The organism is Buchnera aphidicola (Meitanaphis elongallis) (genome assembly GCA_039830015.1).
In the GTDB taxonomy this organism is placed as follows: Bacteria; Pseudomonadota; Gammaproteobacteria; order Enterobacterales; family Enterobacteriaceae; genus Buchnera_B; species Buchnera_B aphidicola_AU.
Genome location: CP140033.1, coordinates 57,672 through 115,342, shown reverse-complemented (window position 1 = coordinate 115,342; position 57,671 = coordinate 57,672). Strand labels below are relative to the sequence as shown.

At 26.1% G+C, this 57,671-nt stretch carries 52 protein-coding genes, 4 tRNA genes and 1 other RNA gene (2 of these 57 cut by a window edge); 22 read left to right on the top strand and 35 right to left on the bottom strand.

Features of this window, described 5'->3' with window-relative positions:
• From U0T58_00520 to tilS, 3 genes are all read left to right on the top strand, one after another.
• A protein-coding gene (locus U0T58_00520; protein XBC42390.1) for an MATE family efflux transporter crosses the window boundary here: on the top strand, positions 1-103 show its final stretch. 1,244 nt of this gene lie to the left of the window's left edge; the window shows 103 of its 1,347 coding nt (coding positions 1,245-1,347); the start codon falls outside the window, past its left edge; the stop codon is at positions 101-103.
• A gap of 83 nt (positions 104-186) precedes the next feature.
• Positions 187-260, top strand: a tRNA-Val gene (locus U0T58_00515).
• A 61-nt stretch (positions 261-321) separates the two neighbouring features.
• A complete protein-coding gene (tilS, locus tag U0T58_00510) occupies positions 322-1,617 on the top strand; it encodes a tRNA lysidine(34) synthetase TilS (GenBank protein ID XBC42389.1) in 1,296 nt (431 codons plus the stop codon).
• Positions 1,618-1,740: 123 nt separating this feature from the next.
• On the opposite strand, the gene metG is transcribed toward tilS, so the two are convergent.
• The 12 genes from metG to smrB all read right to left on the bottom strand — a co-directional run bounded on the left by metG (position 1,741) and on the right by smrB (position 14,307).
• Positions 1,741-3,366 carry a methionine--tRNA ligase gene (metG, locus tag U0T58_00505; protein XBC42388.1) on the bottom strand — a complete coding sequence of 542 codons (1,626 nt, stop codon included), beginning with the start codon at positions 3,364-3,366 and terminating at the stop codon, positions 1,741-1,743.
• Between the two features lie 223 nt (positions 3,367-3,589).
• Positions 3,590-4,171 (bottom strand): dCTP deaminase, encoded by a 582-nt coding sequence (gene dcd, locus U0T58_00500; protein XBC42387.1) that lies wholly within the window; start codon positions 4,169-4,171, stop codon positions 3,590-3,592.
• A gap of 378 nt (positions 4,172-4,549) precedes the next feature.
• Positions 4,550-5,962, bottom strand: coding sequence for an NADP-dependent phosphogluconate dehydrogenase (gene gndA / locus U0T58_00495; GenBank protein ID XBC42386.1), 1,413 nt, complete (start codon positions 5,960-5,962; stop codon positions 4,550-4,552).
• Positions 5,963-6,054: 92 nt separating this feature from the next.
• Positions 6,055-6,684: a bifunctional phosphoribosyl-AMP cyclohydrolase/phosphoribosyl-ATP diphosphatase HisIE gene (gene hisIE, locus U0T58_00490; GenBank protein XBC42385.1), complete on the bottom strand. Its 630-nt coding sequence runs from the start codon at positions 6,682-6,684 to the stop codon at positions 6,055-6,057.
• Positions 6,678-7,454: an imidazole glycerol phosphate synthase subunit HisF gene (hisF, locus tag U0T58_00485; GenBank protein ID XBC42384.1), complete on the bottom strand. Its 777-nt coding sequence runs from the start codon at positions 7,452-7,454 to the stop codon at positions 6,678-6,680. The genes hisIE and hisF overlap by 7 nt, the downstream gene beginning before the upstream one ends.
• On the bottom strand, positions 7,436-8,173 hold the full coding sequence (hisA, locus tag U0T58_00480) for a 1-(5-phosphoribosyl)-5-[(5-phosphoribosylamino)methylideneamino]imidazole-4-carboxamide isomerase (GenBank protein XBC42383.1): 738 nt from the start codon (positions 8,171-8,173) through the stop codon (positions 7,436-7,438). Before hisA ends, hisF begins: the two co-directional genes overlap by 19 nt.
• Before the next feature lie 2 nt (positions 8,174-8,175).
• On the bottom strand, positions 8,176-8,766 hold the full coding sequence (gene hisH, locus U0T58_00475) for an imidazole glycerol phosphate synthase subunit HisH (GenBank protein ID XBC42382.1): 591 nt from the start codon (positions 8,764-8,766) through the stop codon (positions 8,176-8,178).
• Entirely contained in the window at positions 8,766-9,833 is a 1,068-nt protein-coding gene (gene hisB, locus U0T58_00470) for a bifunctional histidinol-phosphatase/imidazoleglycerol-phosphate dehydratase HisB (protein ID XBC42381.1), read from the bottom strand. The genes hisH and hisB overlap by 1 nt, the downstream gene beginning before the upstream one ends.
• Positions 9,834-9,842: 9 nt before the next feature.
• On the bottom strand, positions 9,843-10,922 hold the full coding sequence (gene hisC / locus U0T58_00465) for a histidinol-phosphate transaminase (protein XBC42380.1): 1,080 nt from the start codon (positions 10,920-10,922) through the stop codon (positions 9,843-9,845).
• A gap of 2 nt (positions 10,923-10,924) precedes the next feature.
• On the bottom strand, positions 10,925-12,229 hold the full coding sequence (hisD, locus tag U0T58_00460; protein ID XBC42379.1) for a histidinol dehydrogenase: 1,305 nt from the start codon (positions 12,227-12,229) through the stop codon (positions 10,925-10,927).
• 5 nt (positions 12,230-12,234) lie between these two features.
• Positions 12,235-13,134: an ATP phosphoribosyltransferase gene (hisG, locus tag U0T58_00455; GenBank protein XBC42378.1), complete on the bottom strand. Its 900-nt coding sequence runs from the start codon at positions 13,132-13,134 to the stop codon at positions 12,235-12,237.
• 636 nt (positions 13,135-13,770) lie between these two features.
• Positions 13,771-14,307 (bottom strand): endonuclease SmrB, encoded by a 537-nt coding sequence (gene smrB, locus U0T58_00450; GenBank protein XBC42377.1) that lies wholly within the window; start codon positions 14,305-14,307, stop codon positions 13,771-13,773.
• Positions 14,308-14,713: 406 nt separating this feature from the next.
• On the opposite strand from smrB, the gene aroC reads away from it, so the two are divergent.
• Together aroC and dapA are read left to right on the top strand one after the other, a co-directional pair.
• Entirely contained in the window at positions 14,714-15,781 is a 1,068-nt protein-coding gene (gene aroC / locus U0T58_00445) for a chorismate synthase (protein ID XBC42376.1), read from the top strand.
• Between the two features lie 534 nt (positions 15,782-16,315).
• The gene (gene dapA / locus U0T58_00440; protein ID XBC42375.1) at positions 16,316-17,212 is read left to right on the top strand and encodes a 4-hydroxy-tetrahydrodipicolinate synthase; all 897 of its coding nucleotides are present in this window, start codon (positions 16,316-16,318) and stop codon (positions 17,210-17,212) included.
• 251 nt (positions 17,213-17,463) lie between these two features.
• On the opposite strand, the gene dapE is transcribed toward dapA, so the two are convergent.
• From dapE to U0T58_00420, 4 genes are all read right to left on the bottom strand, one after another.
• Complete coding sequence (gene dapE, locus U0T58_00435) at positions 17,464-18,597, bottom strand: succinyl-diaminopimelate desuccinylase (protein XBC42374.1); 1,134 nt, start codon at positions 18,595-18,597, stop codon at positions 17,464-17,466.
• 188 nt (positions 18,598-18,785) lie between these two features.
• A complete protein-coding gene (gene tkt / locus U0T58_00430) occupies positions 18,786-20,801 on the bottom strand; it encodes a transketolase (GenBank protein ID XBC42373.1) in 2,016 nt (671 codons plus the stop codon).
• 89 nt (positions 20,802-20,890) lie between these two features.
• Positions 20,891-21,844, bottom strand: coding sequence for a transaldolase (gene tal / locus U0T58_00425; GenBank protein XBC42372.1), 954 nt, complete (start codon positions 21,842-21,844; stop codon positions 20,891-20,893).
• A 1,168-nt stretch (positions 21,845-23,012) separates the two neighbouring features.
• Positions 23,013-24,233, bottom strand: a complete 1,221-nt coding sequence (locus U0T58_00420) for a beta-ketoacyl synthase N-terminal-like domain-containing protein (protein ID XBC42371.1) — start codon at positions 24,231-24,233, stop codon at positions 23,013-23,015.
• A 286-nt stretch (positions 24,234-24,519) separates the two neighbouring features.
• Between U0T58_00420 and rsmI the strand changes: the two genes are divergently transcribed.
• Positions 24,520-25,392, top strand: coding sequence for a 16S rRNA (cytidine(1402)-2'-O)-methyltransferase (rsmI, locus tag U0T58_00415; GenBank protein XBC42370.1), 873 nt, complete (start codon positions 24,520-24,522; stop codon positions 25,390-25,392).
• A gap of 22 nt (positions 25,393-25,414) precedes the next feature.
• Positions 25,415-25,798: RNase P RNA component class A (gene rnpB, locus U0T58_00410), an RNA gene on the top strand.
• Between the two features lie 77 nt (positions 25,799-25,875).
• Here the strand turns inward: rnpB and pmbA are convergent.
• The gene (pmbA, locus tag U0T58_00405) at positions 25,876-27,222 is read right to left on the bottom strand and encodes a metalloprotease PmbA (protein XBC42369.1); all 1,347 of its coding nucleotides are present in this window, start codon (positions 27,220-27,222) and stop codon (positions 25,876-25,878) included.
• 118 nt (positions 27,223-27,340) lie between these two features.
• Between pmbA and ppa the strand changes: the two genes are divergently transcribed.
• Complete coding sequence (gene ppa / locus U0T58_00400) at positions 27,341-27,859, top strand: inorganic diphosphatase (GenBank protein XBC42368.1); 519 nt, start codon at positions 27,341-27,343, stop codon at positions 27,857-27,859.
• Between the two features lie 224 nt (positions 27,860-28,083).
• Here the strand turns inward: ppa and U0T58_00395 are convergent, their stop codons facing one another.
• Positions 28,084-30,756 carry a hypothetical protein gene (locus U0T58_00395; GenBank protein XBC42367.1) on the bottom strand — a complete coding sequence of 891 codons (2,673 nt, stop codon included), beginning with the start codon at positions 30,754-30,756 and terminating at the stop codon, positions 28,084-28,086.
• A 184-nt stretch (positions 30,757-30,940) separates the two neighbouring features.
• On the opposite strand from U0T58_00395, the gene rpmB reads away from it, so the two are divergent.
• Both rpmB and rpmG read left to right on the top strand, forming a co-directional pair.
• Positions 30,941-31,198, top strand: coding sequence for a 50S ribosomal protein L28 (gene rpmB / locus U0T58_00390; protein ID XBC42366.1), 258 nt, complete (start codon positions 30,941-30,943; stop codon positions 31,196-31,198).
• Positions 31,182-31,349, top strand: a complete 168-nt coding sequence (gene rpmG / locus U0T58_00385) for a 50S ribosomal protein L33 (GenBank protein ID XBC42365.1) — start codon at positions 31,182-31,184, stop codon at positions 31,347-31,349. Before rpmB ends, rpmG begins: the two co-directional genes overlap by 17 nt.
• A gap of 242 nt (positions 31,350-31,591) precedes the next feature.
• Here the strand turns inward: rpmG and fliR are convergent, their stop codons facing one another.
• From fliR to fliF, 12 genes are all read right to left on the bottom strand, one after another.
• Complete coding sequence (gene fliR, locus U0T58_00380; GenBank protein ID XBC42364.1) at positions 31,592-32,365, bottom strand: flagellar biosynthetic protein FliR; 774 nt, start codon at positions 32,363-32,365, stop codon at positions 31,592-31,594.
• On the bottom strand, positions 32,365-32,634 hold the full coding sequence (gene fliQ, locus U0T58_00375) for a flagellar biosynthesis protein FliQ (protein XBC42363.1): 270 nt from the start codon (positions 32,632-32,634) through the stop codon (positions 32,365-32,367). Before fliQ ends, fliR begins: the two co-directional genes overlap by 1 nt.
• 78 nt (positions 32,635-32,712) lie before the next feature.
• Positions 32,713-33,444, bottom strand: coding sequence for a flagellar type III secretion system pore protein FliP (gene fliP, locus U0T58_00370; GenBank protein ID XBC42362.1), 732 nt, complete (start codon positions 33,442-33,444; stop codon positions 32,713-32,715).
• Entirely contained in the window at positions 33,441-33,818 is a 378-nt protein-coding gene (gene fliO, locus U0T58_00365) for a flagellar biosynthetic protein FliO (GenBank protein XBC42572.1), read from the bottom strand. The genes fliP and fliO overlap by 4 nt, the downstream gene beginning before the upstream one ends.
• 35 nt (positions 33,819-33,853) lie before the next feature.
• Positions 33,854-34,243 carry a flagellar motor switch protein FliN gene (gene fliN / locus U0T58_00360; protein ID XBC42361.1) on the bottom strand — a complete coding sequence of 130 codons (390 nt, stop codon included), beginning with the start codon at positions 34,241-34,243 and terminating at the stop codon, positions 33,854-33,856.
• A 10-nt stretch (positions 34,244-34,253) separates the two neighbouring features.
• Positions 34,254-35,210 carry a hypothetical protein gene (locus U0T58_00355; protein XBC42360.1) on the bottom strand — a complete coding sequence of 319 codons (957 nt, stop codon included), beginning with the start codon at positions 35,208-35,210 and terminating at the stop codon, positions 34,254-34,256.
• A 252-nt stretch (positions 35,211-35,462) separates the two neighbouring features.
• Complete coding sequence (locus tag U0T58_00350) at positions 35,463-36,488, bottom strand: hypothetical protein (GenBank protein ID XBC42359.1); 1,026 nt, start codon at positions 36,486-36,488, stop codon at positions 35,463-35,465.
• Between the two features lie 11 nt (positions 36,489-36,499).
• Positions 36,500-36,853 (bottom strand): flagellar export protein FliJ, encoded by a 354-nt coding sequence (locus U0T58_00345; protein XBC42358.1) that lies wholly within the window; start codon positions 36,851-36,853, stop codon positions 36,500-36,502.
• A gap of 106 nt (positions 36,854-36,959) precedes the next feature.
• Positions 36,960-38,303, bottom strand: coding sequence for a FliI/YscN family ATPase (locus U0T58_00340; GenBank protein ID XBC42571.1), 1,344 nt, complete (start codon positions 38,301-38,303; stop codon positions 36,960-36,962).
• 20 nt (positions 38,304-38,323) lie between these two features.
• Positions 38,324-39,025 carry a FliH/SctL family protein gene (locus U0T58_00335; protein ID XBC42357.1) on the bottom strand — a complete coding sequence of 234 codons (702 nt, stop codon included), beginning with the start codon at positions 39,023-39,025 and terminating at the stop codon, positions 38,324-38,326.
• A gap of 43 nt (positions 39,026-39,068) precedes the next feature.
• Entirely contained in the window at positions 39,069-40,019 is a 951-nt protein-coding gene (locus tag U0T58_00330; GenBank protein ID XBC42356.1) for a FliG C-terminal domain-containing protein, read from the bottom strand.
• Positions 40,016-41,626, bottom strand: a complete 1,611-nt coding sequence (fliF, locus tag U0T58_00325) for a flagellar basal-body MS-ring/collar protein FliF (protein ID XBC42355.1) — start codon at positions 41,624-41,626, stop codon at positions 40,016-40,018. Before fliF ends, U0T58_00330 begins: the two co-directional genes overlap by 4 nt.
• 184 nt (positions 41,627-41,810) lie before the next feature.
• On the opposite strand from fliF, the gene U0T58_00320 reads away from it, so the two are divergent.
• Entirely contained in the window at positions 41,811-42,125 is a 315-nt protein-coding gene (locus tag U0T58_00320; protein XBC42354.1) for a flagellar hook-basal body complex protein FliE, read from the top strand.
• 351 nt (positions 42,126-42,476) lie between these two features.
• Here U0T58_00320 and U0T58_00315 read toward each other — a convergent pair.
• Together U0T58_00315 and gltX are read right to left on the bottom strand one after the other, a co-directional pair.
• Positions 42,477-42,549, bottom strand: a tRNA-Ala gene (locus U0T58_00315).
• A gap of 134 nt (positions 42,550-42,683) precedes the next feature.
• A complete protein-coding gene (gltX, locus tag U0T58_00310; protein ID XBC42353.1) occupies positions 42,684-44,087 on the bottom strand; it encodes a glutamate--tRNA ligase in 1,404 nt (467 codons plus the stop codon).
• Between the two features lie 115 nt (positions 44,088-44,202).
• Here gltX and U0T58_00305 point away from each other — a divergent pair.
• A tRNA-Val gene (locus U0T58_00305) sits at positions 44,203-44,275 on the top strand.
• Positions 44,276-44,293: 18 nt separating this feature from the next.
• A tRNA-Lys gene (locus tag U0T58_00300) sits at positions 44,294-44,366 on the top strand.
• Positions 44,367-44,383: 17 nt separating this feature from the next.
• Here the strand turns inward: U0T58_00300 and ligA are convergent.
• Positions 44,384-46,414 (bottom strand): NAD-dependent DNA ligase LigA, encoded by a 2,031-nt coding sequence (ligA, locus tag U0T58_00295; protein XBC42352.1) that lies wholly within the window; start codon positions 46,412-46,414, stop codon positions 44,384-44,386.
• 916 nt (positions 46,415-47,330) lie between these two features.
• Between ligA and U0T58_00290 the strand changes: the two genes are divergently transcribed.
• The 5 genes from U0T58_00290 to U0T58_00270 all read left to right on the top strand — a co-directional run bounded on the left by U0T58_00290 (position 47,331) and on the right by U0T58_00270 (position 51,598).
• Positions 47,331-47,522 carry a hypothetical protein gene (locus tag U0T58_00290; protein ID XBC42351.1) on the top strand — a complete coding sequence of 64 codons (192 nt, stop codon included), beginning with the start codon at positions 47,331-47,333 and terminating at the stop codon, positions 47,520-47,522.
• A gap of 489 nt (positions 47,523-48,011) precedes the next feature.
• Complete coding sequence (locus U0T58_00285) at positions 48,012-48,269, top strand: HPr family phosphocarrier protein (GenBank protein ID XBC42350.1); 258 nt, start codon at positions 48,012-48,014, stop codon at positions 48,267-48,269.
• Between the two features lie 158 nt (positions 48,270-48,427).
• Positions 48,428-50,146, top strand: a complete 1,719-nt coding sequence (gene ptsI / locus U0T58_00280; protein XBC42349.1) for a phosphoenolpyruvate-protein phosphotransferase PtsI — start codon at positions 48,428-48,430, stop codon at positions 50,144-50,146.
• 25 nt (positions 50,147-50,171) lie between these two features.
• The gene (gene crr / locus U0T58_00275; protein ID XBC42348.1) at positions 50,172-50,678 is read left to right on the top strand and encodes a PTS glucose transporter subunit IIA; all 507 of its coding nucleotides are present in this window, start codon (positions 50,172-50,174) and stop codon (positions 50,676-50,678) included.
• Between the two features lie 92 nt (positions 50,679-50,770).
• On the top strand, positions 50,771-51,598 hold the full coding sequence (locus U0T58_00270) for an undecaprenyl-diphosphate phosphatase (protein ID XBC42347.1): 828 nt from the start codon (positions 50,771-50,773) through the stop codon (positions 51,596-51,598).
• Here the strand turns inward: U0T58_00270 and U0T58_00265 are convergent.
• Positions 51,593-52,831, bottom strand: a complete 1,239-nt coding sequence (locus U0T58_00265; GenBank protein ID XBC42346.1) for a tRNA CCA-pyrophosphorylase — start codon at positions 52,829-52,831, stop codon at positions 51,593-51,595. The genes U0T58_00270 and U0T58_00265 overlap by 6 nt on opposite strands.
• 217 nt (positions 52,832-53,048) lie before the next feature.
• Here U0T58_00265 and ribB point away from each other — a divergent pair, with 217 nt between their 5' ends.
• Positions 53,049-53,690, top strand: a complete 642-nt coding sequence (ribB, locus tag U0T58_00260; GenBank protein ID XBC42345.1) for a 3,4-dihydroxy-2-butanone-4-phosphate synthase — start codon at positions 53,049-53,051, stop codon at positions 53,688-53,690.
• Between the two features lie 104 nt (positions 53,691-53,794).
• Here ribB and tsaD read toward each other — a convergent pair whose 3' ends face one another.
• Complete coding sequence (gene tsaD, locus U0T58_00255) at positions 53,795-54,808, bottom strand: tRNA (adenosine(37)-N6)-threonylcarbamoyltransferase complex transferase subunit TsaD (protein XBC42344.1); 1,014 nt, start codon at positions 54,806-54,808, stop codon at positions 53,795-53,797.
• A 242-nt stretch (positions 54,809-55,050) separates the two neighbouring features.
• On the opposite strand from tsaD, the gene rpsU reads away from it, so the two are divergent.
• The 3 genes from rpsU to rpoD all read left to right on the top strand — a co-directional run.
• Complete coding sequence (gene rpsU, locus U0T58_00250; GenBank protein ID XBC42343.1) at positions 55,051-55,266, top strand: 30S ribosomal protein S21; 216 nt, start codon at positions 55,051-55,053, stop codon at positions 55,264-55,266.
• Positions 55,267-55,354: 88 nt separating this feature from the next.
• Complete coding sequence (gene dnaG, locus U0T58_00245; protein ID XBC42342.1) at positions 55,355-57,100, top strand: DNA primase; 1,746 nt, start codon at positions 55,355-55,357, stop codon at positions 57,098-57,100.
• A gap of 211 nt (positions 57,101-57,311) precedes the next feature.
• A protein-coding gene (rpoD, locus tag U0T58_00240; GenBank protein XBC42341.1) for an RNA polymerase sigma factor RpoD crosses the window boundary here: on the top strand, positions 57,312-57,671 show its start. It continues 1,479 nt past the right edge of the window; only the first 360 of its 1,839 coding nucleotides appear in the window; the start codon lies at positions 57,312-57,314; its stop codon lies beyond the right edge, outside the window.

Below are 57,671 nucleotides of genomic sequence, written 5' to 3'. Positions count from 1 at the left end.
TCCAAAAATGGGGGCATTTGGATTTTGGATTGGAATTTTCGTTGCACTAATAACAGCATCTCTAATGACTTTGCGTAGAATATTATTGTTGCGTACTAATTAAAACATAAAAATATGCTATTTAGTAATTATTTTATTGCAAATAAAAAAGTTGTATATAATACTATATACATGTTGTATTTTATTGTGTCCGTAGCTCAGTTGGTTAGAGTACTACCATGACAAGGTAGAGGTCAGTGGTTCAATTCCACTCGGACACACTAAAGATTTAAATATAATTTTCACTTATCCATTACTATCGTTACAATACTATTTTCGCATATGATTATAAAATATATAGAAAAATCACCAAGTTCTTCTTTTTTACTAGCATATAGCGGAGGTTTAGATTCTACTTTTTTATTGCATCAATTATTAAAAATTAAAAAAATTAAACCTGAATTAAAATTTCGAGCTATTCATATAAATCATCAAATAAACAAAAACGCAAACATATGGAGTGAACACTGTAAAAAAGTGTGCAAAAAATACAATATTTCTTTAGTTATAAAAACAGCTCTAATAGATAAGAAAAAAATAGGGATAGAAGCAGCTGCTAGATTAATACGTTATAGAATATTACATAATGAAGCATTACCAAAAGAAACAATTTTAGTAGCACATAATTTAAATGATCAATGTGAAACTATTTTATTAGCTTTAAAGAGAGGTAGTGGAATTACAGGATTAAGTGGAATGTTATGTAATAGTAAATTATTCAACCAAAACACACTTATTAGACCATTATTAAACATTACTAGATCTGAAATACAATCTTGGATGGAAAAAAATAATATTAACTGGATTAAAGATGATAGTAATTACAATATAACTTATGAAAGAAATTTTATAAGAAATAAAATACTACCATTATTCACAGCAAGATGGCCAAGTTTTATAAAAAAATGCGCACACAGCGCGTTTATTTTACAACAAGAAAAAAAAATACTCGATCCTGTTTTAAAAAAAACACTTAAAAAATACCTTATATCTAATTCTATTTTAGACATTAGAAACTTTAAGAACATAAAACCAGAAATCCGAAATTCTTTACTCAGAACATGGATTAAACTTAACAATCGTGTTATACCTTCATATAAAATCATAAAAAATATATATTACGAAATAATCCTATCTAAATCCGATTCTAAAGCACTAATAAAAATTAATGACTATGAAATAAAACGATACAGAAATAATTTATATTTAACAAATATATTACCTTGTATAAAAAGTTTGATTATTATGTGGCACCGAACTTCAAAAAGCTTACAGCTACCTAATAATTTAGGATATATTATCCAAAGCGAATATGGAACTCAATTACCTTATCCTCAAGATAATGAATTAATAAACATTCGTTTTCAAGCTTCAGGAAAAATTTTAATTCAAGGAAACACAAAAAGAAAACCAATCAAACAAATATGGAAGGACCATGGAATTCCTCCTTGGAATAGAAATAACATTCCTTTGTTGTTTTATAACCATAAATTAATTAGCGCACTAGGCGTATTTGCTATTCCTGAAAATAATTGTATCAAAAATAAACGAAAATGGAAATTATCATGGATCGGATGAAGTAACATCAATCGTATTACACACAACACATAATTATTACTATCTTTGCGTAAAAAATATTGTGAAATTTATACAAACAACACAAATTTTACGTAAACTATATCATCCATTTAATATCATTTATTAAATAAATAAAAAATTTAATTGTGACTTTTTAATTCTTTTATTTAATGGTTTGAAAACAGAAATTTCATGATTTAAAAGAGGGATATAAATTTCATTCCAAACTAATTTCATATTTAAAAACAACTCAACTTTTTTGGCTAAATCAGGCATAATAGGTTTCAGCCAAGTCATTAATATTCTAAAACAATTTATTCCCATTGTACATACATTATGAAGATTACTACGTTTGTAACAATCTTTGACCATTGTCCATGGTTTTTTTTTATCAATATACTTATTAGCCATATCTGCACATTCCATAATAACAATAATAGCCGCACTAAATTCACTCTGTTCTAACAATAATTCTATCTTTTGAGTACTACTAACAAATAAGTTATATAAAGATTGATCATCAATTCTTTTTGATAAACGACAATTAAATTGATCAGATAAAAAATAAGAAATTCTTGATGCTAAATTAATAACCTTATTAACAATATCAGAATTGAATGTGTTTACAAAACTATCTCTATTTATTTCAATATCTTTAACATTAGACGAAATTTTAGTAGCGTAATAGTACCTTAAGCTATCTGAATCTAAATTCTTGAGCCAATCATCTACTGATATAGAAGATCCTCTAGATTTAGAAAGTTTACATCCATTAATAGTTACATGACCATGAACAAAAATTTTAGTAGGTTTTCTAAAATTACTTCCTTCTAATATCGCTGGCCAAAACAAACTATGAAAATATATAATATCTTTTCCAATAAAATGATATAATTCACTATTTGTTCCTATCTTCCAAAATTCATCAAAAATTAAATTTTTTGTTTTATTGCATAAGTTTTGAAAAGTACTAATATATCCAATAGGAGCATCCAACCAAACATAAAAATATTTATCTGAAAAACCAGGTATATTAAATCCAAAATAAGGCCCATCTCTTGAAATATCCCAGTCTTTCAAACCTGTTTTAAACCATTCCATAATCTTGTTAACTACAGACTGTTCTAATACTCCAGAAGTAATCCAAGATCTTAACATAGAACTAAAATAAGGCAAATCAAAAAATAAGTGTAATGAATCTTTTAATACAGGCTCGACTCCAGATAAAACGGACCTTGGATTAATTAATTCAACAGCAGAATATGCCCTTCCACACTGTTCACAATGATCACCATATTGATTATGTGCTGAACAAATAGGACATGAACCTTTTACAAATCGATCTGGTAAAAACATGTTGTATCGATAATCAAAAAATTGAGATATAATTTTTTTTTTAATTAACCCTTTAATTTTTAAACGATAATATATTTTTTTTAAAAAAAATAGATTCTCCGTACTATGTGTAGAATAATAATTATCATAATTTATATTAAATCTTAAAAGATCTCTAATATGCTCATTTCGCATAGAAATTATTAACTGCTCAGGATTAATCCCCAATTGTTTAGATTTCAACATAATCGGAGTACCATGAGCATCATCTGCACAAATAAACCATACTTTATTACCCCTCATTTTATTATATCTAACCCAAATATCAGCTTGAATATGTTCTAAAATATGTCCAATATGAATTGGGCCATTAGCATATGGAAAAGCACAAGTAACTAAAATTTTTTTGTTCATAGTAAAATGTTAACTTTCAATTTAAACTCAACATTGAAATAAATATCACCTTATGTGATACACGTGAAATAACACATTTAAAATATCATACATAATAATACATACATAAAATAATTATCATAATAACCCATTTTGTTTTCATATATGCGCTTTACTTTTCTAATACACAATAATGAAATATCTCTAAATATAAAGAAAATGCTCGTAATATTAAAAAATTTACTTAATCTTTATATATTTTACTCAATATCACTCCATTTTGATCAAAATATTTAGCATTTTTTCTAATATTATATGGTCTTAAAGATGGACTAGATAATGTTTCAAAACTTAAAGCAGCTATTAACATTCCCGGACATAATGATAATACGATATTGCTAGAATTAAAACACTCTAAAACAATGTTACCACTCCAGCCTGGATCTATACGATGTGAAGTAGCATGAATCATTAATCCAAGTCGTGCTAAAGAAGAACGACCATCTATCCAACCTACTAAATTATTTGGTAGAATCACTTTTTCAAAAGTGACTGCTAACACTAATGACCCAGGATTTAAAAAAAACTTTTCACCATGAGACACAAATTTTTTTTCATGCATAATCTCTCGTAACATTAGTGATATTTCGCTTTTCGATTTACTTAAATCAATACATTTATTTTGATTATCACAAAAAGTATAAAATTCATTACCCAAACAAATATCAATAGTTACTCCATGAATTAACTTTTTACATGGGGTAGGTATAACAATCAATTTTTTTCTTCGCAACCATAATTCAATATCTCTATCGCTCAATCTCATTAACGCCAACCTATAATATTGTTTCATTATATAATAGCAATAATCATAAAACACTCAACAATATTACATAAGAATAATATAAAAATATTAAAGTAATTTTGTTTAGTTCTATATGAAATCACTATTTTATGTAAATCTTTATATTGTAGAATATACGACGTGTATTTTCTATATTAATAAGAACTAAAATTTATTAACATCTCAGTAAAATATTTTTACAAAATAAATCAAAAATGCAATCTAAAAATTATTTATAGAAAAACAATAAAACTTTAAAAATAAAAAATAAACTTAAGACATACTTAAAATATGTACTATTCGTTATAATTAAATATAAAACGTTAAGATTGTTATCCTGTCTTATTCTTTATAAAAAAATTAATTTTTTTTCCAATTAGTATGAAACAAACCAGAATCATTAATTCTTTTATACATATGTGCTCCAAAATAATCTCTTTGTGCCTGAATCAAATTTGCAGGAAGAAAAGAAGATCGATAACAATCAAAATATGCGATTGCCGAAGATAATGCAGGTACAGGAAGCCCACATTTAATAGCAGCAGATACAACATATCGCAAGGAACTTTGATACTCATTAGCAATGTTTTTGAAATAAGAAGTTAACAATAAGTTTGAAACATATTTATTCGTTAAATATTCTTGACTAATATACTTCAAAAATTTCGCACGAATAATACATCCAGATTGAAATATTCTGGCTATTTCCGAACATTGTAAATTCCAATTATACTTCTTAGAAGCACTATTTAATTGCGAAAATCCTTGAGCATAAGATATAACTTTTCCTAAATACAGCGCTTGTCGTATTTTTTCAGTTAAATCAAATTTATTAAATGACACATTACTACAACGCTTCGGTCCAAACAACACTTTTGATGCCAACACACGTTGTGACTTTAATGAAGATAAATAACGAAAAAACACTGATTCAGTTATTAAGGACAAAGGTTCATTAAGATCTAATGCACTTTTAGTAGTCCATGTTCCTGTTCCTTTATTACTAGCCTCATCTAAAACATAATCTAAAATATAATTATTATTTTCATCCTTTTTAATCAAAATATCTCCAGTAATAGACATTAAATAACTATTTAATTCACCTTGATTCCATTCAAAAAATACATCAGACAATTCCTTATTATCCATTTGTAATAAATTCTTCATTAAAAAATAAGATTCTGCTATTAGCTGCATATCACTATATTCAATCCCATTATGAACCATCTTTACATAATGTCCTGAACCATCCGTTCCAATATAACTCACACATGGATTTCCTTCAAATTGAGCAGAAATTTTATTTAATATAGGAGCAATAAAATCATAAACCTCTCTTTGACCTCCAGGCATAATAGCAGGACCATACAATGCACCTTCTTCTCCTCCTGAAATACCCGCTCCTATCAAATTAAATCCATCCTTGAATAACTCATTATTTCGGCGCATAGTATCTTTATAAAAAGTGTTACCTCCATCAATAATAATATCTCCTTTATCTAAATATCTTTTTATTGATGTAATTATTGTATCAATAGCTGTTCCAGATCTAATCATTAAAAAAATACATCTAGGAATTTTTAAAGAGAGAACAAACTCTTTAATCGAAAAATAAGGAAATATATTTTTGTTAACGTTGTCTGCAAAAAATTTATTAGTAACTTCAGATGATCGATTAAATACTGACACAGAATACTCATTACGCGCTATATTTAAAGCTAAATTACGACCCATTACTGCCATTCCTACAACACCAACTTGATTTTTTTTCATCGTACTTCCTATTTTCTTCAAAGTTTAATATATATGTTACAAAAACATACATTGCAATATAAAAATATTGAAACTCATAGCAAATTCACTAATTATGGTTTATTAAACTGCAAATTTCGTCTTTTTTTTAAATTAACGACCACTGTATTAAAATCTAAATCGTAATGATGTAATAATACTAACAAATGATAAACCAAATCAGTAGCTTCATTAACAAATTCATTTTTATTTTTAGTTACAGCTGCAATAGCTGTCTCTATAGCTTCTTCAGCTACTTTTTGAGATATTCTATTAATTCCTGTACTATGTAAACGAGAAGTATAAGAATTTTTAGAAAAATGTACTTTTCTAGATTTTAAAAAATTTTCTAAATAATAAAAAAAAGTTGAATCCGAATACACTGACTTGAAACAACTTATGTTATCTAAATGACACGTATTACCCTTAGGAATTACTAAAAACAATAATACATCTTTATCACAATCAAGAGTTACACTTACTACTTTTAAATAGTTTCCAGACGTCTCTCCTTTAGTCCATAATCTTTGTTTTGTACGTGAATAAAAAGTAACATAATTTTTTTTTTGAGTGACTAAAAATGCTTCTTGATTCATCATTCCATGCATTAAAACTTCACCAGATACGTTGTGTTGAATAATAACAGGAACCATATTATCAACTTTTTTCCAATTTATATCATGAACATTTATTTTTTCTAACATTTTCTAATTTCCAAACCTTTTTCAATTAAAAAGCTTTTAAGAATTTTTATACTTATTTTATTCTCATGAAATACAGAAGCTGCTAATGCACCATCTACTTCAGCTTTTTCAAAAACATCATAAAAGTGTTGTAATTCTCCTGCACCGCCAGAAGCAACTAATGGAACATGACATATATCCCGTACTTGTTTTAATTGCTTAAGATCATATCCATTGCACATACCATCTTCATTCATGACATTTAATACTATTTCTCCAGCCCCTAAATCTTGTACTTTTTTTATCCATTCTAAAGTATGCCATTTCGTTTTTACCGTTGTTTTTTCGTTTCCAGTATATTGATACACTTGATAACTACTATCTGTTTTATCAAACCACGAATCTATTCCTACAACTACACATTGTGTACCATAATTGTCAGCAATACGACTAATTAAATCCGGATCTGACAACGCTGGAGAATTAATAGAAATTTTATCTGCACCAAACGATAAAATGTTCTTCACATCATTTATATTTTTAATTCCCCCTGCTACGCAAAACGGAATATTTATTACTTCTGCTATCTTTGTGATCCATTTTTTATCCAATAATGTATTAGTAAAAGAGGCATTAATATCATAAAAAACTAATTCGTCTGCTCCTTGATCAGTATAATATTGTGCTAATGGAATTATATCTCCAACTATCTTATGATTTTTAAATTGAACTCCTTTTACTACTAATCCAGATCTAACGTCCAAACATGGAATTATCCGTTTTGCCAACATTTAATAGCCTCTATTAAACTAAATTTTTTTTCTAATAATGCCCGCCCTATAATCACATCTTTAACTCCAGATTTCTTAATAGACATTATATCACTTAAAGATCCTACTCCACCAGAAGATTGAAAGCAAATATGATTGTAAGAAGTAACAAGATCTTTATATAAATCTACATTAGGACCTAACAATGTTCCATCTTTAGACACATCAGTGCACAATACATGTTTTAAGCCTAAAGGAGAAAACTTGTTTATCAATTTTTCCAAACTAATTCCAGAAACATTCTTCCAAGCATCAACCATAACTTCTTTATGTTTTCCACACGTAATTCTTAGATCTAAAGCTAATACAATAGTATCGCTTCCATATTCCTTTAACCAATCAATTACTCTATTTGGAGTGTATATAGCTGAAGATCCAATTACTATTCTTTTAACACCCAATGAAAGCAACAATTCTATATCTTCATAATCTCTTATTCCTCCTCCGACTTGTAAATTAAAGTTAGAATCAGACAATAAAGCTTTGATAATATGAGTTTGTTTTTTCTTAGGATCAAACGCTCCATCAAGGTCTACCAAATGTATAATAGTAGCTCCGTGCGAATGATAATCAGATAAAACATCATCTATGCAATCTTCATAAAAAGTTTGGAAATTTTTCTTTCCTTGATATAATCTTACAATTTTTCCATTAATTAAATCTATAGATGGTATAATCAATATTATATCTCCAAAAAATTTTTCAATAATTTCAAACCTAATTCTCCAGATTTTTCTGGATGAAATTGAACTCCAAAAAAATTATTTTTCTGTATAACAGCGCTAAAATAAATATTATATAATGTTTTCGCTACAGTATATTCGTTAATATGAAAAGCATAACTATGCAAAAAATAAAACTTAGAATTATTTTCAATATTTTTAAATAATATATTCTCTTTACATATTTCTACATTATTCCATCCATTATGAGGAAGAGGAAGACAACCAGAATCTAAAAGATGGACAGGTATATTAATAATATTTAACATATTTACACCTTTTGATTCACTACTAAAAGAAGAAAACAATTGCATTCCTAGACAAATTCCTAATAATGGCTGCTTGCATGTATTAAGAAGATCTAATAAATTTAGTTGTTTTAACTTATTTATTACTGTATGTGCTGTTCCCACACCAGGCAACAATATTTTATCTGAACTTAATATATCCTCTTTAGAAACACTAATTTCCGGACTATATCCCAGTTTACAAATAGCATATTTTATAGAAAATAAATTAGAACAACCGGTATTTATAATAATAATGCGCATTATAATAATCCCTTTGAACTAGGTAAAACCATTCCGCTAACGTAAATAGCTTGTCTTAAAGCTCTTCCAAACGCCTTAAATAAACTTTCAACACAATGATGATCATTTTCTCCTATACTTTTTAGATGTAAAGTAACTTTCATAGAAAGAGCTAATGACCTAAAAAAATGTTCTACCATTTCAGTGCTTATATCCCCTAAATATTGAAATTTAAAACACGATTTAAATTTTAAAAAAGGACGACCGGAAATATCTAATAAACAATATCCAACACTATCATCCATTGGTAAAACAAATCCAAACCTATTTAAACCTATTTTACTCCCTAGTGCTCGATTTAATGCTTCTCCTAACACAATTCCAACGTCTTCTATTGTATGATGATCATCAATGTTAACATCACCATCAGAAATTATCTTCATTCTAATCTTACTATGAACAGCTATCTGGTCTAACATATGATCAAAAAAATGTAATTTAGTATTAATTAAATTATTACCTTCCTTATCTAACCATACTTCTATTCTAACTCTTGTTTCTTTCGTATTTCGTACAACACATGCATATCTATTTCTTTTCGTTAATTGACTTTTTATAGTATCCCATGTACATCCATTTTTACCATAGTGTAATCCTGATAATCCCATATTCCGTGCTAATTCCATATCAGAATAACGATCACCAATAACATAACTGTTATTTTTATTTAACCTATCTCCTCGCAACCAATGTTTTACCATTCCTACCTTGGGTTTACGACAATTACAATTATGACTTTCTTCATGTGGACAAATCAAAATATCTTTAAATACTATACCCTGAGAAAAAAAAACACTTATCATGAACTGATGAGGCACAGAAAAAGAAGCTAACGGAAACTTTTTAGAACCTAATCCATCTTGATTAGTTATCATAACGAAAGTATAACCAAAATTTCTCAATGCAATTAAAGTTGAAATAACATTTTTTTCAAAAACTAATTTGTTTATATTATCCACTTGGAAATTTTCAGTAGGTTCTGAAATTAATGTTCCATCACGATCAATAAATAAAACATTTGTACTCATATCATCTCCTTAATTAACAAAGAAATGATTGATTTTTCGAATTACATGAACGATTTCTAAACATTCTTTGCTTGTTCCTACAGATATTCTTATACAATTCTTTAAATTTAATTTATCATTTTGATCTCTAACAATAATTCCTCGTTCTAATAATGCATTAAATACTTCTTTAGAATTGTAAAAACGAACTAAAATATAATTAGCAACACTAGAAAAAATATAATCCACACACTCGTTCAATAGTTGTAATTGACTTACCAACCAACAACGATTTAAATTCAAATTAAAAACCCTATTTCTCATTATGTTAACATTTTTCTTACTTAAAAATTGAATTGCTATATCTGTAGTAGGTATAGAAACTGGATAGGGATTAATAACTTTTAATAATACTTCTATTATATTAACATTTGCTAATACAAAACCACATCGTAATCCAGCTAAAGAAAAAGCCTTAGATAACGTTCTTAATATAATCAGATTAGGATACAAATTTATTAAATGTACTAAACTACTTATTGGAGAAAACTCGATATAAGCTTCGTCAATTATTACCAATGCTTTTCCTAAAGTTATTTTTAACAAAGTAACAATATCTTGAGTGCTAATTAAATTTCCTGTAGGATTATTAGGATTACAGATATAAATTAGTTTAAAATCATTAACGTGCTTAATAATAGAATCAATATCTAACTGCCAAGAAAGATTCAATAATGGTATTGCATTGCTTTCTACACCTATGACATTTGCACTAACATGATACATATCATAAGTAGGAGGGCAAAAGATAATCTTATCACACTTCGGTTCACAAAAAGTTTTTATTAATAATTCAATAGCTTCATCGGAACCTCGTGTTATTAATATGTTTTTTTTACTAACACCTACATATGAAGAATAACAAGACAATAAATTTTCTGGTTGACATTCTGGATAACGATTTAAAATTATATTATCTAATTTAATATAATCCGAATAAGGACATTCATTCGCATTCAACCATATATTACCCTTCCCGCCTATCTTTCGAGCAGATTGATAAGGTATTAATTTCCATATATTTTTTCGAACTAACTTTTTAATGTTCATAACTAAATTTTATCCACAAGCGAAGACAATCTAATCATAACTGAATTTTTATGAGCATCTAATTTTTCTACTTGTGATAAAGATACAAGAGTAGAAGAAATGTTTTTAAAACCTTTTTTACTTAATTCCTGAACTGTAATTCTTTTTTGAAAATCGATTAAACTCAACCCAGAACATACACTCGCACTACCATAAGTAGGTAAAACATGATTAGTACCAGTTGCATAATCTCCTCCCGCTACCGGAGACCAATTACCTAAAAAAATAGAACCAGCATTTACAACATGCTGTACTAAACTTTTTGAATGATTACATTGAATCATCAAGTGTTCAGGAGCATAACGATTAGATATATCAAAACATTCTAACAAATCTTTTGCTATAATTATTTTACTGTTTTTAAATGCTTGAGCAATAATTTTATTCCTTGATAAAGTATTAATTTGTTTATGAATTTCATTTAATACTTCTTTAGCTAAATTTTCATCATAAGTTACTAACATCACTTGAGAATAACCATCATGTTCTGCTTGTGATAATAAATCCGAAGCAATAAAACTAGAGTTAGCTTGAGAATCCGCAATGATCAAAACTTCAGATGGTCCAGCAGGCATATCAATGCCTACATCATTTAAAAACTGATTGATTTGTAGTTTAGCTTCCGTAACATAAATATTTCCTGGACCAAAAATTTTGTTTACTTTTGGTACTGTTTCAGTTCCAAAACCTAATGCAGCTATAGCTTGAGCACCACCAACTTGAAATATTTCTTCTATATTACAAAGCTTACTTGCATATAATATTTCATTGGAAATAGGAGGTGGAGAACAAAGCACAATATTTTTGCATCCAGAAATGTTAGCGGGAATAGCTAACATTAATACTGTAGATACAAGAGGTGCTATGCCACCTGGAATGTATAATCCTACAGATTCAATAGGTCTTATTATTTGTTGACAATGAATATCTTTATTAAAATAATCTATTTTTTTTATATTCTGTAACTCATGGAATTTATTAATATTATTAAAAGCAACTTCAATAGCACGCTTGGTATCCATTTTAACATAAGATTCTGCATGCAGAATATCTTCTATACTCACCTTAATACTATTTAATCTTATTTTATCAAACATATTTGTATAATTGTATAGTGCTTGATCTCCTAAACGTTTAACATCAAAAATAATTTTTTCTACTTTTTTTTTAATAGACATAGAATTGTTTAACATAGGTCGAGATAATATTTCTTTCCTTGTTTTCAAATTACAATTACTCCATAAAACAATATCTAAATAGTTGTGCATATTAATTATTCCATCATTTTTTCAATAGGTAATACTAAGATAGAACTAGCTCCTAATAATTTCAACTTTTCCATTGTTTCCCAAAACAACGTTTCACTACTGACCATATGCATAGCTACCCTAGTATCATCTCCAGCTAATTTCAATATTGTAGGACGTTCAGCACCATGTAATAATTCAATTACTTCTTTTAATTTTTTGATAGGTGCATGAAGCATAATGTATTTTGATTCCCTTGCTTTAATAACACCTTGAATACGTGTCATTAACGTATTGATAACATTCTGCTTTTCGATAGAAATATTACCAGTTTTACAAATCAAACAAGCTTTAGAGCGGAATATAACTTGTACTTCACGCAATCCATTAGCTTCTAAAGTTGCTCCAGTAGATACCAAATCACAAATAGCGTCGGATAACCCTGCACGAGGTGCTACTTCTACTGATCCATTTAACATACAAGATTTAAATACAAGATTTTTTTCATCAAAATATTTTTTTAATAAATGAGGATAAGAAGTTGCTATTCTCGAATTATTTAAACAAGCAATATCTGTATATTCTTCATTAATCGGAATAGCTAAAGATAATCTACAAATGCCGAAATCTAAACGCTTCAATTTTATATAATCTATACTATCTGATCTCAATTTTCGACTAAGAACTTCTTCTTCTAAAACATTTTCTCCAATAATTCCTATATCTACAACACCATCCATAATTAAACCAGGAATATCGTCATCACGCACACACATAACATCTATTGGCATATTTTCAGAAAAAGCAATTAACTTTTGTTTATACAAATTAATTTTAATACCACAACGAGTAAGTAAATCTTTTGAATCACTACTTAATCTTCCAGTTTTTTGCATGACTATTCGCAATCGATTATTATGAATCATGTTTTAACCCTTCTATAAACTCTATAATATGATTAATATTTTAAAAACATAAATTCATTTTTTCATAATACATTTTAAAATTTTATAAAAACCTTTTCAAAAATGACATACAAATACATAATTTAAACGTTTACAACTATTGTATTTTAAAACGTTATTCAAACGTTCAAATACAAAATAACTGCTTCTTATCAATAGTTGATAACTTAAAATCAACTTTAGCTAAAAATTTATAAATAAGAACTATACACTAAAATCTTAACAATTTTATAAATATATTCTATATACATCCATTAAGACAATAACAAAAAATAAAGTTATTATTATTTACATGAAATAAAATACATTATAAATTTTAAAACATAAAAAATTTTACTTTTAAAATCATAAAGTATTTAAATTTAATATAAAGTTTATAAACAATAATATTAAATATAGTAAAAAATGAATACTTAGTTCAAAACAACTTAAACATACATAAAACAAATACATCCTTGTCCTACATATATAAAATTAAATTCTACACTACTTTAAAACATTACTACTTATCACAATATTAAGTAATTTCATTCCATATTTAAGTAACATTTAAAATATTTAGACAACAAAAATACATTAATATGTCGTATTATAATATCAGCTAATTGCAAAATCGATTAAAATAAGAATAGCAGCATCACTACCAAACATCTTAGGTGCTTGATGAAAAGCTATTATGTTAGGGTGTTTTGACAACCACAACGGTATTTGTTGTTTTAAAACATTTTTCCCATGCCCATGAACAACGTTAGCACAAAATAATTTTTCTTTATAACAAATATAGATTAATTCACCTAGTTTTTTCTTAGCTTGATATTGTGTCAAACCATGCAAATCTAAAATAATATCTGGAATATATGCTCCAATTCTAAGTTTTTTTAATTCATTAAAATAACTATTATTCCGAATGTAATAAACTGGATCTGTATTAATTACAATTCTTGATTGATTACAAGAAAAATAATGACAATGAGCGTCTTGTTCAAAAATATTTTTTTTAAACGTCATGTTCTGCTTGAATTTGCAACGTCGTGAATGAAAAACAGTATCCTGTTTCATTTTTCGAACTCTATTCGATTCCTGATAAAGTACAAACAAATCTTCAGAAAACAATAATTTATTATCTTTACTCATTTTTATCAATTACCATCACAATAAATATCTCGTATATTAATTCTAAATATTACATTTTAATAGAAACTAAAAATAAAGATGCAAAATAGTTTTACATTCTTACAATACAAATTTTTATTTAAATTTACAAAACTAAATACTATATTTTAAAAAATTTTATATCACTTAAAAACATAATTTATACTATTTATTAAACATATAAAACATATGATTTTAAATCATTAAAATAAAGCATCACAAATATAATTGTTAGCTATTTAAAATAAATAAAACAAAATACTTTGCTTAAAATTGATATATTTTTTATAAACGTTTAAAATAAAATTTATAAAAAGTATAAATATTGGATGCTCTTACTATATAACAAAAAATCTAATATCTCATAAAAATAAGTTAAGGAACAAAAATGGCTGGAAATACCATTGGAAAACTTTTTAGAGTAACAACATTTGGAGAATCTCACGGACCATCGCTAGGATGTATCATTGACGGAATGCCACCTGGAGTAAAAATCTTAGAATCCGATCTACAAAAAGAACTAGACAGAAGACGTCCAGGTATGTCTAAATATACCAGTCCAAGATGTGAACCAGATAAAATCTCAATATTATCAGGAACTTTTCAAGGAATTACAACAGGGACTAGCATTGGATTAACAATAAATAACATAGATCAACGACCAAACGACTATAAAAATATACAAACACTATTCCGACCAGGACACGCAGATTATACCTATCAAAAAAAATATGGAATTCGAGACCCTCATGGAGGAGGAAGATCATCTGCTCGTGAAACTACTATGCGAGTTGCTGCAGGTGCTATAGCAAAAAAATATCTCTATTTAAATTATGGCATACGTATTCGTGGGTATTTAGAACAAATAGGTAATATTTTTTGTAAATTTATATCATGGGATGAGGTTGAGAAAAATCCATTCTTCTGTTCAGATATTACAAAACTTAAAATAATTGATACATTAATAAGAAATTTAAAAAAAGAGGGTGATTCTATAGGAGCGAAAGTAGTCATAATAGCTGAAAAAATTCCTATAGGATTAGGAGAACCCGTATTTGACCGATTAGATGCTGATTTAGCACATGGATTAATGAGTATTAATGCTGTTAAAGGTGTAGAAATTGGAGACGGATTTTCGGTCATTCATCAAAAAGGAAGTCAACACCGAGATGAAATGAACAAAAATGGATTCATGAGCAACCATGCAGGAGGAATACTAGGAGGTATTAGCAACGGACAAGACATTATAGCAAAAATAGCACTAAAACCAACATCCAGTATTAGAAAAATTGGTCAAACTATCGATCATAAAGGGCAAGAAAACACAATTATTATTTCAGGAAGACATGACCCTTGTGTAGGTTTAAGAGCTGTTCCAATAGCAGAATCTATGATTGCTATAACAATAATGGATCACTTACTTAGATATCGTGCACAATGTACAAAAATAATATAATCATCATGATATTTAACTAACATATTAATATATTAAACAATACTTATTGCGCTAAAATAGAATTTAAAAATACTAAAAAGAGAAAATTTTATTTAATATAAATACACTTTAAAAACCTTAAAATACATTATGTAGTATTAAAATATATTAACCATACTAACATTGAGTTTTAAGTAAAATATAAGAAAATATTTTTTTAAAATTAATTATTTTGCTTTTGAAAAAATGAGATGATATACAATAACTTAAAAAATTTTATTAATAATTTAAAACAATTTTAAAATATAAAATAACTAACACTTTACATTTTTAATGCAAATAATTCTTAAAAATAAGAACAAAAAATAGCAAAAACATTTTAACAAATTATATTTAAAATTTATACATTAAATAAAATACACACATAACAATATTTTAATATTTAAGCGTAATTATTAAAGAAATTAACAAATTATACTAATTAAAATATATCCTTTCTTTTGAAAGAAAAACGTCTGTAAAACATACTAAAACTTATTTATAAGAGAAATTAACATGTTTAAAGGAAGTATGGTAGCACTTATAACTCCAATGGATAAAAAAGGTAATATTTGCCAAACCAGTCTCAAAAAATTAGTTAATTATCATGTTGAAAATGGTACTCGAGCAATTATATCCGTTGGAACAACTGGAGAATCGGCAACCTTAAGTCAAGAAGAACATATTGAAGTAATAATGCTTACATTAAAAATGTCTAAAAATAGAATTCCCATCATAGCTGGAACAGGATCCAATGCAACATCTGAAGCAATCCTTTTAACTAAAAAATTTGAATCATCAGGAGTATCTGCATGTCTAACTGTAACTCCATACTACAATCGTCCTACACAAGAGGGGCTATACAAGCACTTTAAAGCAATTTCGAAACATACACATTTGCCTCAAATTTTATATAATGTTCCTAAGCGAACTGGATGTGATTTAATGCCAAATACAGTAATTAAACTGTCTAAATTACACAATATAATAGGTATTAAAGAAGCTACAGGAGATCTATCTAGAGTTCAGAAAATAAAAAGTTCAGTAGATGACACATTCCTATTAATTAGCGGTGACGATGCTACAGCATTAGATTTTGTACAATTAGGAGGACAAGGTGTTATATCAGTTACCGCTAACATAGCAGCAAAAGAAATGACTAAAATATATGATTTTGCATTAAAAAAAGATTTCATATCAGCGAGATTACTAAACAATCACCTAATGTCACTGCATCATAGCTTGTTTCAAGAAACAAATCCTATTCCAATTAAATGGTTAGCAAAAAAAATAGGTCTAATTACTACAGACACTTTACGATTACCATTAACTTCTGCTTCAAAAAAAACATGCTCAATACTTAAAGAATCTTTAAAAAATTCTAACATTTTTACATATAAAAATCATTCATAACCTGAGAAAAAATTAATAAAAAAACTTTAATGATAAAACTAAAATGAAAAACTGATAAATAAAAATATTTAACATATCATTTATAAAAACATAACAATACTAATTGTAAAAGATCTATGAATTATTTAGAAAACATAAATTAAGTCATTAAATCAATACTAATTCAAAAAACAGGGTATTAAAATATTTGATGCTCTGTTATTTCAAACATAATTATACTCTACTCATATTTTACTGAACGTATCAAACATTTAAATTTTTAATAATAATTTTTCAATAATATGAAAATATATGCGACTTAATAATTGTAAATCTGACACTTTGATATTCTCATTTAATTGGTGTATAGTTTGACTAACAAGTCCTAATTCTAATATTTGTGATCCCATTTTAGTAATAAAACGCCCATCAGATGTGCCTCCTGTAGTCAACAATTTAGGAATAATTCCACATACACTTTTAATCACGTTTACTGCTACATCTATTAATTTTCCAGACCTAGTAATAAAAGGTTTTCCAGACAATTTCCATTTTATATCATATTTTAAATTAGCACTGGTTAATAAACTCTGAATTTTTTCTTTAATAGCATTAACAGTGATAACATTACCAAAACGCAAATTAAATTTTACTAACAATGTATCTGGTATAACATTTTCACTATCAGATAAAGATCGAATTTCATAAATCTGTAAACTAGTAGGAGAAAAAAGGTTGTTTCCAGAATCCCAATCAATAGATATTAAATTCACTAAAAACGGTAAAACGTTATGAATAGGATTTTCAGATAAATGAGGATACGCAATGTGTCCTTGCTTTCCATAAATATGCAAACATACAGTTAAAGATCCACGTCGACCATTTTTAATAACATCTCCTAAGTCATTAACACTAGATGGTTCTCCTATCAAACAATAGTCAATTTTTTCTTTTCTAGAAATTAAGTTTTCAACTATTTTTTTAGTACCATGTGTAGCTTCTGATTCTTCATCAGAAGTGATCAAAAAAGCTAGTCTTCCCATATGATGTGGGTATTTTTTAATAAATCTCTCAACAGAAACAATCATCGCTGCTAATGCTCCCTTCATATCAGCAACTCCACGACCAAACAAATAACCATTATATACAGTAGGACAAAAAGGAGGAAATTTCCAATATTTATTATTACCGCTAGGCACAACATCCGTATGACCAGAAAAAGCTAATGTTGTACCTGTTCCTTTACAAGCCCAAATGTTATATGTATCATTATAATTCATATGTTCAACAGAAAATCCTGCATTAACTAACCGATCAGATATTATTTTTTGACAACCCAGATCCATTGGACTAACTGAAGGAATTGAAACAAGTTCTTTTGCTAAATCTAATACAGGACAAACCATAAATATTCCTTTTATAAAAATTTGTATCAATTATCTTTATATAACAACATGCATAATATTATCATACCTACGATACTTTATAGTTTAATAAAAATACATAAATCATTTAGCTACAAAATGCATAATAATAAAAAATTATTAGGATTCTATTAAAAAATAAAATATAAATGTTATTCTATTTAAAGTAGCTATTTAATCTTAGAATTTAACAATTTTTGTAATATTTGATCTACTATTTTATCAACATTAAAACCAAATTTTTTAAATAATTCATTAGAAGGAGCTGATTCCCCAAAAGAATTTATTCCAATTACTATTCCATCTAACCCTACATATTTATACCAATAATCTGATACTCCTGCTTCAATTGAAACACGATTAGTAATTAGTTTAGGTAATACTAACTCTTTATAACAATCATCTTGTTTATCAAAAACATTAGTCGATGGCATAGAAACTATTCTAGCATAAAAACCTTTTTTAATTAATTTATCATATACAGCAAGAGCAACTTTTACTTCCGATCCAGTGGCAATAACAATTAAGTCAAGTTTATTATCATAACTATTGTCCTTTAAAACATACCCTCCTCGAGAAATATTATTTATTTCTATTGTACTTCTAGAAATTTGCGGTAAATCTTGTCGGGATAAAGCTAATACCGTCGGTCCAGAACTATTTTCCAATGCTAATTTCCACGCTATTATAGTTTCTATTTGATCACAAGGTCTCCAAACATTTAAAAATGGAATTAAACGCAACGTAGATAATTGTTCTATAGGTTGATGTGTAGGACCATCTTCTCCTAATCCTATAGAATCATGAGTATAAATAAAAATTTGCTGTGTTTTCATTAATGCAGCCATACGTATTGCATTACGCGCATAATCAGAAAACACTAAAAAAGTAGAAGTATATGGAATAAACCCTCCATGATGAAATAACCCATTCGCAATAGCAGTCATTCCGAATTCTCGCACTCCATAATGAATATAATTTCCAGATGAATCGTTTTTAATCGATGTAGAACCAGACCACATACTTAAATTACTTGGAGATAAGTCAGCAGAACCACCAATTATTTCTGGCAACAATGTACCAAAAAATTCTAAAATGTTTTGCGAAGCTACTCTAGTAGCCATAGCGTTAATATTAAGGCATAACTGATTAATAAATTCATTACAATTTTTTTCCCACATATCCGGAAAAACATGATTAATGCGTCGCATATATTCATTAGCTAAACTAGGATATTCCTGTTCATATTTTAAAAAAACTTTATTCCATTCATTTTCTAACAATTTTCCTTGCACTACAAAATTCCAACTTTCATAAATTTCCTGAGGTATAAAAAACGGTGGAAAATCCCATTTTAAATTTTTTCTCGCTAAATTAATTTCTAACTCACCTAAAGGAGACCCATGAACATCTTTTTTTCCTGATTTGTTTGGCGAGCCAAAACCAATAATAGTTTTACAAATTATCAAAGAAGGTTTGTTTTTTTCTAATATAGATTCTTTTATGGCATCAGAAATAGATTTAGAATCATGTCCATCTACATTAGATATTACATGCCAATTATATGATTCAAACCTCTTTTCCGTATCATCTGTAAACCAGTCCGTTACATTTCCATCAATCGATATACCATTATCGTCGTAAAATACAATTAATTTTCCTAATTTTAGAGTTCCAGCCAACGAACATACTTCATGAGAAATTCCTTCCATCAAGCAACCGTCTCCAACAAATACCCAAGTATAATGGTCGACTATATTATACTTGGGTCGATTAAAGGTTGCACCCAATGTACGCTCAGCAATCGCCATGCCAACTGCAGTAGCTAAACCTTGTCCTAATGGTCCAGTAGTAATTTCTACTCCCGGGGTATATCCTACTTCAGGATGACCAGGAGTTTTTGAATTCCATTGCCTAAAGTTCTTTAATTCTTCGATTGATAGATCATATCCTGTAAGATGTAACAAACTATACAACAACATAGAACCATGTCCATTAGATAAAACAAAACGATCTCTATTTTTCCATAACGGATTACATGGATTATGTTTTAAAAAATCTCTCCATAATACTTCGGCAATGTCAGCCATTCCCATTGGCATACCTGGATGCCCAGACTGTGCTTTCTGTACCGCATCCATGCTTAAAACCCTAATAGCATCAGATAATCTTTTTCTCGAGCACATAACAAATTCCTTATAATATAATTCATACTAGCGCAATACTCATAAAATTTAAGATAACTAAACAATTTTTAAAACTTCTAAAATGTTATTTACATTTTACTTTTTATTATTCTTTCTAACGATTTTTGATCTTGTCCAAATTGACGTATTCCTTCAGACAATTTTTCTACAGCCATTGGTTCTTCATTATGCAACCATAAAAAATCACTTTTAGATAAAGAGCTAATAGATGATCTATCTATAACATTAGGTTGATGTAATTGTCTTGCAACGTCTCCAATATTTGATTTTAATATTTGCAATAAATTTGGAGAAACTGTCAAATAATCACAGCCAGACAATGCCAAAATTTGATGAACGTTCCTAAAACTAGCTCCCATTATGATAGTTTCATATCCATGTCTTTTATAATAATTATATATTTTTTTAACTGAATTAACCCCAGGATCTTTATCTACTAAATATTCTTTTATTAACAATTTAGATTTATACCAATCATAAATTCGACCAACAAAAGGGGAAATTAAAAATACTCGTGCTTCAGCACAAGCTCTTGCTTGTGCGAACGAAAACAATAATGTTAAATTACAGTTAATATTAAACTTTTTTAACTCTTCTGCAGCCTTAATACATTCCCAGGTAGCTGCTAACTTAATTAAAATTTTAGATCTACTAATCCCTTCTTCTTCATACATGGCAATAATCTTTTTCGATTTCTCAATACACAAATCAGTATTAAATGACAAGTGTGCGTCAATCTCAGTAGAAACTTTTCCAGAAATAATATTTAAAATTTCTTGACCTAACATAACAGAAATTTTATCTACAGCATTAGTCAACTGATGTTTATATGTACCTCCTTTTCTTTTTGCATAACATATTGATTTACTTACAATATATTCATATGAAGGCAAAGTAATTACCTTTAAAATAAGAGAAGGATTCGTAGTAATGTCTTCAGGAAGATATTCTCTTATTGACTCCATATCCCCACTATCTACTACAATTTTACTATATTTTTTTAATGATTCTAATTGATTCAATTTGTTATGTTCCTTTAATAATATAGAAACTGTATCATTTTTACAAAATATTTTAAAAAACTAAAATAGTATTCAATCTTTAAAATTAAAAAATCCAAAACAATTGTGTGTCTAATAATAGTTAAATTAATACTAACATACAGAAACCATTTATAATGCTATGCAAATATGTAATTATCTTGATTGTTCTAACATAAGCAAAGATTATCATACCATCCATAAAATATTTATTTTAATATATTCAATATCTTTAAATAAAAACTACCAACATATATCTAAAAATAGATTGCATTAATTTCATAAAATTACTTATTAATTAGATAACATCTTACCGTGTAATACCAAACACACTGTACTTTATATAAAAGTTACATTATTAATTGAAATAAAAATCTATATATAATATTAAATAACTAAAAGCAACCAAAAAATCATATACACAGATGCTATATTTTCAAATCTAGCTATAAAAATAGCATCACATGCTATTCACATCATAACTACAATTTCCATTTTAATGAAAATATGCTGTGAAAACCATATCTATGAACATAAATCAATCTTCTTTATCTTACATAACGCTACTAAAACATCCTTAAAATACTTAAAAACTTATAAAATACATAAAATATGATAAGAAAATTCATTAAAATATAGTTACTATTATATCTTTACTATTTATAAACAATAACAAGTAATTAAAATAAAATAAATAACTTTTAAATTTTAATCATTTATCTAATAAAAACAAATTAAAAAATCAAATAATACCATAATTTAGCTATCAATTACATGCTATTTTCATAAGCCATTCAAATTTTATATAATATTTACTATTAAAATACACCATAAATATACAATGCATCTTGACTCTATAATACAGTAATTACAACTCATACAATTTAAAAATAGACCTAAATAAACATTAATTTCATATATTACTATCCAAAAATGTAAAAGATATACATCAAATCATAATTATCTACATTTTATCTACTGAAATAATATCATTTTATATGATGCATAAAAAACTTAATGTTTGCAATACATATTATAAAACGTATATCATAAAACAATACATGCTCTTAAATTTCATTTTCATTAATCTAAAAATTTTATGCAATAAAAAAATAACTTCATATAATAACAATCTCGTCAAAATTAAACTTCAATGATATTTTTTTATAACTAAAGAAACATTAGTACCTCCAAATCCAAAACTATTCGACATAATAATAGAAACATCTCTTTTTACAATATTAGTTAAAATATTACAATTTTTAGCTCGAGGATCTAATTTTACAATGTTAATACTAGGAACTAAGAAACTATACTCTAACATTAATACACTATAAATTATCTCTTGTACTCCTGATGCGCCTAATGAATGTCCAGTTATAGATTTAGTCGATGAAATAATTGGCATATTAGTATTATTAAATACTTTACGAATAGCATCTAACTCTATTACATCACCTAATCTAGTAGATGTACCATGTACGTTTAGATAATCAATAGATTTCTTATCTATCTTTTTTACAGCTAAATTCATACATCGAACAGCTCCATGTCCAGACGGAATAACCATACTAAAACCATCAGAAGATGTGCCATAACCAATAATTTCCGCATATATATGAGCTGATCTAGACAATGCACAGTTTAATTCTTCTACAACTACTATTCCTGCACCTCCTGAAATTACAAATCCATCACGATAATAATCAAAGACCCTAGATGATATAGTAGGATCTAAATTATAATGAGTTGATAATACTCCCATAGCATCAAATGTACATGCTAGTTCTCGACTTATTTCTTCACCTCCGCCAGCAAACACTATGTCTTGCTTACCTAATTGTATTAGTTCTATTGCGTTTCCTATGCAATGTGCCGAACTAGAACATGCTGAACTAATAGAATAATTTACTCCATATATTTTAAATGATGTAGCTAAACAAGCAGATGTATTAGAAGTCATAGATTTAATTACAACATAAGGACTAATTGATTTACGCCCTCTTTTTTTTATACAATCCATTCCATTCACTTGACATTTTGGAGATCCAGCACTAGAACCAACAATTACGCCTATTCTAGAATTATTTTGATACATTTTAGGCGTTAATTTAGCATCTCTAATAGCTTCTTCCATTGACAAATATAAATAAATAGACGCATCACTCATAAATCGCATTATTTTACGACTAATACATTGTGATATATCTAATTTTATGTTGCCCCATACATGACTTCGCATACCAAATTGTTTCATCTCTTCTGAAAAAGAAATACCCGATCTAGTATGCAACAATGAAGTTAACACCTCCGTTTTATTATTTCCGATACTAGAAATAATTCCTAAACCAGTGATTACGACTCTTTTCACCGTATATGCCTCACATATTCAGTTAGAAAAATTATTATTTTTCAATTAAAACATTAATTTACAATAATATGTTATATAATGTTAAATAATTATTCCTATCGTTATATGAAAACTATGTACTTCAAATAAACCCGAAAAACAAATGATAAAATTGTAAACACTAATTATACTTCGAAAATAACACAAATAAAACATTAAAACTAAAATCTGAGCTTTTAAAATACTCATACATATTTATAATGAAAAAACATAAATGCTAAGATTACAATAATGTTAAAATAAAAACTTGATTTCTAAAACACTAAAAAGATATGAACAAGCAAAAAAAAAAGGAACATTATACATTGTACCTACTCCTATAGGAAACTTAACTGATATTACTTGTCGAGCGTTATCAATATTAAGTAAAGTAGATATAATTGCGGCAGAAAATATAAATCATACTAAAATATTGGTAAAACATTATAATATCATTACAAATATCATTTCTATAAACAAACATAATGAAAAAGCAAAAAGTAAAAAAATAATTGTACAATTAAAAAATGGGAAAAATATTGCATTAGTTTCTAATGCTGGAACACCAACAATTAATGATCCAGGGCGCTATTTAATAAACAATTGTTACCAATTTAAAATACAAATCGTTCCTCTTCCAGGTCCATGCTCTGCTATTACAGCTCTAAGTGCTTCAGGGTTCTCTACTGAGAGATTTTGTTATGAAGGTTTTCTTCCATCTAAAAGTATAGCTCGCTGTAAATTACTACATGATTTGAAAGAAGAAACACGAACTATGATATTCTATGAAACTCCCCATAGAATAATTTCGAGTATGAATGATATAATAAAAGAACTAGGATCTGACCGAAATATAACAATAGCTAAAGAACTAACTAAACAATGGGAATCTATATACAGAAATACATCAATAAATTTATTATCATGGATAAAAAGTGAAAATTTTAAAATAAAAGGAGAAATAATAATCATTATATCAGGATTTAAAGCAAAAAAACCTATTATTATACCAAAAATAGCATTAAAAACTTTACAAATATTAAAATTACACCTATCATCAAAACTAGCTATACAAATAACAGCAAAATTGCATGATTTATCTAAAAATTTATTGTATGACCATCACTCATTAACGAAGTAAAATATCATTTAAAATTTTTATAGAAGCTAACCAGACAGTCGCTGCTACTAAATTTATTCAAATATAAATTTAAATAGTAGAGGAAAGTCCGGGCTCCAATAGGGCAAAGGTGCCAGATAACATCTGGGAAGCGAAAGCTTACGACCAGTGCAACAGAAAAGAACCGCCTTTTACATGCTATAACTTAAAAGGTAAGGGTGAAAAGGCGAGGTAAAAGCTCACCGCATATTAGGTAACTAATATGGCTAAGTAAACTCCACCTGGAGCAAGGCCAAATAGGAGTATTCACATATTTTATTGTCCTTAAATAATAATACTCGGGTAGGCTGCTTGAGATAATAAGTAATTATTATCCTAGATAAATGACTGTCTAATACAGAACCCGGCTTATAGGTTAGCTCCATTTTTAAAAATGTAATTATATAATAATATTTTCACTAAATTTAATCTATTTTAAAACAGATCATAGACAATGCACATATTTTACAAACCAGAAATTTGCATAGATGACAACAAAATTGATCCCGATAATATTTTATGTCTTGTATCAATATCATTACCTATAGATACAATATTTTTAAACATATCTTGCAAATTTCCAGAAATTGTAATCTCACTGACAGGATATTTAATAATTCCATTCTCTATCCAAAATCCCACTACACCACACGAATAATCCCCTGTTACTAAATTTAAGCCATTTCCTAATAACTCCGTAATTAATATTCCTCTATTCATCAACTTAATCAATTCATTTAAGTTCATATGAGAAATACCTAATATTAACCAATTGTGAATACCTCCAGCATTAGCAGTACTAGTTAAATTCATTTTTTTAGCCGAATAATTATCTAATAACCATGTTTTTAATATACCATTATGTACTATCACTTTAGAAAATGTACGAACACCATCCAAATCAAAACACTTTGATCCCCATCCTTGGTATATATGTGGATCTTCTTTTATGCTTAACCAGCTAGGAAAAATCTGTTTTCCTAATTTATGTAACAAAAATGTTGACTTTTTATAAATATTATCACCGTTTATAGCTCGTGCTAAATAAGAAAAAAATTCTGAAGATAATTCTGCAGAAAAAATAACTGAACTTTTTTTAGAAAATAATTTTTTAGCATTTAATCTAGACAAAGCCTTATTAGAACTGGTTGTACCTACGTGCTTTGGAGACAATAAATTGTTAATATTTCGTGAAATTGTATAAAACATATCTCTTTGCATATCATTGTTGTCTTTAGCAATCATACAACTTGACATAGAATACAAAGTAGTATTATAACTTTCTAACATACCATAACTATTTCCAAAAACCTTTATACCCATACAACTACTAAAACTAGATCCTTCCGTATTAACTATTCTTTTATCTGCTTTAAATGCTTCTTGTTCTGCAATTAATGTTAAATCAATAGCATATTTTGTATCCCATTCCCAATAATGATATAAGTCAAGATCTATCAAATTATCAATTGCTAATAAGTTTACATCGGGTAAACCGGAACATAAATCGCATGATGTATGATTAATAATATCTACTGCAAAATTGATTATTTTATTGACTGCAGATATACTAAAATCAGTAGAAGAAACTATACTTTTTCTATTATTTTTATACACTGTAACAGTTAAAAGATTATCATTGTTAAATTTAACATAATCAATTTTTTTATTTCTTATCCCAACGCTAATTCCAGAATTATGAAAAATTAATACTTTAGCAGTAGCAGAATAAGTTTTTACAAGATCTAATACATACTCAATAATATTTCTAAATTGTACTTTTTTTAATGAAAAATCATGCTTTGTTTTCATATTATATCCTATAAAAATCAAATTGTTATTATAGTACACTGAAAAAATAAAATAAAACTTTATCTATAAATACAAACACAAGAATAAAATATTTAATTAACAATTAAAAGGTATAAAAATGAACTTAGAAAACATTTCTGCAGGGAACAATGTTCCATATGACATAAATATAATTATTGAAATTTCATCGCATTCTAATCCAGTAAAATATGAAATAAACAAAAATTCAGGAGCGTTATTCGTAGATAGATTTATACCAACTTCTATGTTTTATCCTTGTAATTACGGATTTATTAATAAAACTTTATCTCACGATGGAGATCCTATAGACGCATTAGTACATACTCCATATCCTTTAACATCTAATTCAGTGATACAATGTAGACCAATAGGAATGCTACGAATGTTAGATGAATCTGGGATAGATAATAAAATCATAGCTATTCCTCAAACCAACGTATGCCCAAACTACTCTCATATACAAAACATAAACGATTTTCCAAACTCTTTAAAAATACAAATTATACATTTCTTTGAACATTACAAAGATCTAGAAAAAAACAAGTGGGTAAAAATTCTAAAATGGGAAAACAAAGAAATAGCATATCAAGAAATTTTATCTTCTCTAAAAAATTAATAGAAATTTAGTATATACATACATTAATAACTTGTTTTCAAAAATATAAAAAAATAAAAACATTAAAAATTTAAAATTCAATACTTTTATGTTTTATCCTGTAAATAAAAAATCTTATTTATATAAAAGAAATGTCTTATTTACAGGATAAAACACGTATAATGATGTCAAGGTGAAAAACCAAATAAATAAAATTTAAATAATTAAATACAAAACTAACCTATTTATATAGTAAATAACAACAGTTTAAAATTATTTGCTTTAAATAAAAATTTAAGAAAACTTTGAATCGTAATAAAAGTATAGATTTGAATATTATTACAACCAAATAATAAATATATGTTGTCGAAATTAATTTTATTCAAATGAAAGAAACTGTTTACATGCAAATCCTTAATTAACACATTTCCAAGCAAATTTAAATCATACAAATCCTTTTTTAAAAATAATGTTCCGTGTAATGTACTATAAATACTTTTAATGTCTAAAACTAATAGTTTCAGCAGAAGTATCGATGTATTTTTAGATATAAAATCTGTAAAAACAAAAAATTTTTTATGAATTTCTCGAATATTGATAGATCCTAAAAATATTTCATTAACATTTTTATTTATTTTTTCTTCAAAATTAAACTTTAAAATTAACGTTCTACTAGTATGAGAATAATTAGAATTAAATATGATTCTAAGTATAAAAGATCTAAAAAAAGCATTTGAACGCTTTAATTCCATAAATAAATTACTAATATTATTTTCATTTTCACCTAAAATACTTCTTATGCTTTTTTTTACTGTACTAACAACAAACATTTTAAATAAAGAACTTTTAGCAACGAACAATGAATTAAAACCATTAATAATTGCTACATCGTCAAACATAATAAGTATTTTATCAATATTTAAGTTAAATAACGGAGTACAAATATTAATGTTATCAATTATATCAACCCATTGTTTAGAAAAAAAATTAAATCTTTTCTTAAAATTTGCATTAAAAAGTAAAAATTTTTCTAATGCATATAAACGAAAATTACAATTATATTCATAATTATGTAACTTTAAGAAAATATGAGAAAAATTTAAATTTAAAATAGTGAGACCTCTAGCTAATATAATAGTTTCAATTAAAGTATTACTATTAGTATTTAGAATTATTAAAAATTCCAAATTAGAAATCTTAAAAATACTTGAACTTAAATTATATCCTATAAACCTTAATAACAACTTGTTATCTATACTAGAAAATTTAATGTTTCCTCTAATATTTCCAAAATAATTTGAAAACAAACAACTCAACTTATCACATTCAAAAATTATATCAACATAAACATTTCTTTTATTATCTATAGTAGAAATATTGCTTATGTTAAAAATTTTATTTTTTATAGGAACAATCCATTTTTGATAAATTTTAAAAAAAACAGAACGCGATTTATAATTTACTTTATTAAAACGATTCTGGCACAAAATTTTTATATCTAATGATGTATTATGATATTCCTTTAAATGAATCAATTGATATATTATGTTTTGTATCATATATTTAGAATAACAAATATCATTATTATTTTCACTTAATTGAATCGGCACAACACTAGTATTTTTTTTAACAGAACTAAATAAATCATCAGATACAATTTTATTCTTTAAAAATTTATATTGAAAATTCTTAACAAATATCGTTAAATATTTTCCTATTCCTGACAAATATAATTTTATTGAAACAAGTTTGTTTATATTAACAGTACTACTAAAAAAAAAAGTATAATTGAACGGCGTTCTTATAATTCTAACTATTATTTCTTCTAAACATAAACGATCTTCATGACTATTAACTAAATTAAAGTATAAAACAAATGAATTTAAATTTGAAATCAAACCATATCGCTTAGGTGTAAACTTAAAACATATCTTAGTGTTTATAAAACCATAAAATTGACAATTTATATTCAAGCCATGAAACAAAAATCTATTTACAACAATATCAATATTTTGATTTCGTCGATAATTTTTAAAATTGATACAAGTAATAGCTATCTTAGAAAAAAAATCTGTATTACAATCAATCACTCCGAAGACGTTAACATAAACACTTTGATTAAGAAAATTCAAACGTTTTATATTTATTTTATTTTTAATTGTTTGAACATGCAAAGAAAGTCGATGCAAACTAAAATATTTTTTGTTTAAAAAATAAACGTTATTGCTAAAAAAACATTTTATATCAAGGTTTATAGGAAAATTAATAGAACATTTTTCAAAATAATTTAAAATCTCTTTAACAAATTTTTTTGAACTTATAACTGATTTTATATTACATTTTTTAAAATTGCTGTTACTAATATTTTTAATTTTATATTGTTTTATATAAATATTTTCGGATTTACTATACAAACATTTTAACGTGTCTCCAGTCCAACAATATTTACCAGAAAAATGATCCATAAAAAATAACATATTATTTATAAAACAAGAAAAATCATCAAATCTTACATGTTTTAAAATAATAGGCATGCTAAAAAAAGATGCTAAATTAAAATGAAAAGGCATGGTCTTATCAATAGATGATATTCTAGAAATACCAAGATATAAATCACATTTTTTACATACAATTTTATCTACACATACATAAAATTTTTTAAAAAAATTTAAACTTATTTTTATATGCAACTTTTTAATAAAAAGTTTTTTATCAAAAAAATGACAGCTTACATCATAAAATGTACAATTATTTAATTGACCTATTGATTTTTTTATTTCCAATTCTGGTATATAATAGTGTGCTAAATAACAAACAACATTTAATCCAAAATGACTATAAAGTAAAACAATAAAACTAAAAAAACAAAATGTACATAATAAAATTATAGATATCAATAATCTTTTGAAAACATTCATAAGAATTAATCCTATTAACAAAATTTAATCTATAATTTTTAAAAATTAAAATCAAATATATAAAATATAATTCAAAATATGTAAAATTTAAGTCAATATTCAAATACCTTATGTATAACACTTATCATATGTTCATATACATACAATTCCAAAATTATATTATTAAAAAAGGTAGTTCTTAATTATGTCAAAAATATGCAAAATAACTGGAAAGAAACCAATGACCGGAAATTATCGATCGCATGCTATGAATGCTACTAAAAGACGTTTCTTACCAAACTTACATTTTCATAAATTTTGGAATACACAAACAAAAAAATTTATAACACTAAAAGTATCTGCAAAAGGTATGCGATGTATGGATAAAATTGGACTAAACATAATATTAAATAAACAACTTTTATTAAAAAATCGAGAAATAAAAAATGGCAAAAAGCGCTAGAAACAAAATAAAATTAGTTTCTTCTTCAAATAGTAAACATTATTATACTACAACTAAGAACAAAAAAAATAATTCTAAAAAGTTAACATTAAAAAAATACGATCCAATTGTAAAAAAGCATGTATTATATAAAGAAGAAAAAATAAAGTAAAAAATTATATATAACATTCTTAAATACAAAATTACGTAAAAACTGTAAAATGCTAAAGACTACATTATTACATAAAATGAAAATTAGCATTTTATAGAATTCATATCATATGCAAATAATTTATACACTTTATGTGCATAATACTATATTTAAAAATACTTTAAATTTTATTTCAAAATAGACAATTAATAATAATATTAAAAATAAATTATAAATTCCTTCTAATAAAACTTAATTTATACTTAATTACGCCATACTATAGATAACAAAAAAAATAAACGATTAAATACATTATTATACACGTGTGAAAAAAAAGGAATAAACAAGTATAAAATATATAAACCTACTAACAAAGTCATAGTAAATCCAATAGAAAAAATAGAAATTTGAGACGCAATCCTATTTAAAATTCCTATAGACACATTCAATATTAATTGAACTATAATAATTGGCAACATTAACATAAAACTATCAATAAAAATATATTTCGAAAACACAATAACGTTCAAAAACATACTTGAATTTAATTCAATTGCTTGTATAGGAATTTTACGAAAAGTGTCAAATAACATGGATACTATCAAAAGATGACCATTGGATTCCAAAAAAAATAATAATAAAAATATATAGAGAAACCTAGATAAAATTGATGTATTAGAATGAGTGTTTACATCTAAAACAGATGAAAAAGACAAACCCATTTGAAAGCTAATAATTTCTCCAGAAATTTTTATAGTAGAAAATACCAGCTTCATAATAAATCCTAACAATATTCCAATTAATACTTGCTCAATCAATATTAAAAATCCATTAATAGAAAACAAATTAATGTCTATTTTGGGCATAAGCCATATGAAAAACCAACTTATAATAAATGAAGTAAACAATTTTATTTCTTTTGGAATAGATTTATCTTCTAACAACGGAGCAATCATAAAAAAAGACAAAATTCGCGCTACTACAAATAAAAAATTAAAAAAAATAGACATTAAATCGTTTATATTGAAAGTAATCATTAACTAGTTATCAAAGATAAATTATTAAATAAAGAACGAGTATAGTCTAATATTAAAGTTAACATCCATGGTCCAAAAATAACGATAGATAATAAAACAGCAACTACTTTAGGAATAAATGACAATGTTTGTTCATTAATTTGAGTAGCAGCTTGCAAAACACTAATAGCTAAGCCACTACATAGTGCAGCTAATAACAAGGGTGAAGCAAGCATTAAAGTAATTTTTATTGCTTCATGAAAAAGAGTCATTACAAATTCAATAGTCATAAATGTCCTTAATTTATAATGTTTTCAAATATCAAAAGTACTCTCATTAAAACACATTCTGTTAATTATAACTTTAACTTAATGAAGAAAACTTTGAGTTAAAGAAGTTATTAATAATTGCCAACCATCTACTAATACAAACAACATCAATTTAAAAGGTAATGATATTGTTGAAGGAGGAACCATCATCATTCCTAAAGCCATGAGAACACTAGCTACAACTAAATCTATTATTAAAAACGGTATAAAAATAATAAATCCAATTTGAAAAGCCGTCTTTAATTCACTTGTTACAAATGACGGCAACAACACTCGCATTGGAATTTCTTCTTTTTTATATAAATTAACGATTCCAGCCAATTTTGAAAAAAAAAGCAAATCGTTTTCACGCGTTTGTCTAATCATAAATTGATGTAAAGGCTTTATTCCTTTACTAATAGCTACATCTACATTTATCTTGTCTTCAATAAATGGTAAATAAGCATCTTGATAAATTTTATCAAATACTGGAGCCATAATAAAAAAAGTTAAAAAAAGCGATAAACCTAACAAGATTTGATTGGGAGGAGAATAAGGAGTACCCAAAGCATTTCTCAACAAACTAAACACAATAATAATTCTAGAAAAACTAGTCATCATTAATAAAGCTGGTGCAATAAATGTTAATGACGTAATGAACACTAACATTTGTATTGGAAAAGACCAATGCTCTTTTTCATTAAGTAATGAATAATTCGAAGATCCAAAATTTTCTGAATATACTGTGGGACAGAACAACAATACAAACAATGATATTATTTTATACATCATTTTCTTTTATTCCAAAGACGCTTAGTCAGTCTCTTTATTGTACTATCAATACTAATATCTTTAACCAACGATATGTTTTCTTTATCTTTATCTTTTTCTTTTTCTTCTACAGAAGATAACGTATATAAAATAGAAATATTTTTTGAAGTAACACCTATCACTAATCTAATCTCTTTTAAATCCACAATAACAATGCTTTCGTTCGATCCAACTGCTACCTTCTCTATGATTCTTATCAACGAATTATTTATTATTCTTTTTTCAATAAAAATTTTTTTAACAATCCAAATGCATAAACAAAAAACTGCAATTACCTTAAAATAAGGCATTCCAATTTTTGATAACATCATTTCTACTGAAATAGGTTGAAACATAGTATTCACAAAAATTTCTCATAATGTTTAAATGGTTAATCAATGTGATTTAAATATCTTGAATTATCGACTATACTAGTAATTCTAATCCCATATTTTTCCTCTACAATAACTAATTCTCCTTTAGCAATTACAAACTTGTTTACTAATATATTTAATGGTTCACCTGAATACTTATTTAAAGTTAATATAGAACCTTTACTTAAATTAAGAAGGTCTTTAATTTTTAATTGAATTTTTCCTAATTCGACTGTCAAATCAACGGGAATGTCAATAACAAATTTTATGTTACCTAATTCTTCTACAGATTTTTTTGAAATAACTATATTCTCATTCTCTTTATATTTTTTTTTATCTAAATGTTCTTTAAACTTATCAATTTTATCATTACTTTTATTGTCTACTGTATCTTTTATACCATTCATAAATATTTTCCTAATAACCATTATGCTTTAATTTAAAAAAATTTTTTAAAAAAAAACACGATTTTTTTTCATATATTCTATATTCTCCCACCAATATAGGTACATTACGAGAATACGCTATAGCATTTTTTGGAAGATGAATAGAAATAATATCACCAATTTTTAACATCAACATCTGAGATAATAACAATGAAAAACTGACTAATTTAATATCTAAATTTATTTCCAAATTATATATCATTGGCCATAACAACCTTTTCGATTTTTTTTTTACTAAATTATCTCTCGTACATTTATTTGCTAATTTATCTCTACAATTTTTAATTATAGATAACGGAAAACCTATATTTAAAAATCCTAATATATTACCAAAATTTACTTTAAAATTCATAAATAAAAATATGTTGCTATTTGAGACAATGTGCTTAATGTGAAATTTTTGAATTAATTTAAAATCGGAAAGTCTTATGTCTATATCAAACTTTTTCTTCCAGGAAACACTATATATTTTTTTAACAATATTTAATATTTTTTTCAAAATATTTGCTTCAACAATAGTTAATCTATAGACACAACATTTAGTAGTTTCAGTTACACCTTTTCCTCCAAACAAAATATCTATAATCGACGGTATTATATTATCAGATAAATGCACTATTCCCGTTTCTGAATAGGGCATAATTGTGCAATAACTTAAAAATTTTGAATGTATGTGACAATTATTATACTCATTATATTTTTCTAATTTAATGCTGTCAAATTCCAAATTAAACTCAACATTTATAACATCCAATAAGTCTAATGAAACTTGATTGGAAAATAGATCACAAATCTCTATTAAAGATCGTTTTGTTTTGTAAATAGTATAATAATCCATTTCCCAATCATGAACACAAACTGTTGGAACTTTTTTTATTTCGCTTATCATATTATCTTTTTTCATATTAAAAATAACATCATGTTCCATTAAAACACCTTAAAATATAAGTACTAATTTAAATATATATGTTAACGTTTCAAAACATCAATTTTCTATTAAATATATAAAACTATAATGTAAATGCACGCTAATCAAACAACTCATAAATACTCTATTATTATACATAAACGTCAATAACTTTCTTATCTTCAATAAAACAACGTAATTCTAATAGAAAAAATGTATAAAACCTCTATATTTCTCTTTTTTATAAATCGATACAGCAATATTATTCATTATTTAATCATAATAATGACAATTATTTTTTAAAATAATAGTTTCTCTAAAATTTTGATCACGCACTGTAATATCTTCAAATTTAATTCCAGTTTTAAAAACAACATTGTGTAAACTTGAAATATCAGATTTTAAAAGTTTTCTTACAGTACTGTTATTCGAAATTAAGTCTAATTTAATTAATTTATTTTTTTTTGTTTTAAACCGTATAAATAAAGATCCCAAACATTGTGAATATAAAAATAGTTCTACAATAGTTTTTTTTTTAAAAAAAGATGATAACAACTGTTTATGAACAGATTCTATCCAATAATTTTTAATTAAGTTCATATCTTGACTATAAAATATGCAATAATATATTTTTTTTACATAATTTTCATAATTTACGTTTATAAATAAATTAGATAAATATATTGTTTGTTCATAATCTAATATAAAGTCAATACCTTTGTTATAACATGTTTTCTTTTTAAAATAAATATTTGACATCGTTATAGATTTTAAGCACGGCACTGTTTGAAATGCATTACCTTTGAATGTTTTAAAATTTACAATAGAACTTACAAAATCAATATTCTTTCTAAACAAATTAAATACTACATCCCTATTGACTCTTTTAATTTTTTCAAATAAATGATGCGCATATCGTAATGAAAAATCATGAATTTGTGATTGAAAAGACAATCCATTTAATTGAGATAAATTATTTATACATCTCGAAGTATACGTATTACTTCCTAAAAACAAATAAAATTTTGAAACAATATCACTAATTAAATAATTTCTTTCTTCAAAACTGTTTACTTTTTTTTTAATTTTGTTCTTTAAAAAAATAACGTTAAGAACAGTATTTATTTCATTTTTTTTATCTTTTATAACACCCCGTTTAACATTACTTTTATCATAAACAAAGTTGTTATTAAAAATTTTAAAAAAGCACACCGATTGTTTTTTTAAATTTGACTTATAAGAACTATGTTTATATTTATGCAATAAAGTAGTTGTAACTACATCTATAATCTTTGACATAAAACAATAATTTACCTTTTTTTTAAAAAAGATTTTTGAACGTATTCATCAAGTTGTACTTGCTCTCCTAACTGCATTAGTTGAACATTATGACTTAATAATTTTAAAGACATCATTTTCCACATATTTAACTTACATTGACTTTTTTTCCATAACATGAAATACGTATGATATTGCTCTTCATACTTTTTTACAATTTTTTCTTGCTTTACAATACCAGATATTAACGAAGAAATAAAAATATCATAATTTTTTAATTCGAATCCATAAATACCACCAGACACTTTATATCTTAATTTAATAAGATACTCATACCTATATTTTAACAACAAATCGATTTGCTCCTGAATCTTATTCTTGTTCAAAAGAATATTTTTTAAAATCAAAGATAATTGTTGATTTTTTTTTTATCGAGTTTTTCAAGTAAATCAATAAATTTTTGATTTTTAAACATACATTTGCATCTCCTACTCACTTGAATAATGCATATAAATCTCTTTTAGACTCAAAAAAAGTACTTTTCTCATGCATACCTTGTTGTAAAAATTTCTCTAATTTAGGTAACAAAGCTATAGCCGTATCTAATTCTGAATTAGTACCTGCAACATATGCTCCTACATTAATCAGATCACGATTACGTTGATAACAAGAAAGCATTTTTTTTAAACAACGCGCTTTAGAACTATGAACAGAATCAATAATGCTTGTCATCACCCTACTAACAGAAGTTTCAATATTAATAGCAGGATAATGACCAGATTCAGCATATTCTCGAGATAATATAATATGTCCATCTAATATAGATCGTGCAGAATCTGCAATAGGATCATATCCTCCTATTTCTTCCTCTGTTAATACTGTATAAAAAGCTGTGATAGATCCTTTTCTCGTTGTTCCGTTTCCTGCTCGTTCTAGCAAAGAAAATATTTTAGAAAATACAGATGGAGGATAACCCTTAGTAGCGGGTAGTTCACCTATAGACAATGCTATCTCTCGATGCGCCATAGCATACCGTGTCAAAGAATCCATAATTAATAATACATGAAAATTCTTATCTCGAAAATATTCAGCAATACATACAGCATAGTTAGCTCCTTGTACTTGCAATAAAGGAGAAAACTCAGCAGGAGACGCAATAACTACTGATTTTTTAAGAGCTTTTTTAGTTAAAATAGTCTCAATAAATTCTTTAACTTCTCGTCCACGTTCTCCTATTAATCCTAATATAACTACGTCTGCTTCAGTATATTTAGTCATCATTCCAAGTAACACACTTTTCCCTAATCCAGAACTAGAAAATAATCCAATTCGTTGTCCTCTTCCAATAGTTAATAATGCATTTATTGTACGAATTCCAGTATCTAATACATCTGTGATAGGAGATCTATGTAATGGATTAATACTAGAATAAGACAATGCTTTCTTATACTTTGCTTTAATTTCTTTTAAATCATCTAATGGCCTTCCTGTACTGTCTAACACTCTCCCTAATAATCCTTCATATATTGGTAATTTACTAATTTCATAACTTATACCACCCAACATTTTTGGGCGCACTCTAGAACCTAAAACAATACCATCTGTATTTTGTAATGGCATTAAAAATAATATATCATTTTTAAATCCTATTACTTTAGCCTCTATTTCATCGATACTATACGCATCTAAAGTTTTTCCTATATAGCAAATAGATCCAATAGATAATTGTAGACCACCTACCTCTAAAATAGATCCATTAAATCCTATTAAACGTCCGTAATTTACTATACTTGGAATATTCTCTATTTCTTTCTCAAAAATTGATAACTTTTTCATCCATTTATCTGTTCTTAAGTTCACGATTCTTCCTTTTTCAAAACTAATCTACATAATTCTGTCCAACGTCCTAGAACAGTCGAATCTAATATAGTATTTCCTAAAAAAACTATACATCCTCCTCTAGACACTTTTTCATCATATAATATTACCCACTTATATTTAAAAAACATCGTTCCAAAAGTATTTTCAATAATTTCTTTATCACTAGGGTTAATTAAAAGTTTAGGCTTATGAAAAACAATTTTTTCATGTTCAAGAATTTTTTTTATTTTTTGTATCAAGCTTTGATCATCATAAAATAACGTAGTTTCTATGACTTTTTTAGCAACATTCAATGCTAAATTAACTAAACGCGAAGAAATAACGTCATCTAATGCTATTAAAGATTGTTCAAAATTAAATAAAAAATTATTCATTTCGGTTAATAAAACATCATTCTTTTTATTAAATTCTAATAATGCTTTGTCAAATCCTGCAATAAATCCATCTTTCTCTCCTTTAAAAAAACCTTCTGTATAATTAGGTTGGTTATCTTCTAAAAAAAGATCATTATTTTCTTTAGAAACAAATCTAGTGCTCTCATCATTTTTCTCTTGTTTTTGATTTCGTTGTTCATTGCGTATGTTTATATTATTTTCTGATATCTTATTAGCATCTTTTCTTATTTCTTCAGGATACCATTTTCTCCAAACTGTTTTCACTATACATTTTTGATGCATAAAACTCCCCCATGCTTTAAAATATAATTAAATTCAATGACAACTAAAAGTATTTTTTAATTACATTCAATAGATCTTTTTGTTTCTTTTCAATAACATCTGTTGATATAAAAGATTTTTTAATAAAAAAACTTCTCAAATAATTAGAATCTTTTTCAGACATATTTTTCAAAATTTTTTCTTTTAATAATTCACTAGATACTTGCAAAGCAATCGCTAATTCGTCTAACTTAACTTCTTTAATTAAACGTTGAATATATAAATCATCAAAATGTGCAATATCTTCAAAAGAAAGAACTTTAGACTTAATAACATGTGCTAACTCTTTATTAGACTCTTGTATTTTACTTATAATACGTTTTTCTTGATCATACGTCATTAACTTCAATAATTCTACAATAGTTGTAATTCCACCTTTTTTAGATATGTTTTCTCGATTTTTTTGTAATAAATAGTTAATAATTTTAATTAATTCATTTTTTCCTGATTTTTTTATACCAGTAAAATCAACAATTCTAGAAACAACATCTAAACTTAACTGTTCTTCTAAATAAGACAAAATAGCTGACGCCTGATTTCGATCAAGATAAACTAACATTGTTGTAATAATTTGAGGATGTTCATGTTGTATTAATTCAGCAATATTTTTAGGATCAATCATATTCAACTGTTTAATACCATCAACAATTTTATTATCATCTTTAATATCATCTAATAAAACTGCCGAATTTTTGTCTCCTAAAACTTTTTGAGATAAAGAAACAACATAATTTCTATTCACTACGGCAGTGGAACTATCTAAAGAAAAATTACTATTAAACTCAGATATCACTTGATTAACGACAACACATGGAATTTTTTCTAAATTTAGCATACATTTAATAAGATTCTGAATTTCTGAAAAAGACAGCTCTTTTAATATTTCAACAGCTTGATTTGCACCAATCGTAATTAATAAAATAGCGCTTTTCGTGATACCATTCAAATTCATCATTTTTTATCATCATCCATCCATCTTCGTATAATTGTAGCTATAACATGGGGATCATTTTTAGACAAATCGCTAAAACCTTTATCTATAGCAACATTTTTTAAACAATTTTTTATTGTATTAAATGTTTCACCATCATTATTTTTTGATACATGTTTCAATTTATCATCTTTGATAGTATTTTTAGAAAAGAATGCTCGATAAAAAATATAAACCATTATTAAAAAAATTGATATTAATCCATATTTAAACAGTTTATTAAAAAACAAAGATTCATTCCAAAAAGAAACATTTTTATAAACATTAAAAAAGGGTTTTACAAACAATGAACTAACCACAGAAACAGTATCTCCTCTTTCCGCAGAGAATCCAATTACTGCTCGAATTAAATTCTCAATTTTATTTATCTGGTAAGGACTCAAAGATGCTAAATCTCCATTTTTATCACGAATATAATTTATTACAACAGCTACTGATAAACGTTTAATATCACCTATCTGTAATTTACTATGTAAAATAGTTCGATCTAATTCATAATTTGTAATGTAATCTTGAGTAGTATTAGATTTTGGTAACATTAGTGAACGATCAATCTGCTTATCAAAAACATTATTAGATGATAATTTGTTAGACAAAACGTTTAGTTTATTAGAAAAATTATTAGAAGAAACATAATCATTTAAATGTCTTTCATTAACTTCTACATTACTATTTCCTTGATGTGATCGAATAGATTTGCTATCGTTTCTATAATTTGGTTTATACTTTTCTTCCATACTTTCTCGTCTATCAAAATTTATTTGAGCCGTAACCTGTGCATGTACGTTATTTAAACCAACTAATGGTATTAAAATATTTTCAATTCTTTGTTTATAGTGGTCTTCAACTAAATCATAGTATTTCAGTTTAATATCATCAACATTATTATCAAAAGAATCATTACTATTCAATAATTTTCCTTTCTGATCAATAATAGTAATATTATCAACAGATAGTCCGGATATACTTCCAGATACCATATGCAAAATAGCACTAATTTGACTTGAATTAATATTTAAATTTTTTTTAATTCCCAAAATAATAGAAGCTGAAGTTAATTTTTTATCTTGAATAAATAATGAAGGTTTTGGAAATGCTATATGTACTCTAGCAGTTTTAATATTGTCTAATTGCTGTATGCTCCTTGCAAGTTCTCCTTCTAAAGCCCTTTGATAATTTATTTGCTCATTAAATTGACTTATTCCAAATTTTTCTTGATCTAATAGTTCGAATCCAATGCTATTTCCTTTAGGAATGCCTTGTTCAAATAAATTAATTCGAGCTTCTTGCAATTTATTTTCTGGAACTAATACAATACTATGATTATCATCAGATTTAAAAGGAATATTTATGCGTGCTAATTGAGAAACAATTAATCTTTCGTCTTCGCTAGACAAACCATTATATAAAACACAATAACGAGACGACTTAAAAAAAAATATGTAAAACATAATTGCTAAAAATGCCAATAATATCGTGATAGCAACACGAAAATTTGATGAAAAATAAGAAAAATAACTTTTTTTATTTGTGCCTGTTGAGTTAGTGCTATGTTTGAGACTAACATTCATGAATTATTCCTTTAAAAGCTAACTTATGCATAATTTATTATTACATCTTAATAAACGTATCTATTACATAAAATAATCATTAATAATACTTTTTAAAAAAATAAAAAAACACTTTAAAACATTTTATCATCTGCTAACTTATGTTAATATCCATTTTATTCATATTAATTTTTCAGAGAAGACAATGTTTACTGATACTATACAAAACAATCTTGAAATATTAACCTCGTTTGGTCCCAAAATAGATATAACTGATGCTAAAGATAATATTTTCGAAAAGTTTACAGACAATGTCAAAGAGGTATTTAGTTTACTGAATTCTGACCAAGAAAAAACAGAAAGTGAATCTAAAAACCTTACACTAAACAAAAACGAAAGTATGACCTTAAACGATATCTTAATCAATCTTCAAAAAAATTTAATATCAACAGAAACACTGATACAAATTCGTAATAAACTAATGTCAGGTTATCAAGAACTAATGAACGTACAAATTTAATAATTAAATCATTGTTGAATATCAATTTGTTACTAATATATTAAATGTCTAAAAGTTTAACATTTAATATATTAGAATCAATACATCCAAACAACTAAATAACTACAAAAAATATATATTATCTATGCTACAACTATTAAAGTCTATATTAAAATTTAAAAAATTGTTTTATCGTTTACTACTTACAAGCAAGTTATAACATGCAAAAAATTACTAATCACTCTCACTGTTCATAAAAAAATAAATGAAAAATACAAAATAATATAACAATTAAGATAATACTTATAAAATTATCATCTCTCAAAAACACATTTATTAGTTTCACTTAACGTAATTAATTTTAAGAATTCATGGAGCTAAGCGGAATCGAACCGCTATCTTTTGCATGCCATGCAAATGCTCTCCCCGATTGAGCTATAACCCCTATACAAAATAAAGCTACATAATTATCTATTAAAACAAGTAATGAAAATAACATTCACTATTAATTCCAAATCTATATAATGCTATTGAAATTACTAGAGCACTAAAGTACTTATTAATTTCAATTGTTCAAAATTAATTTTTGTCAACATATGACAAAGCAGTTTGTATTCTTGATAAAGATCGATGTTTTCCTACTCCATACAAAACAATATGAATACTAGGAGAAATTGTATTACCAGTCATAGCTACTCTTATAGGCATAGAAACTAGTTTAAAAGTCATTTTTAACTCACTAACTACAATACGTATTGTGACTAATAATTCTTCTAAATTCCATACTTCAAGATTTGAAATTTTGTTATATACGTGTTTCAAAACTATAATAGAAGATTTTACTAAATATTTTTTAGCTGCATCTACATTAAAAACAACATGATCGCTATAAAAATAATAAGAAGAACTGACTATGTCTTCTAACGTATTACAACGATGACCAATAATTTTAATAAGTTCAATTAAATCCGGGCCATTTGAATAATCAATATTTTTTTTTCGAAATTGATATTCAAGATGTTTTTTTACGAAACTGACAGGCAAGTTTTTAATATAAAATCGATTTAACCATAGCAATTTATTTAAATCGAAACGACTAGGTGATTTACTAATTCCATTTAATGTAAATAACTTTATCATATCATTTTTACTAAAGATTTCTTGATTTCCATAAGCCCATCCTAATCGTACAATATAGTTAAGCAAAGATTCTGGCAAATAACCCTGTAACTTGTATTCCAATATACTTACTACTTCTTGTCTCTTAGATAACTTCTTTCCATGAACGTCTAATATCATTGACACATGAGCATAAATAGGAATATGCGAACCTAACGCATGTAAAAGATTAATTTGACGTGGAGTATTATTAATATGATCTTCTCCTCGAATAACATGAGTAATATTCATATCACGATCATCTATTGCTGCACAAAAATTATATGTAGGTATACCATTAGTTCTCTGAATAATAACATCATCTAATTCACTATTATTAAAAAATATCTTTCCTCTAATTACATCTACAAATGATACTGTTCCATGTATAGGATTACAAAATCGCACTACATATTTTGAATTATTTTCATTGCTTTTTCCAGAATGTCTACATTTGCGATCATATCTTGGTTTTTGTTTATTTAACAACTGATTTTTTCTTAAAATACTTAATCTATTATTCGTGCAATAACATTTATAGGCTAATCCCGAAGTAACCATAGAACTAATAATATTTTTGTAATACTCTAATTTTTCACTTTGAAAATAAGGTCCTTCGTCCCAATTTAATCCTAACCATTCCAATCCTTTTATTATCTCTGACGTTGCAATCTTTGTAGAACGCTTAAAATCCGTATCTTCAATACGCAAAATAAATTTCCCATTTTTACTTCTAGCAAATAACCACGCGTATAATGCAGTTCGTATGCTTCCAATATGTAAAGATCCTGTAGGACTGGGAGCAAATCTCGTAATAATTGACATTATGTCCTCAATTAAAATTCAAACATTACAATAATAAACAACATATATAAAAATAGACAACAAATTAAAAAAAAAGATTGACTCTATATTTCTATTCCTTACAATAGATACATAAGGGTGATTAGCTCAGTTGGTAGAGCTTCTCCTTTACACGGAGAAGGTCGGCGGTTCAAATCCGTCATCACCCATTGTATATAAAATGATAAGGGTCGTTAGCTCAGTTGGTAGAGCAGTTGACTTTTAATCAATTGGTCGCAGGTTCAAATCCTGCACGACCCAAAGTGTGATTTTATATATTATAATTCAAAAAACTTTTTAATTGTATCTAACAACTCTTGTTCTAATATTACTTTTAAATTAAATTCTTTAGATTTAACAAATTTATGTCCTGGATTTTTTCCTAATATAATATAATCTGTGTTTTTTGAAACATTTGACATAACACGCCCTTCTAACTTATTTATCCAATATATAACTTTAGTACGAGAAAATTTGTTAAATGAACCACTAATAACTACTTTTTTTTTAAAAAATAGATTCGATCTTCTTACTATTTCATCAGATCGTATATAACTCAAAGATATATTTAAATTTTTCGATAAACTAAAAATAATTTCTCTGTTAACTTTTTTATTTATAAAATTAAATAAGTGATGTGCAGTGCTCAATCCAATTCCTTTCAATAAACAAAGTTCTTGTAATGTTGAATTCATTAAGTTGTCTAAAGACCTAAAATGTTGAGCAATGATTTTTGATTTAACAAATCCAACTTCGCATATTCCTAAAGAACACAAAAACTTAGAAAAAGTAATATCCCTAGATCTATTAATAGCACTAATAATATTGATTGCCGTTTTTTTTCCGATGTCATCTAAACTAATAAGTAATTTATAAGTAAGACTAAAAAAATCTGAAAAATTTTTAATATAATTTTTATCTACTAATTTACTAATAATTTTAAAACCCAATCCACAAATGTTCAAACCATCTTTAGAGCAAAAATAATACAACATTCTCTTAAGTTGCCCGCTACATTTTAAACCTTGCATACAACGCACTTTAACAAATTCATCGTCTACTTTAAGCACAGATTTACAAACTGGACACAAACGAGGAAATTCTATTTGTGATACATCATCAGAACAACAATTTCCAATAACACTAATTATCTTAGGAATTACATCTCCAGAACGCTTAACCTTAATAAAATCTCCTATACGCACACCTAATCTTTTAATCTCGCCAAAGTTATATAAAGATACCTTCCCTATAGTTACACCAGATATGCGAACAGGATCAATTATAGCAACGGGGGTTATTACTCCCGTTCTCCCAACCTGATATATAACATTCAAAATTTTAGAAATTTTTTCTTGATCAATAAACTTTATCGCTATGGCCCATCGCGGTGCTGTATTCATATATCCCAATTTACTCTGTAAAATAACAGAATCAACTTTTACAACTATTCCATCAATATCAAAATCTAAAAATTGTCGTACATTTTTAATTTTTTCAAAAAAATGCAAAACATCACTATAAGAATAAAATATAGAATTATACCCACTAATTGGTAGTCCCCAACGATGCAATTGAAGTAATCTATGATAATGACTAAAAATGTTTGTATACCTAGGATAATAACCATATCCATAGCAACAAAATGTCAAATTATTTATAATAGTTGTTTTAGAACACTTTTGACGCAATAATCCAGAAGATGCATTTCTAGTATTAGAAAATATCTTAGTATGATTATTGATTGCCTCACTATTTAATCGCATTAAATTACTTTTTAACATAAATATTTCTCCTCTTACTTCTAACTTTCTAGGCACGTTTATTCCATGCAATTTGTTAGGAATAGAAGAAATCATACGAACATTATTAGTGACATCCTCTCCTATAATTCCATCGCCTCTAGTCATTGCCCTGATTAATATTCCCTTTTTATATATCAAATTTAAAGCTAAACCATCAATTTTAAGTTCACAGCAGAAAGCAATTCTTATTTCTTTTAAAAAACGTTTAATCTTCCTGTCAAAATTTAAATAACTATTAGTATCAAATACATGATTTAAAGATAACATAGGAGTTATATGCTTATATCGTTTCAATCCAGCTATACCTGGAGCTCCTACTGAAGAAACAAAAAAATCTTCTTCTGCAAACAAATGTTTATATTTCTTTTTCAAATAATTTAGCTTTTCTATTAAAAAATCATATCTGCAATCAGAAATTATCGGAGAACCAAGAGAATGATATAAATATTCGTGATAGCGCATTCTTTCTTTTAATCTTAATATATAATTTTTTATAAACATCATAGAACACCGATCATATAAATTAAAATTATCTATAAATCAACAAAAAAATAAAATTTTATCAATGAAAATATTTCATGTTAATAATAACAATTATTTAAAACGATCTTCCAAATATAAAACCGTATAATTTTAGTATAATCACAATTATAAATAACGTCATAACTTAAATAATTTAATAACATAAGCTAGTAGCTAACTAAATTGTGTTAACAACAATATTTCATATTATATGTTTACAATAATTACTAATTAATTTAAAAAGTATGTATACAAAATTTGTTTTAAATGCAAAAAAACTTTTCATCATGTTAAAAAATTTAATTTTTCAATATAGTTCAGTATATTGTTAAATAACATGTGTATAATTACTATAAAAAAATATGAATAAAATTTATTCAAATAACACAACTACTATTAGTAATAAACTATTTTTAAGCTAAACAAAATAAGTAAGGGGGGTATATTTTAGTAAAAATCGAACCTAAAAATCCTAATTTTAGCGTAAGATATCACATTAAAACTAATATGATATAGAATTCTGCACAAAATGTAGCGTGTTAAAAAAGAAAAACTATTATTGAAACTATAAATGGAAATATAGAAATTGCTTTATCTTAAATTACTACAACTAAAAAACACAAAATTATACTAATCATACCAAATAAAATGTCTATTGAACGTAAAAAACTTATTAACGCCTTTAAGTACTACTATAAAATTAAAATAGTTCAAAAGAAATACAAGAAGTTATAAATCAAAAAAGACATATAATGCTAAGAAATCCTAAAACATATATGCATTACTGAAACGATTTGAAAATCCTTCAAATCCGGAAATACACGAAAAACCATTAATCCAAAAATTTGGAATAATATAAATGAAAAACTAAATGTGTTGACATTAAATGTCAAAATAGGTGGAACTATTACAGAAGTTTCTTAACTCATTAAAAATAAAGAAAAAAGACAAACTTATCAGAATTACTGTAGAACCATACAATTCTTCAACAATTATTCCACACTTAAATGGTACAAACTTAAGACCAGAACATCATAAAACAAAAAGAACAGAAACTAATTTTATACCAAAGAACTTAAATTTAAACTAAATTGATCGAGTGATTACAGTATCTAATTGAAAAGCTATATTTACTACGCAAAATTAATGAAAGAAGAAAGAACTTCATCCGAAACATAATCTAAAGCAGCGATACTGCTGTATTAAGATTATAAAAAAGATTCCTTCAAAAAATGTATAATAACTATTTTCCCTTCTTCTGGAGAACAATATTTGAATACAACATTATTTTCAAATTTATAAGTTAGATTAACAATATTAATTATCAAAATAATTTGCTATTTTATACAAACATCATTTTAAATTATTTTAAACAATATGTTTCTGTACGTACAAACTAAAACAATACGACAGTTTTCAAATACATAAATGCTATAAATTAAATATAACAGCAAAAATTGATATTAATTTTATAGTATCTTACATTAAAATATTTAATTAAATTAAAATAATAAATGTTTTATAATATTATATACTAATTTTATTTAAGTAATTTAAAATAAAATTAGGGAGAAAATGAATGTTTCAAAAAGAAATTTTAATTACTAATCCTCATGGATTACATACCCGTCCTGCTGCACTTTTAGTAAAAGAAGCCAAAAAATTTATTTCAGAAATAAACATTATTTCTAATGGAAAATCTGTAAATGCAAAAAGTCTATTTAAACTACAAACATTAGGCTTAGTAAAAAATAGTTTAATTACTATTTCTGCAAATGGACAAGACGAAAAAATAGCAGTAGAAAACTTAGAAAAACTTATAAAAACACTTAAATAAAAATTTGTGTCTTAAAATATTAAATATTATCATAGTACAATTTTTCCGGAAGTATAATGTTACTTCCGGATAATATATACTCATTAATATAATATTACCTGAGACCAACAAATTACTATCATAAAAATATAACATATTGTTATGTTAAGGGTAATATTATGATTTCAGGAATTTTAGCATCTCCAGGTATCGCTTTTGGAAATGCACTACTACTAATAGAAGAAAACATTCTTATTAATAAAAATAAAATTAAACATAATGAAATTAAACAAGAGATCAAAAAATTTGTTCAAGGAAAATCTAAAACCATTGATCAACTTCACATTATTAAATTGCAAGTAGCAAAAAACTTCAAAAATAAAAAAGAAGACATTTTTGAAGGACACATTATGTTAATAGAAGATGAAGAACTAGAACAAAATGTATTACATCTTATTAAAAGAAAATGTTTTTCAGCAGAATACGCAACTCAAGTTGTGATCGAAAAACAAGCGGAAACACTAGCAAAACTAGATGATGAATATTTAAGAAACAGAGCTATTGATATTAGAGATATTGGAAATAGACTAATTAAAAATATACTAAATTTAAATATCGTCGATCTCAATCACATTCAAAATCCTGTTATTTTAATAGCTAAAGATCTAACTCCTTCGGAAACTGCTCAAATAAAATTAAATAAAGTATTAGGATTCATTACAGATCTAGGTGGACAAACATCACATACTTCTATTATGGCCCGTTCTCTAGAAATACCCGCAATTGTTGGAACCGGAAATATAACACAAAAAGTAAATAATAATGATTTCCTAATATTAGATGGTATTAATAACGCTATATTTATTAATCCAAACGAATCCAAAATAAAAAAACTAAAAAAACTAAAAAAAAAATACGAATTAGAAAAAAACGATTTAACACAATTAAAATATTTAAATGCAATTACCATAGATGGGCATAAAATAAAAATTGGGGCAAATATAAGCACCATACATGATATTGAAAACGCAAAAAAACATGGAGCTGAATGTATTGGACTTTACCGAACAGAATTTTTGTTCATGAATCGTACTTCTTTTCCAAGTGAAGAAGAACAATTTAACGCATACAAAATAGTAGCAGAAACCATGAAAGAAAAATCCGTAATAATAAGAACTATGGATATAGGAGGTGATAAAAATCTTTCATACATGAATATTCCTAAAGAAGATAATCCTTTTTTAGGATGGCGAGCTATCCGAATAGCAATGGATAAAAAAGAAATTCTACATGCTCAATTAACTGCAATATTAAGAGCATCTGTTTTCGGAAAACTAAAAATAATGTTTCCTATGATTATTTCTGTAGAAGAAGTACGGAGTTTAAAAGAAGAACTAGAAAAATTGAAAACTATACTCAAACATAAAAAAATAAAATTTAATTCAAAAATAGAAATAGGAATCATGATAGAAACTCCAGCATCTGCTATAATAGCTAATCATTTAGCAAAAGAAGTAGATTTCTTTAGCATCGGAAGCAATGACCTAACACAATACACGCTAGCTGTAGACAGAGGAAACGATTCAATATCAAATTTATATGATCCCATGAGTCCTTCTGTGCTAAACTTGATTCAAAAAATTATCAACGCTGCTCATAACGCTGGAAAATGGACTGGAATGTGTGGAGAACTAGCTGGAAATGAAAAAGCTACTGCATTACTACTCGGTATGGGTTTAGATGAATTTAGTATGAGCGCATCAACTATTCCAAAAATCAAAAAAATAATTCGAAAAACAAATTTTATAGATGCCACGCACCTAGCAAAAAACGTTTTATCCAAACCAACATCAAAAGAAATAATGAATATTATTGACGAATTTTGCAGAAATAGTTAACAAAAAATTATTAACAGGAAAAAATATGAATTTGTTTTCTAATTTTTTTAGCAATAAAAACACAATATCTAATACAACAATAAATATTTTTGCTCCATTGTCTGGAAGTATAGTTAACATTGAAGACGTTCCAGACATAGTATTTTCAAAAAAAATAGTAGGAGATGGAATAGCTATTTTACCAAATAGTAATGTTATATTAGCACCAATCGATGGAACTATTGGAAAAATATTCAAAACGTTACACGCTTTTTCAATTAAATCAAAAAAAAACAACATCGAGTTGTTTGTACATTTTGGAATAGATACAGTCAACTTAAAAGGTATTGGATTTGAAAAAATTGCTCAAGAAAACCAAACTATAAAAATAGGAGATCCAATTATTAACCTTAACTTGCCTCTATTACAAAAGACAGCTAAATCTATATTAACACCTGTAGTTGTATCAAACATAGAAACATTTAAAGAAATACATAAAAAATCCGGGCAAGTTGTTGCAGGTAAAGATATAATTTTTTCTATAAAAAAATAATATTTCTATAGGTAAAACGGTTTAAAAACCATCCGTTTTACCTATTTTACTAAATATTTTAATACAAAATTTATAATACATATTGAATTAACATGCACATATATACACCCAACATTTATCATATTTTAACTACTATTATTCTCGGAATAATTGAAGGAATTACAGAATTTTTTCCAATTTCTTCAACTAGTCACATAATCATTTTTTCTAAAATTTTTCAAATAAAAAAAAATGAAATAGATATTTTGAACACATTCATGCAATGTGGTACATCATTGTCTATACTATTATATTTCAAGAACACATTTATTCAACTATTTTATTCTCTATGTAGAGTAAAAACTCAATCTGCTTGTGACAACGATTTATCATGTATCTATATATTTCTTGGAATATTTCCTATAGCACTATTAGGGCTTTTTTTTAACAAATATATCAAATCTTTGTTTACTCCTAATAACATATTATTATCGTTAATATTCGGTTCTATATTGTTAACATTATCTGAAATATTCAAAAAAAAAATAAAATATAGAAATAAAAACATAAATTTATTTAGATCGTTTATTATAGGATGTTTTCAATGTTTAGCACTATGGCCTGGATTTTCTAGATCTTGTTCTACTATCTCTATAGGTGTTCTTATGGGGCTCAGCCAATATAAAGCTACATATTTCTCTTTTATTATATCAGTTCCAATTTTCTTTGGGGCAATTGCCTTAGATATAATTAACAATATTCAAATTCTATCACGGTGTGATATACTTATTTTCATAATAGGGTTTCTATCTTCTTTTATTACATCCAGTCTTTACATAAATCTCTTATTTAAAATAATTAGCACTTGTTCTTTTGTACCATTCATTATTTATCGTCTAATACTATCTTGCATAATTTATTTATTTTTTTATCATTCATAAACAACTCGAATCTCTTCTCCATTTATCAATTGCAATTGTTCTTAAACGAACTAACTCCCTACGTATTTCGATTCCTATAAATCCTGCATATATAATGGGTTTAATAGAAATATTATTAGAAATATCAAAAACACGTTTTAAAAAATTTCCTTGACATATATTTATACTCTTCATATTTAAAAAATTTAACATATATAAATCAATTAAAAGGGACAATTTTTTTATCCTATCAGGTTTCCTCCAGGCATCTATCTTTTTAAAAAATATCATTATACTTTCTGAAGATTGAATACAAATTAAACTCAAAAAATTACAATGTTCAACAAAAATAATAGATAAATCTTTTATATAAGAAGGTATATGTAACCGATTACATAATATTTTTATTAATTTTTTTGCAATGATATTACGCATGCTGAGAAAAAAATAATTAATATCAAATGTTATAAATTGACAAACAATATTACATAAATAAGTAAATTTAATGTCAATATCTTCGTTTAAATTAGAAATTTTTGCAATTTCTAAAAATATATTAGACCTAAAACAGACTTTTTGATAGTATCCCATAATCCTTTGTAATTCACATCGATATGCTAAATTAATTTCAGGAAATATAATAGACAAAGCATTACAACTATATAAAACTTGAAAATATACATGAAGATTACGCGTCTTCAATGCCTTTTCCGTTTCTTTCCAAATCCTATCTTTAGTTAAAGATAATAATTCTTTGTTTTTTACCATATCAATCATTAATTGCATCGTTTCCTGTGCAATTTGAAAACCAAAATGATTAAGAGATGCAGAAAATCGTGCCACTCTTAAAATTCTTAAAGGATCTTCGCAGAACGCTGGAGAAACATGTCGCAATATCTTATTTTTTAAATCTTTTAAACCACCGAAAAAATCAATATAATTACCATTTATATCTTGAGCTATAGCATTAATTGTCAAATCTCGTCTCATCAAATCTTCTTCTAAAGTCACTTTATTAGAATAATCAGTTTTAAATCCTGTATATCCCACGCCAAATTTTCTATCTATTCTTGCTAAAGAATACTCTTCTTTACTATCTGGATGTAAAAAAACAGGAAAACTCTTTCCTACCTTCTTAAAGTTTAAACTTAATAATATTTCAGGCGTAGCTCCAACTACTACCCAATCTCTATCTCTCACTGGAATATGTAACAATCGATCTCGAATAGCCCCTCCTACCAAATATATTTTCACAAACAACTTCCTTTTTTTGTTAAAAAACAACTATAGTATAAATTATAACTGTACATTCAACGAATTTTTTGTATAACATCATTAATAAAATATTAGAAATATTTATTTTAAACAAATATCGTAGTATATTAAAACATGTAATAAAATACTGTTTTAATCACATTTCATAATTAATTATTATATCTAATATAATAAAATATACTAAAAAAGGTGAAAAATGGAAATATATGAATCTTTCCTTTCTATTAATCCCAAGAAACGTGTAGAAAATGCAATAAAAGCTCTTAAACTAAGACGTGGAGTTATTGTTTTAGACGATATAAATCGAGAAAATGAAGGTGATTTAATTTTTTCAGCAGAAACAATGACTATAGAACAAATGGCATTAACAATACGATATGGTAGTGGAATTGTATGCTTATGCATCACAGAATCTACACGGAAAAAATTAGAACTGCCTTTTATGGTTGAAAACAATACTAGTAAATTTGGTACCAACTTTACTATAACTATAGAAGCAGCTCAAGGGGTATCGACTGGGGTATCTGCTAAAGATAGAATTACTACCATTCGTGCAGCAATTAGAGATAACGCAAAACCGAAAGACTTAAATCGACCTGGACATATATTTCCACTACAAGCACATAAAAATGGTATTCTAGGAAGACCAGGACATACAGAAGCTTCTATAGAATTAGTAACTTTAGCAGGATTTAAACCCGCTGGAATACTATGCGAACTAACTAACAAAGACGGATCTATGTCAAAATTATTTGAAATTATTAAATTTTCACAACTACATAATATTCCAGTATTAACTATTCAAGATCTAAAAAAATATATTACAACTTATACATAATAGAAAAACCTTGAAACATATTACACAATAATTTTAATTTTCATACCAAAAATTCACTAAAATATCGCATAAAAATTAATTTCTATTCAATATAATGTTAAAAATTATATTGATTTTAAATCGACAATAGACCATTTAGGATATACAATAATTTTTAAATCAAAACTACTAAATCGTTTAAACCGCAACATACCTACATATGCTATCATTGCACCATTATCAGTACATAGTTCTGATTTTGGAAAAAATATTTCTTTTTTATAATTTTTTGCCATGCAATTCAATTTACTTCTTAATACTACATTTATACTCACACCTCCAGATACTACCAAAGTAGTATAACCTAATTGCTCTAAAGCTTTTTTACTTTTTGAAACCAAAACATCTGTAACTGCATTTTCAAATTCTTTTGCAATGTTTGCTTTAGTTTGAAAATCAATTTTTTCTTTTTTTATCATATTTGAAACATATGTCTTTAACCCAGAAAAACTGAAATTTAAATTAGCTCTATTTATCATTGGTCTTGGAAAATTAAAATAATTAAGTACACCTGACTCCGCTAATTTAGACAAACTAGGCCCTCCGGGATAATTTAATCCTAATAATTTAGCTACTTTATCAAAAGCTTCACCAGCAGCATCATCTAATGATTCACCTAATAATTCATATTTCCCTATACTATGTGCATGAATCAATTGAGTATGACCTCCAGATACTAATAATCCTACAAATGGAAATTTTGGAGCATTACATCCTAACATAGGAGTTAATAAATGACCCTCCATATGATTTACTAAAATAGTAGGTATATTTAAAGAATAAGCTAATGCAGTAGCCAAAGCAGCACCTACTAATAAAGAACCTATTAATCCAGGACCTGCAGTATAAGCAATAGCGTTTATAGAACGCTTATCAATATTAAATTCTTTTAACGTATTCTTAATCAATACTGCCAATACCTCAAGATGTTTTCTTGAAGCTAATTCAGGAACCACACCACCATAATAATTGTGCAAGTACGATTGATCATATAGCTTATTAAATATAATCCCTATAGTGTCATCATATATTGCGATTCCGGTATCATCGCAAGAAGTTTCAATACCTAATATTCTCATATATGTTGAAAATCATAATTATTATTCGTTAAAATATAAATATTACCTAATATTCTTATATTACATTATAATATAATTATTAAAAACATATATACTAATCAAATACTAATTATAAATCATTCTAAAATATGTCGCTTAAAATCATTTTTCTTATAAAAAACTTCATATAATGTTAACATTTTAATATAAATTTTTATTAAGAAAAACATTAAAAAATTATGTTAATTTAATCAAGGATACATATGCCAATAATTAAGATACGTGAAAACGAACCGTTTGATGTAGCACTGAGAAGATTTAAAAGATCGTGTGAAAAAGCTGGAATTCTAGCAGAAATTCGAAGAAGAGAATTTTATGAAAAACCTACTACTGAACGAAAACGTGCAAAAGCATCTGCAATAAAACGTTTAGCTAAAAAACTCACTAGAGAAAATTCCAAGCGAATTCGAATGTACTAAATTTGGTCTCCTTTAATCGCAAACAACTAACTGACCGACCTGTACTTAAAAGTTCGGTCAAAAATACAAATAAACATTGTTAACTAACATGAAAGGAATAATTCCAAAATATTTTATCAACGAATTACTACATCAAACTAACATTATTGATGTAATTAAGACAAAAATACCACTCAAAAAAAGCGGAAAAAATTACAATGCACATTGTCCTTTTCATCAAGAAAATACACCATCTTTTACTGTAAGTTACGAAAAACAATTTTATTATTGTTTTGGATGTAATTCACATGGAAACATTATTGATTTTTTAATAAATTACGAAAAATTAACATTTATAGAAAGTATTGAAGAACTAGCGATTATTAATGGTTTACATATACCATATAAAAAGTTGTATTCTGCTCAAGAATTTAATTATGAAGAACGTAATAATTTATATTTTTTAACAGAAAAATTATCTCATATTTATCATGAAAACATATTTAAAATAGCATACGCATACGAGTACTTAATTAATCGTGGAATAAACAAATTCATGATTCAATACTTCAACATTGGTTTCTCTGTTTCAAATTGGAATGAAATACAAAACAAAATTAAAACCAACAATTTTAATTTTCAAGAACTAATCAACATTGGCGTATTAGGTATTAACAATACAGGACATAAATATGATCGTCTAAGAAAGAGAATAATCTTTCCTATTCGTAACAAAAACGGAAAAGTTGTTGGATTCGGGGGAAGATCACTTAATAATACTTTTCCAAAATATATTAATTCTCCTGAAACAAATATATTTCAAAAAAGTCGCCACTTATATGGTTTATATGAAATTTTAAAACATAATCCAAAACCTGAAAAATTATTAGTAGTAGAAGGATATATTGATGTCATAACATTGTTTCAATTCAATATAAATTATTCTATCGCTACACTAGGAACATCTATAACAAATCATCAAATACGACTATTATTTCGAATCACAAATACCATCATATACTGCTACGACGGTGACGTTGCAGGAAAAAAAGCAGCTTGGAGAGCTTTACAAATAACTTTGTCTAACATACATGATGGGAAACATATTAAATTCATGTTTTTACCTAATGGTGAAGATCCTGATACAATAATTAGAAAAGAAGGTACAAAAAAATTTGAACAACGTATTAATAATGCAATAAGTTTGTCAAATTTTTTATTTAACAAATTATTCGAAAACATAAATTTAAATTCTATTAACGAACGATCTTATTTAAGTTCTACCATTATTAATTTAATAAATAAAATCCCTGGTAAAGTAATGCGTATGTATTTGTTCCACAAACTAGGAAATAAAATAGGTATTCCAGATCAAAACGTATTAAAACAACTAGATACTAAAAATACATATAAAACATTAAAAGCATATAATGAATATCCAACAACAACAAAAATTACTATACGTATTCTTATTGGATTACTAATACAAAATCCAACATTAGTTTTAAAAATACCATCAGTACAATACTTAAATAATTTTAATTTAACCGGATTACCTATATTTTTAAACCTAATGCAAAAATGTACTGAATTTCCTAATTGTAATACTGGTCAAATATTAGAAATGTATAGAAAAACAAAAGTTTTTGAAAAATTAAAACAATTAGCTAAATGGAATCACATGATTGCTGATAATCAAGTAAAACAAGTTTTTTTAGACTCATTAACTAACCTAAATAATAGAGCACTAGAACATGAATACAACAAACTAATAACAAAAGAAAGAAAAATAGGATTAACACGACAAGAAAAAAACAAACTATGGATAATTAATAAAAAATTAGCAAAAATGTAATTACATTAATAAAAAATCTTTAAATAACAACAATCATTGCATAACAACATTTAAACATTATAACTTTAAGAAATAAAACTATGATATTTAATTTAAAAAACTAAATATTTAATAAAAAATTTGCAAATAATTTGAACATATTCATATCATATCTTATTTTAGGTATGATTAATAAACATTAACTATATCAATAAAATGTGGATATCGTCTTATGGAGCACAACCCACAATCACAACTTAAACTACTAGTTACCCATGGAAAAGAACAAGGATATCTAACTTATGCCGAAGTTCATGATCATTTACCCAATGACATTATTAATTCAGATCAAATAGAAGATATCATACAAATGATTAACGATATGGGTATTCAAGTAGTAGAAGAAGCGCCGGATGCCGATGATCTTATATTACAAGAAATAAGAAATGCAAATACAGATGAAGACGCAGTAGAAGCAGCAGCACAAGTATTATCACGCGTAGAATCTGAATTAGGACGTACTACCGATCCTGTTCGAATGTACATGCGCGAAATGGGAACAGTAGAACTATTAACTAGAGAAGGTGAAATC

Bases quoted from the DNA above. Each gene is read 5' to 3' on its own strand.
- U0T58_00320 (XBC42354.1), top strand. From the start codon at position 41,811: ATGTTTACTGATACTATACAAAACAATCTTGAAATATTAACCTCGTTT.
- U0T58_00395 (XBC42367.1), bottom strand. From the start codon at position 30,756: ATGAATGTTTTCAAAAGATTATTGATATCTATAATTTTATTATGTACA.
- dapA (XBC42375.1), top strand. From the start codon at position 16,316: ATGTTTAAAGGAAGTATGGTAGCACTTATAACTCCAATGGATAAAAAA.
- rpmB (XBC42366.1), top strand. From the start codon at position 30,941: ATGTCAAAAATATGCAAAATAACTGGAAAGAAACCAATGACCGGAAAT.
- hisF (XBC42384.1), bottom strand. From the start codon at position 7,454: ATGTTGGCAAAACGGATAATTCCATGTTTGGACGTTAGATCTGGATTA.
- U0T58_00350 (XBC42359.1), bottom strand. From the start codon at position 36,488: ATGTCAAAGATTATAGATGTAGTTACAACTACTTTATTGCATAAATAT.
- fliR (XBC42364.1), bottom strand. From the start codon at position 32,365: ATGATTACTTTCAATATAAACGATTTAATGTCTATTTTTTTTAATTTT.
- U0T58_00285 (XBC42350.1), top strand. From the start codon at position 48,012: ATGTTTCAAAAAGAAATTTTAATTACTAATCCTCATGGATTACATACC.
- ppa (XBC42368.1), top strand. From the start codon at position 27,341: ATGAACTTAGAAAACATTTCTGCAGGGAACAATGTTCCATATGACATA.
- rpsU (XBC42343.1), top strand. From the start codon at position 55,051: ATGCCAATAATTAAGATACGTGAAAACGAACCGTTTGATGTAGCACTG.
- hisG (XBC42378.1), bottom strand. From the start codon at position 13,134: ATGATTCATAATAATCGATTGCGAATAGTCATGCAAAAAACTGGAAGA.
- fliQ (XBC42363.1), bottom strand. From the start codon at position 32,634: ATGACTATTGAATTTGTAATGACTCTTTTTCATGAAGCAATAAAAATT.
- U0T58_00335 (XBC42357.1), bottom strand. From the start codon at position 39,025: ATGCATCAAAAATGTATAGTGAAAACAGTTTGGAGAAAATGGTATCCT.
- hisB (XBC42381.1), bottom strand. From the start codon at position 9,833: ATGAGTACAAATGTTTTATTTATTGATCGTGATGGAACATTAATTTCA.
- metG (XBC42388.1), bottom strand. From the start codon at position 3,366: ATGAACAAAAAAATTTTAGTTACTTGTGCTTTTCCATATGCTAATGGC.
- U0T58_00340 (XBC42571.1), bottom strand. From the start codon at position 38,303: ATGAAAAAGTTATCAATTTTTGAGAAAGAAATAGAGAATATTCCAAGT.
- gndA (XBC42386.1), bottom strand. From the start codon at position 5,962: ATGAAAAAAAATCAAGTTGGTGTTGTAGGAATGGCAGTAATGGGTCGT.
- U0T58_00355 (XBC42360.1), bottom strand. From the start codon at position 35,210: ATGGAACATGATGTTATTTTTAATATGAAAAAAGATAATATGATAAGC.
- hisC (XBC42380.1), bottom strand. From the start codon at position 10,922: ATGAACATTAAAAAGTTAGTTCGAAAAAATATATGGAAATTAATACCT.
- tkt (XBC42373.1), bottom strand. From the start codon at position 20,801: ATGTGCTCGAGAAAAAGATTATCTGATGCTATTAGGGTTTTAAGCATG.
- U0T58_00270 (XBC42347.1), top strand. From the start codon at position 50,771: ATGCACATATATACACCCAACATTTATCATATTTTAACTACTATTATT.
- gltX (XBC42353.1), bottom strand. From the start codon at position 44,087: ATGTCAATTATTACGAGATTTGCTCCCAGTCCTACAGGATCTTTACAT.
- dapE (XBC42374.1), bottom strand. From the start codon at position 18,597: ATGGTTTGTCCTGTATTAGATTTAGCAAAAGAACTTGTTTCAATTCCT.
- crr (XBC42348.1), top strand. From the start codon at position 50,172: ATGAATTTGTTTTCTAATTTTTTTAGCAATAAAAACACAATATCTAAT.
- smrB (XBC42377.1), bottom strand. From the start codon at position 14,307: ATGAGTAAAGATAATAAATTATTGTTTTCTGAAGATTTGTTTGTACTT.
- dcd (XBC42387.1), bottom strand. From the start codon at position 4,171: ATGAGATTGAGCGATAGAGATATTGAATTATGGTTGCGAAGAAAAAAA.
- tsaD (XBC42344.1), bottom strand. From the start codon at position 54,808: ATGAGAATATTAGGTATTGAAACTTCTTGCGATGATACCGGAATCGCA.
- fliN (XBC42361.1), bottom strand. From the start codon at position 34,243: ATGAATGGTATAAAAGATACAGTAGACAATAAAAGTAATGATAAAATT.
- fliP (XBC42362.1), bottom strand. From the start codon at position 33,444: ATGATGTATAAAATAATATCATTGTTTGTATTGTTGTTCTGTCCCACA.
- ribB (XBC42345.1), top strand. From the start codon at position 53,049: ATGGAAATATATGAATCTTTCCTTTCTATTAATCCCAAGAAACGTGTA.
- fliO (XBC42572.1), bottom strand. From the start codon at position 33,818: ATGTTTCAACCTATTTCAGTAGAAATGATGTTATCAAAAATTGGAATG.
- hisIE (XBC42385.1), bottom strand. From the start codon at position 6,684: ATGTTAGAAAAAATAAATGTTCATGATATAAATTGGAAAAAAGTTGAT.
- rpmG (XBC42365.1), top strand. From the start codon at position 31,182: ATGGCAAAAAGCGCTAGAAACAAAATAAAATTAGTTTCTTCTTCAAAT.
- dnaG (XBC42342.1), top strand. From the start codon at position 55,355: ATGAAAGGAATAATTCCAAAATATTTTATCAACGAATTACTACATCAA.
- tilS (XBC42389.1), top strand. From the start codon at position 322: ATGATTATAAAATATATAGAAAAATCACCAAGTTCTTCTTTTTTACTA.
- hisH (XBC42382.1), bottom strand. From the start codon at position 8,766: ATGCGCATTATTATTATAAATACCGGTTGTTCTAATTTATTTTCTATA.
- aroC (XBC42376.1), top strand. From the start codon at position 14,714: ATGGCTGGAAATACCATTGGAAAACTTTTTAGAGTAACAACATTTGGA.
- U0T58_00330 (XBC42356.1), bottom strand. From the start codon at position 40,019: ATGATGAATTTGAATGGTATCACGAAAAGCGCTATTTTATTAATTACG.
- pmbA (XBC42369.1), bottom strand. From the start codon at position 27,222: ATGAAAACAAAGCATGATTTTTCATTAAAAAAAGTACAATTTAGAAAT.
- ligA (XBC42352.1), bottom strand. From the start codon at position 46,414: ATGATGTTTATAAAAAATTATATATTAAGATTAAAAGAAAGAATGCGC.
- ptsI (XBC42349.1), top strand. From the start codon at position 48,428: ATGATTTCAGGAATTTTAGCATCTCCAGGTATCGCTTTTGGAAATGCA.
- fliF (XBC42355.1), bottom strand. From the start codon at position 41,626: ATGAATGTTAGTCTCAAACATAGCACTAACTCAACAGGCACAAATAAA.
- hisD (XBC42379.1), bottom strand. From the start codon at position 12,229: ATGCACAACTATTTAGATATTGTTTTATGGAGTAATTGTAATTTGAAA.